A 57671-nucleotide genomic window follows, 5' to 3' on the forward strand; every position below is an offset into this window, starting at 1 on the left:
CTGCTTAGCTGCGCTCGAGTTCGATATCGATACCGAGCGAACGAATTTCTTTGACCAGCACGTTGAACGACTCCGGCATACCTGCCGTGATCGCGTGCTCACCTTTAACAATGCTCTCGTAGACCTTGGTACGGCCCTGCACGTCATCTGACTTGACCGTGAGCATTTCCTGCAGCGTGTAAGCCGCGCCATAAGCTTCGAGTGCCCAGACTTCCATCTCACCGAAACGCTGTCCACCGAACTGCGCTTTACCGCCCAGTGGTTGCTGCGTGACCAGCGAGTAAGGACCGGTAGAGCGCGCATGCATCTTGTCATCAACCAAGTGGTGAAGCTTGAGCACGTGCATATAGCCCACCGTGGTGGTGCGCTCGAACTGATCACCGGTGCGGCCGTCAAACAGCTGCGCTTGGGTACGGGTTGTCGTCAGGGCTTTAGCCTTGGCGATGTCATCAGGGTATGCCAATTGCAGCATGTCCATGATTTCCGCTTCCGAAGCACCGTCAAACACCGGCGTTGAAAATGGCACGCCAGCTTGTAAGTTGCCAGCCATTTCCATGACTTCGCTGTCAGACAGTTGGCTCAAGTCTTCCACACGGCCAGACTTGTTGTAGATGCTTTCCATGAACTGGCGCAGCTCTGCAACCTTGGCTTCGGCTTGCAGCATGTCACCAATTCTGTGGCCCAAACCTTTAGCGGCCCAGCCCAAGTGAACTTCCAGCACCTGACCGACGTTCATGCGCGATGGCACGCCCAGCGGGTTGAGCACGATGTCGCACGGTGTGCCGTCGGCCATGAAAGGCATGTCTTCGACCGGAACGATCTTAGACACCACACCTTTATTGCCGTGACGACCGGCCATCTTGTCACCCGGTTGCAAACGGCGCTTAACGGCCAAGTAAACCTTGACCATCTTCAGCACGCCAGCTGGCAACTCGTCGCCCTGCGTGAGCTTTTTGCGCTTTTCTTCAAAGCCCAAATCGAAGCTGTGACGGGTTTGCTCCATCGAGTTTTTGATGCTCTCGAGCTGGGTCGCTGCTTCGTCATCCGCAGGACGGATGTCAAACCAGGTGTACTTCTCGACGTCGTCCAGATAGGCCTTGTCGATAGTCGTGCCCTTGGCCAGCTTTTTAGGGCCGCCGTTAGCAATCTTGCCGATCAGCATTTTCTCGATACGGTCAAACGCATCTGCTTCAACGATGCGCAGCTGATCGTTCAAGTCCAAGCGGAAACGCTTGAGCTCGTCGTCAATAATTTGCTGTGCACGCTTGTCACGGGTAATGCCTTCACGGGTGAAGACTTGCACGTCGATCACAGTGCCTGACGAGCCTTGGCTGACGCGCAGCGAAGTGTCTTTCACATCGCTGGCTTTTTCGCCAAAAATCGCGCGCAACAACTTTTCTTCTGGCGTCAAGGTGGTCTCGCCTTTTGGCGTGACCTTGCCGACCAGCGTGTCGCCCGGCTGGACTTCAGCACCAACATAAATAATGCCGGATTCGTCAAGACGGTTGAGCTGATGCTCGGACAGGTTAGGAATGTCGCGGGTAATTTCTTCCGAGCCCAGCTTGGTGTCACGCGCCATCACGACGAGTTCTTCGATGTGAATCGAGGTGTAGCGGTCTTCGGCCACCACACGCTCAGAGATCAAGATCGAATCTTCGAAGTTATAGCCGTTCCATGGCATAAAGCCGACCAGCATGTTTTGACCCAGTGCCAACTCGCCGACGTCAGTCGATGCGCCGTCAGCAATCACGTCGCCCTTGGACAACTGGTCGCCCATCTTGACGATAGGACGCTGATGGATGTTGGTGTTTTGGTTCGAACGCTGATACTTGATCAGGTTGTAGATATCTACGCCGATCTCGCCAGCTAACGCTTCCGCGTCATTGACACGAACCACGATGCGGGTTGCGTCGACATAGTCAACCTTGCCGCCGCGAGTTGCCGTGACCACGGTGCCGGAGTCGACCGCGGAGACGCGCTCAATACCAGTGCCGACCAAAGCTTTTTCAGGACGCAGAACCGGCACAGCTTGACGCTGCATGTTGGCGCCCATCAGCGCGCGATTTGCATCGTCGTGCTCAAGGAATGGTACGAGTGAAGCGGCAACAGAAACGATCTGCGCAGGCGAGACGTCCATGTACTGGATACGTTCAGCACCGACCAAAATCGACTCGCCGTTTTCACGTGCGGAGATCAACTCACCGGTCAAAACATTGGCTTCGTTGAGTTCAGCATTCGCCTGAGCGATGACGTACTTGCCTTCTTCAATCGCGGACAAGTAATCGATCTGGCTAGAAACCTTGCCGTCAACCACACGCAGGTAAGGGGTTTCAATGAAACCGTACTCATTTAAACGCGCGTAGAGTGCCAGCGAATTGATCAGACCAATGTTCGGACCTTCTGGTGTCTCAATCGGGCAGACGCGACCGTAATGGGTCACGTGCACGTCACGCACTTCAAAGCCTGCACGCTCACGCGTCAAACCGCCGGGGCCAAGGGCAGAGACACGACGCTTGTGCGTGATCTCGGACAGTGGATTGGTTTGGTCCATGAACTGGGACAGCTGAGAAGCACCGAAGAACTCTTTGAGCGCTGCGGAAATCGGCTTGCTGTTGATCAAGTCATGCGGCATCAAAGGCTCTTGCTCGGCTTGGCCGAGACGCTCTTTGACGGCTTTTTCGATTCGTGCCAAGCCAGTGCGGTACTGGTTTTCAGCCAATTCACCGACGCAACGCACGCGGCGATTACCGAGGTGATCGATGTCATCGACGTCGCCATTGCCGTTACGCAAATCGACCAAGATCTTGACCACGGAGAGGATGTCCTCGTTAGTCATGACCATTGGACCGGTGCTGCTGTCGCGGCCAATGCGGGCGTTGAACTTCATACGGCCAACGCGGGACAGATCGTAAGTGTCCGGGTTGTAGAACAGACGCTGGAACAACGCTTGGACGGCGTCTTCAGTCGGCGGCTCGCCGGGACGCATCATGCGGTAGATAGCAACGCGCGCGGCGAATTCGTCGGCGGTTTCATCAGCGCGCAAGGTTTGTGAAATGTACGCACCTTGGTCTAGCTCGTTGGTATAAAGCACTTGCAAGTCAGTAATGCCAGCGACGCGCAGCTTTTTGAGCAGCAACTCTGACAACTCATCATTGGCCTTGGCGATGATCTCACCGGACTCAGCGTCAATGATGTTCTTAGCAACTACGCGGCCAACCAAGTAATCTTCTGGAACGCTAATCGTGGTGGTGCCGGTTTCGGCGAGTTCACGGGTATGGCGAACAGTGATGCGCTTGTCTTTAGCGATCACGACTTTGCCGAGCTTGTCGGTAATGTCAAAACGCGCGACTTCACCGCGCATACGCTCGGCGACGAATTCCATTTGCGCGCCGGTGTCCATCAAGCGGAAGTTGTCGAACACAAAGAAGTTCGCCAATATCGACTCATGGTTCAGACCAATGGCCTTGAGCAAAATCGTCACTGGCATTTTGCGGCGGCGGTCAACCCGGAAATACAACACGTCTTTCGGGTCGAACTCGAAGTCCAGCCACGAGCCGCGGTAAGGGATGATACGCGCCGAAAACAGCAGCTTGCCTGAGCTATGGGTCTTGCCCTTGTCATGTTCAAAGAACACACCTGGCGAGCGGTGCAGCTGCGAGACGATGACACGCTCGGTGCCATTGATAACAAATGAGCCTTTGTCCGTCATGAGCGGAACTTCGCCCATGTAGACTTCTTGCTCTTTAACTTCTTTGACGACTTTGGACTGCGATGTCGAAGACTCACGGTCATAAATAATCAATTGCACTTTGGCGCGCACAGCCGACGCAAAGGTCAGGCCGCGAGTCTGGCATTCTCGAACATCAAACGCTGGCTTGGCCAGGTTGTATTCGATGAATTTCATCTCAACAAAACCGTTGTGCGAGACGATGGGGAATGCGTTTTCAAAAGCTGCTTGCAAGCCTTCGCTGGTGCGCTTTTGGGGCGCACGATCAGCTTGCAGAAACGCCAAATAGGCGTCTTTTTGCATTTGCAACAAATAAGGAACCGCCAACACGCTTTCGCGGTTGCCGAAGCTTTTGCGAATGCGTTTGCGTTCGGTGAATGAATATGCCATGAGTTCTCCGTTGATAGGCTCTGGGACTCTGTACCCGAATACACAACGTATTCAGGCGGGCTTGGTGGTTGGCCACTACCAACCATGGCGGACGGTGACGCATTGCACGTCACCCGGACCAAGGCATTTTCTGCAGTCGAGGGTCAGAAAACACTGAGAACGCGGCGTATAAGTCGGGTTTTCAGTGCACTCTTTTAACTAATCTTGTTACTGATCTTGTAAGCACAAAAGGCTGGAAGCCCGAAACCGGACTTCCAGCCTTTCTAATCCACAAGGATTACTTGAGTTCGGCCTTAGCGCCGGCTTCTTCAAGCTTCTTCTTAGCGGCTTCAGCGTCAGCCTTAGACACGCCTTCTTTGACGTTCTTAGGTGCGCCGTCAACCACGTCCTTGGCTTCTTTCAAGCCCAGGCCGGTCAGTTCGCGAACTGCTTTAATGACGGAAACTTTGTTGGCGCCGACTTCGGTCAGCACAACATTGAATTCAGTCTGCTCTTCAGCAACAGCTGCACCGCCGCCGCCGCCGGCTGCAGGAGCCGACATTGCAGCAGCGCTTACGCCAAACTTCTCTTCGATGGCCTTCACCAGATCGTTGAGTTCCAGAACCGTCATGCTGTCAAGCGCGGTCAAAAATGCGTCTTTATCAAATGCCATTTTGAAATCCTAAATATATCTATTAACAGTTGGGGAGTTGGGCAGTCACTAAGGACTTGCACTGACTCCACACATTGGGTTTACGCCACTGTGGCTTCGGCTGCGGGTGCTTCTGGAGCTTCAGGCGCTGCGGGAGCGGCTGAAACTTCTTCTGCGACAGGTGCTTGTTCGGCAACCCGTTTCGCCATCAACGCGTTCAGCACAACGGCTGTACGTGACATTGGCGACATCAGCAAACCACATACCTGTGCCAGCAATACTTCCCGTGAAGGAATATTGGCCAGTTGCTTAATGCCATTGATGTCCAGGGCTTTGCCGCCGAACGCACCAGCACGAATAACCAACTTATCGTTGGTCTTCGCGAAGTCAGACACCACTTTCGCGGCGGAGACTGCGTCAACAGAAAAACCATAGATCAGCGGACCGGTCATCTGGTCGGACAGAACTTCAAATGCGGTACCAATCACAGCGCGACGTGCCAGGGTGTTCTTGAGAACACTCAGGGTTACGCCTTTTTCGCGGGCTTGGCTGCGCAATTTAGTCATGTCAGCGACCGTGATACCACGGTATTCCGCCATCACGAGCGTTTGAGCACTGGCGGCGAGGCTTGTCACTTCTTCAATGACGGCTTGTTTCTCACTGCGGTTAAGACTCAAGGTCTACTCCTTAAAATGTGCTTGCAGGTCGGTGTTATCACACCGCCCCTTGGGCACTCATACTCAGCGACCAACTGTTTCAGACTTTTTTCAAACTCTTCGCAGCGGGACCGCCATCTGCGTTGGCTGTCTTTCGATTAAGCAACTGGGTTTAACACCTGCTGCACCAACGGTCTTGGATGACCTGCCGAGGTCTTGCGATCTCAGCAGCCCACCACATCGGATCAGCCCTTACAAGCTAATCCAAATTTTTTGCTGTTTTAGCCGTTAATGCTTTGTGTGTCGACGCGAACGCCCACACCCATCGTCGACGAAACAGCGACTTTTTTCAGGTAAACACCTTTGCTTGACGCTGGCTTGGACTTGATCAGAGCCTCGATCAGCGCGGCCAAGTTGCCCTGCAATTTGTCAGTATCAAACGAGCGGCGACCAATGGTGCCGTGGATGATGCCGGCCTTGTCAACGCGGTACTGGACTTGACCAGCTTTTGCGTTTTTCACGGCGGTTGCCACGTCAGGGGTGACGGTACCAACTTTCGGGTTAGGCATCAGGCCGCGTGGGCCAAGAATCTGGCCGAGCGTACCGACGATACGCATTGCATCAGGCGAAGCAATGACGACATCGAAGTCCATCTTGCCAGCTTTAATGTCAGCTGCGAGGTCGTCCATACCGACGATATCAGCACCAGCGGCGCGGGCTTCATCAGCCTTAGCGCCTTGGGCGAACACAGCCACACGTTTGTTTTTACCGGTACCGTTAGGCATCACGACTGCGCCGCGAACGACTTGGTCAGATTTCTTGGCATCAATACCGAGTTGGACGGCTACGTCGATGGACTCATCGAACTTAGCAACGGCGAACTCTTTGACGAGACCGATGGCGTCGAGCAGGTTGTACAGCTTGTTGCTGTCAATCTTGTCGCCAACCGTTTTTTGGCGTTTAGTCATCTTGCTCATAGGACACCTTCGACCGTGACACCCATAGAACGGGCGGAACCGGCAATAGTACGAACCGCTGCATCCAGATCGGCTGCAGTCAAATCTTTCATCTTGTGCTTAGCGATTTCCTCGAGCTGGGCACGAGTAATTTTGCCAACCTTGACGGTGTGCGGCGTAGCCGAACCCTTGTCAAGCTTGATAGCCTTCTTGATCAAAGCCACGGCAGGCGCGGTCTTGATGATGAAGGTAAAGCTCTTGTCTGCATAAGCAGTAATCACCACTGGCAGCGGTGTTCCTGGCTCGATACCTTGGGTCTGCGCATTGAATGCTTTGCAGAACTCCATGATGTTCAGGCCACGTTGACCCAGAGCAGGTCCGATTGGGGGGGATGGGTTAGCCTTACCAGCTGGCACTTGCAGCTTGACAAAGCCGACGATTTTTTTCGCCATACTTTTTTCTCCTTGCGGGTCATAACGCTAGGCCACTGACATCAGCGACCAAGCTTCCCGGGGGTTACACAACTCATTGAGACTCTTACGAGCCATCGCGCCGAGTTGCAAAGCGCAAATTTTAAAAATACCGACTACTAAGCTGATGCGGCCTAAGCCGCAAAGTTCATTCCTGATTTACTTTTCAGTAAATTAGGTTTTTTCGATCTGGCTGAACTCAAGCTCCACCGGTGTGGCGCGGCCGAAAATAGTGACTGAGACGCGAACCTTGTTTTTGTCGTAGTTGACTTCTTCGACAGTGCCGTTGAAGTCGGTAAACGGGCCGTCTTTGACGCGCACATATTCGCCGGTTTCAAACTCAACTTTATGCCGCGGCTTGTCAGTACCCACCTGCATCTGGCTGACGATTTTTTGCACGTCATCTTCAGAAATAGGTGCTGGGCGATTTTTCGCACCACCCACAAAGCCTGTGACTTTATTGGTGTGTTTGACCAAGTGCCAAGTCTCGTCGTCCATCATCATCTCAACCAGCACATAGCCCGGAAAGAAACGACGTTCAGTGGTCTTTTTCTGACCGTTCTTTATCTCGACTACTTCTTCAGTAGGAACCAAGAAACGACCGAATTTCGACTCCATGCCGGCGCGGTTAATGCGCTCAGTAATATTGCGTTCAACTGCTTTTTCCATGCCCGAATAAGCATGCACCACATACCACTGCATGCCAGGGGTAGGCGTGAGGGACATGCCCGGTGTGAATTCGTTGACAACAATGCCGTTTATATCGCTCATTAGACTTTCCATCCCAGTAACAGATCGTAGAACACCCATTCGAGCGTCTTGTCGGTTAACCATAAAAACAAGGCCATCACGAAAACGAATGCAAAGACATAAGCTGTCATTTGAATTGCTTCTTTACGTGTAGGCCAGACAACTTTTCTGACCTCGCGCACTGAGTCGCGGCCAAAAGCAACGAATTGCTTACCTGTTTCTGCCGTCATAAAAACAACGATGGCAGCCACAAGACCAGCGAGCAACGCACCCCACTGAGCGATCTGTCCTTGACGAGCCAGCAGATAAAAACCGACTAACGAAGCCACCACCAGAGCGACGGCTAAGCCAAGTTTGGCCTTGTCTGCAGTGGTATTAACAGTTTCAACTTGATTAGAGGCCATGGTTGCCGATTTTCCTGTTCAATCTTGACGCTGCTGCAAAAAATTTTTGCAGTCTGCTTTTTAAAACACTTTAGCCCGCCCGGCGTTTACACTCCCGGCGGGCCGAATACTTTGTACTAATGCATCACCACCTTGGCCTGAAGTGTGAGCAATTCACCTCATCAGCCGGGTGGCAGGGGCAGTAAGAATCGAACTTACAACCTTCGGTTTTGGAGACCGACGCTCTGCCAATTGAGCTATGCCCCTACATTTCGAATCAGTCCGGAAATAACCCGGAACTGCATTATCTTATTTATTGCTCGATTACTTACGCAATGATCTTAGCAACCACACCAGCACCAACGGTACGGCCACCTTCACGGATAGCAAAGCGCAAGCCTTCTTCCATGGCGATCGGGTTGATCAGCTTGACGGTGATAGACACGTTATCGCCTGGCATGACCATTTCTTTGCCTTCTGGCAACTCGATCGCACCGGTCACGTCCGTGGTACGGAAGTAAAACTGTGGACGGTAGTTGTTGAAAAATGGTGTGTGACGGCCGCCCTCATCCTTGGACAAGACATAGATCTCGCCAGTGAAGTGGGTGTGTGGCTTGATCGAGTTTGGCTTGCATAGCACTTGGCCGCGCTGCACATCTTCACGCTTGGTGCCGCGCAGCAAGATGCCGACGTTGTCACCGGCTTGACCTTGGTCAAGCAATTTGCGGAACATTTCCACGCCGGTGCAAATGGTTTTTTGTGTGTCTGCGATACCGACGATTTCGATCTCTTCGCCGACTTTCACAATACCGCGCTCGATACGGCCAGTCACAACAGTGCCGCGACCTGAGATCGAGAACACGTCTTCTACTGGCAGCAAGAATGCGCCGTCAACTGCGCGCTGTGGCATTGGGATGTAGTTGTCGAGTGCATCGGCCAACTTCATGATGGCTTCTTCACCCAAAGGACCCTTGTCGCCTTCCATGGCCAGCTTGGCTGAACCGTGGATGATTGGGGTGTCGTCACCTGGGAAATCGTACTTGTCGAGCAACTCGCGCACTTCCATTTCGACGAGCTCTAACAATTCAGCATCGTCAACCATGTCGCACTTGTTCAGGAACACGATGATGTAGGGAACGCCAACTTGGCGGGCCAGCAAAATGTGCTCGCGAGTCTGTGGCATTGGGCCGTCAGCTGCGGAGCAAACCAAAATAGCGCCGTCCATCTGGGCCGCGCCGGTAATCATGTTTTTAACGTAGTCAGCGTGACCTGGACAGTCAACGTGTGCGTAGTGACGGTTTTCCGTTTCGTACTCAACGTGGGCTGTGTTGATGGTAATGCCGCGTGCTTTTTCTTCCGGAGCCGCGTCAATTTGGTCGTAGCCTTTGGCTTCGCCGCCGAACTTGGCTGCGAGCACCGTGGTGATTGCAGCTGTCAGTGTAGTTTTGCCATGGTCAACGTGACCGATGGTGCCTACGTTGACGTGGGGTTTAGTTCGCTCGAATTTGCCTTTTGCCATTTTCCGCTCCAGAAATTTTTGAAGAGTTGCAACACCAATAAACGCCAGATCCGGCAACCGTGTTCTACACATTTGCCGGATCACCTAATAAGCATACACATGAAATGTGACTACTCACCAGGAAAAATATGGTGCCCATTCCGGGAATCGGACCCGGGACCTCTCCCTTACCAAGGGAGTGCTCTGCCACTGAGCCAAATGGGCTAACACTGAAAATCTCTCACCAAAGGTCAGTACGAAAGTAAAACAAATGCAGAACCACGCTCCGTTGGTGGAGCGGGAGACGGGAATCGGACCCGCGTCATTAGCTTGGAAGGCTAGGGTTCTACCATTGAACTACTCCCGCGCAGTCCTGCAAACTATCTCATGCAAAAAGCATGTCGCAATACACTCACATTGCTTTTATCTTTACTTCGATACCAACCAACATCGCTCAAGGAAGCCAATCCACGAAGTTTTTTGCGCATGCGCAATAGCTTCTGGTGGATGGGGCTGGATTCGAACCAGCGTAGGCGTTAGCCAACAGATTTACAGTCTGCCCCCTTTAGCCACTCGGGCACCCATCCTCTGAGCGAATCTCAAATTATGCCACGGCTTAATGGCACTTCTGGCCAATTGCTAATTTAAACCGTAATTAACTGAAGAAATCCATTTTTATTCGATGACTCACACCAGCGCTTGGCAACGGAAAAGTGACCGCAGCCAATAAATGGCAGGGGCCCACGCAATGCCGACAGCGGTGAAGGATGGTTGGCAACCAGCACTTGATGCCGGCTCTCATCGATCATTGAGCGTTTCGATTGCGCATGCGCACCCCAGAGCAAAAACAGCACCGCGTGATTGGCTTGCGACAACTGACAAATTACTTTGTCGGTTAATAACTCCCAGCCTTTACCGGCGTGGCTCGCAGGCCTTGATTCTTCTACTGTCAGACAGGTATTGAGCAGCAGCACACCGCTTTCAGCCCAGCTCACCAAGCTGCCGCCAGGCACCGGAAAAGTTGGCGCTGCTGTTTTTAAATCACGTTCAATTTCCTTGAATATATTGCGTAGTGATGGCGGTGGCCGTACACCTGGCGCGACTGAAAAAGCCAGCCCCTCAGCTTGTCCACGAGCGTGATAAGGGTCTTGGCCGAGTATCACAATGCGCGTCTTCTCAGGCGCTGTGAGCTCAAGCGCGCGCAGCGGTTGGGGCGGAAATATAACCGCCTCAGCTGCAATTCGCTGACGCAAAAATGTCAACAAATCTTGGCCCGTCGTACTGGTAAAAAAGTCATTCACAAGCGCTTGCCAGCCGGGCGCGACAAGCCAGTCAGCCGGCTCTGCGCGCAGCAGTTGATCGTCTACTGGCAAAAAACTGGACTGCATGCGCTGAGGTCTTGAAATACTTTGCAGGCTAAGAGTTGATGCTCACATTTGACCGAACAAGCCGGTCAAAGCGTAACCCGGATCTTCGGCACGCATAAAGGCTTCGCCCACGAGGAAAGACTGCACGCCAGCAGCACGCATGCGCTCCACATCGGCCTTGGTCGTGATGCCAGACTCGGTGACCAAAATGCGCTCGGCTGGCACTTTGGCTTGCAGTGTCAAAGTGGTTTCAAGCGAGACTTCAAAGGTGCTGAGATTACGGTTATTTATGCCGATAAGCGGGGTTTTGAGTTTCAGCGCGCGCTCTAACTCGGCTTCGTCATGCACTTCGACCAACACCGCCATGTCTAGCGAATGGGCGAGCTGCTCCATGTCCTTCATCTGCGCATCGTCTAAGCAAGAGGCGATTAGCAAAATGCAGTCCGCACCCATCACGCGTGACTCATAAATTTGCCATGCATCAATCATGAAATCTTTGCGCAACACTGGCAGGCCCACCGAGGCTCTGGCTTGTTTTAAAAAGTCTATGCTGCCTTGGAAAAACTGCTTATCGGTCAGCACCGACAGACATGCCGCGCCGTGTTCCGCATAAGACTGGGCAATGTCGGCGGGCTCGAACTCTTCGCGCAGCACGCCTTTGGATGGACTGGCTTTTTTAATCTCCGCAATCACTGCCGGAAAACCGGTACTGATTTTGCTGCGCATAGCGCCTACAAAGTCACGCGTATAGACACGCGACTCGGCGTCTAAGCGCATGGCCGAGAGTGGCTTTTGCTGCAGCAAGGCGGCAACTTCTTCGCGTTTAACGGCAATGATTTGATTCAGGATATCGGACATAGGTAATTCTCAAAAAAGTGAGCCCTAGGCGTTAGCTGCCAAGGGTTTGGGATAGGGATATTAGTTGCTGCATACGCGCTTTGGCCGCGCCGGATTCAATCGCCGCACGTGCGCGGTCAATGCCCTCTTGGAAGCTAGCCGCCACATTGGCCGCATACAGCGCCGCGCCGGCATTGAGTATGACGATGTCGCGCGGTGCACCGGCTTGATTGTCGAGCACGCCCAGCAGCATGGCTTTCGATTGCTCAGGCGTGTCCACTCGTAAAGCGCGGCTACTCGCCATGGCAAGTTTAAAGTCCTCGGGATGCACCTCGTATTCGCTGATCTCACCGTTTTTAAGTTCGCCAACGACGGTGGCTGCGCCCAAACTAATCTCGTCCATGCCGTCTTTGCCGTAGACCACCAGCGCATGCTCGGCGCCTAAGCGCTGCAAAGCTCTGATCTGAATGCCGACTAAATCCGCATGAAACACACCCATCAAAATATTCGGCGCACCGGCCGGATTGGTCAGCGGCCCGAGAATATTAAAAATCGTGCGCACGCCCAGCTCTTTGCGAATCGGAGCGACTGCCTTCATCGCCGGATGGTGATTCGGCGCAAACATAAAGCCGACGCCCACCGCCTCAATACACTGGGCAATAGCTTGCGGCGAAAGATTGATATTGATGCCCAAGGCCTCAATCACATCGGCACTGCCAGACTTGCTACTCACGCTGCGGCCGCCATGTTTGCTGACTTTTGCACCGGCTGCGGCGGCGACAAACATTGAGCAAGTCGAGATATTAAAAGTATTTGAGCCGTCGCCGCCAGTGCCGACTATGTCGACCAAATGCGTCTTATCAGCCACATGCACTTTGGTCGAGAACTCGCGCATGACTTGGGCTGCGGCGGTGATCTCGCCTATGGTTTCTTTTTTCACGCGCAGCCCGGTGATGATGGCAGCCATCATGACTGGCGACATCTCACCATTCATGATCAGGCGCATCAAATGCAGCATCTCATCGTGAAAAATTTCGCGGTGCTCAATGGTTCTTTGCAAGGCTTGTTGCGGGGTAATTTTTTGGCTCTCTGGCATGCCGTTCTCCTCAGTCAAATTTTTATACAAGTTAAAGCCGGGTTGGCGGTGAACGCCAGCCGTAGGCCAAAGCCTATAAACATCAAGCCGGCGACGACAAACAAAAGCCGCTGATGACTGTCCATGGCCGATTATTTTTTTGTCCGTCAGGCTTTGAAGAAATCGCGAATCACGCTGGCTGCGTAATCAACGCCGGCGGCATCAACATTCAGATGCGTCACAAAACGCAGGCGGTAAAGACCGGTCGCTTGCACACCTTTGTCATTCAAATGCTGTACTAATGCGGCGGACTTATCTCTTGCCGCACCGGTCAAGTCAACAAACAAAATATTCGTTTGCGGCGCTTCGACGGTCAGACCCTCAATGCCACTCAAAGCCGCAGCCAGTCGGCGAGCAAGCGCATGGTCATCGGCCAATCTGTCGATGTGATGGTCCAGCGCGTAGGACGCAGCAGCCGCCAACATACCAGCTTGACGCATGCCGCCGCCAGCCATTTTGCGGATCCGGTGGGCGCGGGCAATAAAGTCGCGTGAGCCACACAGCGCCGAACCAATCGGCGCGCCCAAGCCCTTGCTAAAACACACCGAGACGCTGTCAAAACAACTGGCAATACGCGCAGCCTCAGTACGCGCATCGGCACCGGTTATCGCCGCTTGCGCGACCGCCGCATTGAATAATCGCGCACCATCCAAGTGGCGCGACAAACCGTGCTGGCTGGCTAAGGCCGTCGCCGCCTGAATGTAATCAAAGGGAATCAGTTTGCCGCCCAAAGTGTTTTCTAGCGCGAGTAATTTGGTGCGGGCGAAATGCGCGTCATCGGGTTTGATGGCGGCCTCAATATCGGCCAACGCCAAGCTGCCGTCGGCTTGATGCTCTAGCGGCTGCGACTGCACGCTGCCAAACACCGCCGCGCCGCCGCCTTCCCAGCGATAGCTGTGCTGCATCTGACCGACGATGAATTCGTCGCCGCGCTGGCAATGACTGAGCAGCGCGCAGAGATTGCTCTGGGTGCCGGTGGGCACGAATAATGCGGCCTCAAAGCCCAGCATAGCGGCGATTTTTTCTTGCAGCGCATTGACGCTCGGGTCGCCGGCAAACACATCATCGCCAAGCGGCGCTTCTTGCATCAAGGCGCGCATGGCTGGCGTCGGCTGGGTGACGGTGTCGCTGCGTAAATCAACATGCATGGGAATTTGCTCCGGGCTGCATGCAGCGCGCGCCGCATGCAAATTTAAAAAAAGCAGTCGCCGTTAAGCAGCCTGCAAAAGAAAGTTTTTCAGCATCGCGTGACCGTGCTCAGTGAGAATTGATTCGGGGTGAAACTGCACACCTTGGATCGCCAATTCTTTGTGGCGCACACCCATAATTTCACCGTCATCAGTCCAAGCCGTCACTTCCAGCACTGCCGGGCAAGTGGCTTTTTCAATCGCTAACGAGTGGTAGCGGTTGACTAAAAAATGCTCGGGTAAGTCGGCAAAAACGCCTTGTTGGGTGGTGTGAATCACGCTGGTTTTACCGTGCATCAATTGCTGAGCGCGAATGATGTTGCCGCCGAACGCAGCGCCTATGGCTTGATGCCCCAAGCACACGCCGAGTATTGGCAACTTACCCGCAAAGTGTTTAATCGCGGCCACCGAAATGCCCGCCTCTGTCGGTGAGCACGGACCGGGCGAGACCACCAGCCTATCGGGCTTGTGAGCGGCGATGGCTTCAATCGTGATCTCATCGTTGCGAAAGGTCAGCACCTCTGCACCCAGCTCACCAAAGTACTGGACTATGTTGTAGGTGAAGCTGTCGTAGTTATCGATCATTAATATTTTCATGACGCTTGCCTTATTCCAGACCTTCTTCGACTAACTCGGAGGCACGCAATAAAGCGCGCGCCTTGGCTTCGGTTTCCCTCCACTCCAGCTCAGGCACAGAGTCGGCAACCACGCCGGCAGCCGCCTGCACATACAGCACTTGGTCTTTAATGATGCCGGTGCGAATGGTGATGGCCACGTCCATGTCGCCCGAATAACTCAGATAGCCGCAAGCGCCGCCATACAAACCGCGCTTGGTTATCTCAAGCTGGTCAATCACTTCCATCGCATGGACTTTGGGTGCGCCGCTCAGCGTACCGGCCGGGAAAGTGGCTTTGAGAACATCCATCGCCGACATGCCATCCAGCAAGTCACCCTCGACGTTGCTGACGATGTGCATCACATGGCTGTAACGCTCGACCGCAAACGCTTCGGTGACTTTTACGGAACCGGTCTTGGCGATGCGGCCTATGTCGTTGCGCGCCAGGTCTATCAACATCACATGTTCGGCGCGTTCCTTGGGATCGTTCACCAATTCAATTTCTGCGGCCTTGTCGGCCTCAGCGTTGGCTGCGCGTGGCCGCGTGCCGGCCAGCGGACGAATCGTGACGCTTTGGCCGTGCTCGGTTTTTTCTTGCCGCACCAAAATCTCAGGCGAAGCACCCACCACATGGAAGTCACCAAAATGGTAGTAGTACATGTAGGGGCTGGGATTGAGCGAGCGCAGCGCGCGGTACAGGCTAAGCGGTGATTCGGTATAGCGTTTTTTAATCCGCTGACCGACTTGCACCTGCATGAAGTCGCCGGCTTCAATCATTTTTTTGGCTTTTTCGACCGCCGCAATATAGTCGGCCTTGGCAAAATCGCGCTCAGCGGGATGGGACTGAGTTGGCTTGACAACCGGCGCACTAACTGAGTATTTGAGTTGCTCTTTGAGTTCACGCAGGCGCTTTTTAGCGCTGGCATAGGCTTCGCTCTGCGTCGGATCAGCGTAGACGATGAGGTAGAGCTTGCCGGACAAATTGTCAATTACAGCCAGCTCTTCGCATTGCAACAACAAGATATCGGGGCAACCCAAGCTGTCTGGCGGGCAGCTCGCTTCTAACTTTTTCTCGATATAGCGGACTGCGTCATAGCCAAAGTAGCCGGCCAGACCACCGCAAAAACGCGGCAATCCAGGTGGCAGCGCGACCTTGAAACGCTTTTGATAGTCGCTGATGAAGTCGAGTGGATTTTGCGGAGAGGTCTCGACGACTTTGCCATCGGTAACCACTTCAGTCAGCACATTTTGACCAAAGCCCGAGGCGCGTAGCAAGGTGCGCGCTGGCAGACCAATAAAGCTGTAACGCCCAAAACGCTCGCCGCCGACTACGGACTCCAGCAAAAAACTGTATTTGCCGCCATCGCGGGAGTAAGCCAGTTTGAGGTAGAGCGACAGCGGGGTTTCTAAGTCGGCAAAGGCTTCGAGTATCAAAGGGATACGGTTAAAGCCTTGTCCGGCCAGGCTTTTGAATTCGAGTTCAGTCATCACGGTAGTGTCCTTCACTGACGGCAGGCACAGATTGGCTGCTGCCGATAGATTCATATCAACCCCTGACTGGCTCAGTCAAGCTTGAGGCGGGGTGGGGATTTTGCCGGGCTGGCAGTCTGAGTTGACTCAGACGTTTAAATCAGAAAGTTAACGCAGACGGTTGAAGGCGGATCAGCTACGCCAAAGCCAGGCTCCCCGGCCGGCTTGGTCTGTATGAATAGTGCTGTGAATGAGCATGCCAAAGTGTAGCAGCGGGACTTTGCTTAGCCGTTTCAAGGGCGAATAAAAATTATTCTCTCGACTGAGCCTTAAGCACGGGTTAGCGTCTGCCGAACGACTAGTGACATCACCACTCACGACACTATGCACGTCATTCCTCACGCCAACACAGCTGCGCCATAGAGTCCATAAAACCATCGGCATCCACTGCAGTGACCGGCACGCCGTGGTTGTAGCCGTAGGTCAGCAGCAGCACCGGGCAACCCGCTGCGCGTGCGGCGATGGCGTCGTTACTTGAGTCGCCGAGCATCAATGTGCGCGCTGGCAAGCTAGACAGCGCCGCGCAGGTCTTGAGCAAAGGCAAGGGATCGGGCTTTTTGCGGGCGAATGAATCGCCACCAAAGACTTGGCTAAAAAAGCCGTCCAGCCCTTTGTCTTTGAGCAACTCTTGGGCAAACGCTAAGGGCTTGTTGGTCAAGCAAGCCATGCGCAAGCCTTGCTCGCGCATGGCTTGCAGACCCGTCAGCACACCGGGATAAACCTCAGCATGACGGCCATTAATAGCAGCATAGTGTTTTTGGTAGCGGGTAAAAGCCCATTCAAAAACATCTGTACTGGAGTCCACTGCCGCCTTGGTTGGCGCAACGCTGGCGGCGTAGGCCAACACAGAACGGATCAGATTCTCTGACCCCTTGCCCACCATTTCCCGAATCAACGCAGGCTCTAAGGGCGCTAGGTCAGCATAGTGGGCCGGTAAGTCAGCAAGCATCAAATTAAGCGCGGCAACAAAGTCGCCCATGGTGTCGACCATAGTGCCGTCAAGGTCGATGATGACGGCGTCAAAAGCGCGGGGATTGAGAAAAATAGGGTTCAAAACGGGGTGCTATTTGGGTTGGATAAGTCTTAAGCAAGCCTCTAAAAAGGCCGGCCCAAAAAACTAAATTACTTCGCTAACTCGAGCCGCATCGCGTCTATCTGGGCCTTGTAATCGGGCTTGCCAAAGATCGCGCTACCAGCCACAAAGGTGTCAGCACCGGCTGAAGCGGCACGGGCGATATTCTCAGCCTTGATGCCGCCGTCAACTTCTAGGCGAATGTCTTTGCCACTGGCGTTGATACGGCGGCGCGCTTCTTCGATTTTGCGCAATGCCGAGTCGATAAAGCTCTGACCACCAAAGCCGGGGTTCACGCTCATGATGAGAATCAGGTCTATATCGTCTATGACCCAATCCAGTACTTCCATAGAAGAGGCTGGGTTAAACACCAAACCGGCTTTGCAGCCCTTGGCCTTAATGACTTGAATGCTGCGGTGTACGTGGGGCGACGCATCGGGGTGAAAGCTGATCAAGTCAGCGCCGGCATCGGCAAACGCTGTGGCCAAACTATCGACTGGCTGCACCATTAAATGCACATCAATGGGTACGAGTTGGCCAGAGGCGGTGACGGCATGGGGTTTGAGCGATTGGCAAATCATGGGCCCAAAACTCAGGTTGGGCACGTAATGGTTGTCCATCACGTCAAAATGAATCCAATCCGCGCCAGCAGCAATAACGCTCTTGAGCTCATCGCCCAAACGGGCGAAATCGGCGGACAAAATGGAAGGGGCAATGCGGTAGACAGGTTTACTCATGCGCGGATTGTCGCAGCAAGGGACGCAAAAGTGCGCGCCAAGGGTTGCAAGCTGGCTCGGGTTAACATGCAAGCCACACTTAGCTAGGCATGCCCTATTCGCCTAAACGCCACACCCGCTCAACCCCGGCAGTTTTTGCCCTGCGCCAGCCCCCTACATGCCTAAATACCAATTTTCTTGCGAAGTTGTTGCTCAGTTCATTGCCGAGCAATCCGATCCAGACCAATCCGTTTACAGCTTTGCTTATACGGTGACTATCACCAACACCGGCGAGGTAGCGGCGCAACTGATTTCGCGCCACTGGACCATAGTCGACAACAAGGGGATGGCCGAAGAGGTCAAGGGCCTGGGCGTCGTGGGCCATCAGCCGCTGCTAAAGCCGGGCGAGTCTTTTCAATACAACAGCGGTTCGCGCTTGCGCACCTCCAGCGGCACCATGCACGGCAGCTATGCCTGTGTGGCGGTGGACGGTGAAAGCTTTGAAGCGGAAATCCCCATGTTTGTGCTTGAAGCCCACATGCCCGGCGATAACCATGGCCTGCCGCAGCGCACGCTGCACTGACCGTATCAGCAAGCTATGAACGATCTGCAAAGTCTACTGACAACTCTAAACCCCGACGCGGGGCTGGCCGAGCGCCATGTCTGGTTAATACGTCTATTTGAATGGCTGCGCGGTGACGAAAAATCGGTCACTGACAGTGCTGAGCGCCTGCAAACATTTATTAATGCGGTAGAAGCCCAGCCGGAACTCCAAGCCAAACTTCAAGCTTGGTGGCAACTACTGCTGCGAAAAGTCGATATCACCACCTTGCTAGCCGATTTTGGTTTTGCGCCGCGCACCGCTTTTACCAGCGAGCTGGCCGAGCGCCTGCGCCGAAAACTGCTACCCGGTACGCCCGAGACTACCGATGCGTCCGAGCTATTCCCGCTAGTCGTGCCATCGCGCTTTGACGCGCAGTGGATGGGTGCATTAGAAGAGCCGCAAATCGCGCAACTCACGCGGCTGCTGACCAGCCAAAACGAGCTGGACACCCTGCATTGGCAACACAGCCTGATGGACGCTTTGACCTACTGCTCGGCGCAAATACGCGCCACCGGCTTTGCGCCCGAAATCCGGCTGCGCATTGACAGCAGCCACGGCAGCCAACGCGCCTTTCATGACCTACCCTCGGACATCGAGAGCTTGCGCGGCGAATTTTTCCGGCCGGATCGCGATGAAGTGGCCTTGCAAGTGGTAATCAGCCAATACCGCAACCGACTCGACGCCTGCCGCCAAGCGATTAACGGGGTTTACTCACATCTCGATGAAAACGGTATTTCTATCGGCATGGTGTTTCGCCTGCGGCAGCTGCGAGGGCGCATGCTGCGGGTACGCGAATTGCTTGATTGCCTGCTTTCAACCACCCCGGCTATCGCCGCGCAAAAGCTGCTGGTACGCCGCGTAATCACGGCGCAAGAGGGTAAAAGTATTGGCGCTTTGATCAGCACCAACTCTACTTTGCTGGCGGCAAAAATGGCCGAGCGCAGCGCCGAGACCGGCGAGCACTACATCACCCGCAATGCGGTTCAGTACCGCGAAATGTTGGGTAAAGCCATGGGTGGCGGCGCTGTCACGGCGATCACTACGCTGCTCAAGTACACCGTGTTGGGCTTGGGACTCACCGCCTTTTGGAGCGGCTTTTGGGCCGGCGTAGCCTACTCCTCAACTTTTATCTTGATACAACTGCTGCACTGGACACTGGCCACCAAACAGCCAGCCATGACAGCGCCGGCCATGGCTGCCAAGCTCAAAGACATGACCGCGCCAGGTGCACTCGAGGATTTTGTCGACGAGGTCACGCATTTAGTGCGCTCACAAGTCGCCGCAGTGCTAGGCAACGTATTCATGGTTGTGCCAGCCGTATTACTGGTCAACGTCATGGTGCAACTAGCCATGCAGCAACCCATGGTTGATCGCGCTGAGGCCATGCACATTCTGCACAGCCTGACGCTGCTAGGACCAACGCTGCTTTGGGCCGGCTTTACCGGCATGATTTTGTTTGCCTCCAGCATGATTGCAGGCTGGGCTGAAAACTGGTTTGTGGTGCACCGACTCGGCTCGGCGATACGCCACAATCCACGCCTGACCAGCCTTTTAGGCTTGGCGCGCGCGCAGCGCTGGTCAGGCTTTATGAGCGAGAATATTTCGGGCTTTGCCTCGAACATCTCGCTCGGCTTCATGCTCGGCTTGATACCGGCTTTCACCGGATTTTTCGGCTTTGAACTCGAAGCGCGCCATGTCACCTTGTCAACCGGCCAGCTCGCCGCAGCCGGCGCGTCTTTGGGCCTAGAAGTGTTTAAGCTGCCAGCGCTTTGGTGGTGTGTCGCCTCCATACCGTTGATAGGCGCGCTCAACTTAGGCGTGAGTTTTTACTGCGCCTTTCGCTTAGCGCTGCAAGCCCACAACGTCAGTTTAAAAGACCGAGCCCGCATTCGCAGCAGCATCTGGGCGCGCATGCGCAGCAAGCCAGCGAGCTTTTTCATGCCTTGATTCAGCGACTTCAGCGACTAAGACTACGCACGCTATGCTTGCTGCATGCCAAACCCTATCGGAGAATTCGACCTCATCGCCCGCTACTTCACCCGACCAGCACGCCAAGCCGTGCTTGGTGTGGGTGATGATTGCGCACTGATTCAACCCGGCGTCGGCATGCAGTTGGCTATCTCCAGTGACATGCTGGTCGAGGGCAGACATTTTTTCCCTGATGTAGACCCAGCCACGCTAGGTCACAAAGCATTGGCAGTCAACCTCAGCGACTTAGCCGCTTGCGGCGCTACGCCCCTAGGGTTCACCTTGGCCCTAGCCCTGCCCCGGGTGGATACCGACTGGCTGGCCGGATTCTCACGCGGCCTGTGGGCGCTGGCCGATTTGCATGGCTGCGAACTCATAGGCGGTGACACGACTTGCGGGCCGCTCAACATTTGCATCACGGTTTTTGGCGAACTGCCACAAGGCCAAGCGCTGCTGCGCTCTGGCGCTAAGGTGGGCGATGACATCTACGTCAGCGGCACGCTAGGCCAAGCGCGGCTGGCACTCGATGCGCTGCGCGGAACGCTAGCCCTGCCAGCGCCGCTGTTAGCGCTAAGCAGACAGCGGCTAGAACAACCCACACCACGCCTAGCACTAGGCCAAGCGCTGCGCGGCATAGCCAGCGCCGCCATAGACATCAGCGACGGTTTGACTGGCGACTTGGGCCATATCCTCAAAGCCAGTGGCTTAGGTGCCAGTTTAGAGACGGCTGTCGCCATCGACTTACTTGCGCATGACGCCGACCGCGCAGCTTTTGCCAGCGTTTTATCCACCGCGCAACAACTCGACTATGTGCTCGCTGGTGGCGACGACTACGAGCTGGCTTTTTGCGCGCCGTTTCAAGCCAGAGCAGCCGTCCAAGCCGCAGCAGAAAAAAGCCATACACCGGTCACACGCATAGGCCGTACCCAAGCCCAAACCGGCCTGCGTCTGCAACAAGCTAATGGCACTTTTCTGACGCAGAAATCCAAGTCTTTCGATCACTTTGCCTGAGCTTCAAACGCACAAACAGCGCCGCAGCGAATCGCCTGAAATAAGCTTAGAAGCTAAAGGCGGGGTATGACTCGTTAAAATCAAACCACTTTAGGCTGAGCACTCACGCTTCAGACCCTGCCCCGACCATATCGTCCAACCCCTTTTTTATTGGCCACCATGAGCGCATTCAACGACGAACAAGTACTCAGCGTCCACCACTGGACCGACAAGCTTTTCACCTTCACCACCACCCGCGATCCATCGCTGCGTTTTAGCAACGGCCACTTCACCATGATTGGTCTGCGCGTAAACGGCAAACCACTGCTGCGCGCCTACAGCATAGTCAGCGCAAATTACGAAGAGCAGTTGGAGTTTTTAAGCATTAAAGTTGCGGACGGTCCATTGACCTCACGCCTGCAACACATCCAAGTGGGCGACAGCATTGTGGTCGGCCGCAAGCCAACCGGCACACTGTTAATTGACTATTTACTGCCCGGCAAGCGCCTGTATTTGCTGTCCACCGGCACCGGTTTAGCGCCCTTCATGAGCATCATCCGCGACCCCGCCACCTATGAAGCTTTTGAGCAAGTGATCTTGGTTCACGGCGTGCGCCAAGCCGATGAGCTGGCCTATAACGAGCTGCTCACCGAGCACTTGCCCCAGCATGAATTCTTAGGCGAGATGATTAGCAAGCAACTGCTTTACTACCCCACGGTGACACGCGAGTCTTACCGCAATATGGGTCGGGTTACCGAGCTCATGGAAAGCGGCAAATTGTTTGACGACCTGAAACTGCCAGGCCTAGATCCACTGAACGACCGAGTCATGTTGTGCGGCAGCCCAGCCATGCTCAAAGACCTCAAACACATGCTGGAGACACGCGGCTTTAAAGAAGGCAACACGTCGCGGCCAGGTGACTTTGTGATTGAGCGGGCGTTTGCCGAGCAATAATGCATTGCTAACTAGCTCTACGCATTAAGTGGACGCTAGCCGCAGCCAAACTAAGAGCTGCATTGGTGAGTTGGCGCAAAGCAGTTGCGGCAGATAATAGAAAAAATCTGCCGTAAAAAATTCATACTTTCCCTTAAACAGGAGACTGCAATGATTCAAGAAAACGTCATAGACGCAGCAGCAAAACGCAATGGCGAGCTCGCTGAACAAGCCGCTATTGTTAATGCCAGCAATAGTTTGGAAGGTATTTCTCCTTCCGCACTGACACTCGAACTTCAAGCATTACTTGTAAATCAGAAAATTACGTTTGAGCAAGCTATCCACAGAGTGCTGTCTTCTCACGCAGAATCTGAATCTGAATCTGAATCTGAATCTGAATCTGAATCATTAGCTACAGCCAAGCACACGCAGTGGATGGCTGGTTGAAGTAAATGCAAAGCAAGGATTTCGATCCCTACGTCTACCTTGGCACGAACGTATTAAAGAACAAACTCGGTATCAAAAACTCTACTGTTTTAGCTCTGCGCGAAGAACAACTCACATCAATCCGTATGTTGCAGTTAACTCAAAAAGAGCTGCCCCGATCAATTACCTTTAAACAACTTTGCCTAGTTCATCGGCATATATTTTCTGACATCTACGATTGGGCTGGAAAAATTAGGACCGGTAGTATTAGTAAAGGCAGAACTCAGTTTTGTAGGCCAGCCTACATTCAAACTGAGGGAGTAAAAATCTGTGCTGCCATTAATCAAGCGAAATGCTTTACTGAGCTCGCACCTGAAGAATTTATAAAAAGATTCGCGCATAGTTTTAACGAGATGAACGTACTGCATCCCTTTCGAGATGGAAACGGCAGAGCAACACGTGCTTTTTTTAACCAGATAGCAGCCAAAGCAAACTACCAAATCAATTACATAAAAATTGGCCGCGATGAGTGGATAGATGCTTGTATCCAAGGGTACTGGTTGACGACAAATGCACTCGAAGAGTTATTTGCAAAAGCACTTGTGAGACTTGTTCCCGCACCGGGTTTAACACTTAATCAAGAATTGAACTTCGGGGACTAATGCTGTTAAAAAAAGCGTGACTAAATGATTGCTGTGCAAAGCAGCTAAGAGCCAACCCAGCCGCCAAATCTAACCCGTTCCACCAAACACATATGCGGCACCGTCAGCGCAGCTAAGGCGACAAACAGCAGTTGCACTACGCGCGCTGAAACGGATACTTCTGGCATCCATTGCCAAGCCAGCGCTGCACCAACTGTCAACGCCAACATCGGCGGCGCCGCCACACGCAGCAAGCTAGAAAAACTGGCATCAGCAGAAAATGCTTTGACCCTGAGCACATGACGCGCGCCATGCATGGCGCAAAAAAACAGTGTAAATGCCGACAGTGGGCTGATTAATGTGGCCAATGCGGCGACGCAAAGCAGCTCTAAACTAGCCAGCCAATCCGCACGCACTTGCAGCGCGCCAGCGACTAACGCGGCCAGCAACCAAGGCCAAGCAAGCAGATGCAGACCATCTGCTAACGTATTCGCAGCGCTGGGATTAATCAAAAAAGAAAACAACTCGGCTACTTGCGCGGCATGCAAAAGCGCTGGCAAGACAAGTACTGCACCGCCATATAAAAAACGAAACCACCACGGTTTTTTGCCCACCGGATCGCCCGAAAAATGCGCTGCTGAAACCACTAAAAAAGCGACTAAAAAAAATACGGGCGCTAGCCACCATAGCAGCACAACAGCGGCCGCCAGCAGTAGATAAACCAACACAAATGAAACCCAAGCAAGCGGAGATTTAAGCGGATAAAGCCTAGCCGCCAACATCGGATCCAGCGCACCGTGGGGCACACCAAAAATCACTATAGCCAGCGCTAAGAGCAGCAGTTGCACGGTCGCAGGTAACGGCGCAAGCGATACGCCCGCCAGCACCAGCGCGGCGGTGAGACTGCAAAAAATCAATCCCTGCAAACGAATCACAGCGACTTTTTTCATGGCTTAGGCCGAGCAATAACTAGCCGACTCAGCGCGCGCAGAAAAGGCAAATAAGGACAGGCTGCGATCACTGCCAAGCAATCAGTAAACCTAGCTTCACCGCTGAGAAAACGTATCAAACGCTCAGGCTTGGCTTTGCCAAACATCGACATGAAAAGCGCAGCGCCGCACTGCGGCTCGGCTTTAAGCACTTGTAAAAAAAGCTTGTCCATGAGTCTGATTATCAAGGGGTCTGGCGTGTGGCCCACCAGCTTAGGGCCAGAGACATCGAGCAGTGCGCGCGCGCATTCAGCAGCCCAGCGCTCTATGCGCCTAAATGCATAACCAGTACTAGGCCTAGCCGCACCAGCCATCACACCGACTTGCACTCGACTGGCGTCAAGGCCCTGCGCAGTTGGCTTCAGTCCCATTGGCAAAATACCGTGCTCGCGGCGAATTACCTGAAATTTTGCAGCGCCGCAGCGCGCAAGAAGGGCGGCATCGAGTTGCTGCGTTAATGCTATGGGTAATAACGGTTCTTGACCAAAAACAGTAAGCTCAATCAGCGCGCGTGTGGCAGACAAAGGCAGCACATAAACAAATTCCACTTGCGTTGAATCAGCTGGCAAAAAATTCATTAAATCGACGCAGCTGGTATCAAACACAGACTGCTCGCATTCGATTTCCAAACCGTAAAACGATTGCCATAAAACCGCACCGCCCAGCGTTGGTTTTAGCATGCTGCGGGTGTCGACCAAGAGCGGCGCACTCACTTGACCAGCCGCAGTTTGCACCTGCCAGTGGCGATTATTTTTTTGTGGCTCAGATGTAATAGCTTCGCCCAATCTGAGCGTGATGTTTTCACTGGCTTTTATTAAAGCCTGCGCTCGGGCATAAAAATTTTCCGCCTTTAACATTTGGTAAGGCCGCTTGCTGCTGTCAATACGCACACTTTTATCGCCCGCCATGAGTCGCAGTTGTGGCCACTGATGCTGCGGCAAAACCGCTGAATCGGCATTGGCCCAAAAACACCAACTGCGGTCATTTTGATAACTGCTACGGGCTTCTAAAATTAAAGTGCGCGGACAGGCTTTTCCAGCTTTTGCAAGCGCCATTGCAAGGCTAAGCCCAGCACAACCAGCGCCTAAAATAATCAGGTCAAACTCATCTTGCATGTACCGCAGACAACGACGAGAGCCCGAGCAAACCAGTCAACGCATGATGCAAGCTGTCATCATGCGGGCTAAATGGTATCCAAAAAGAAGGGCGCAAAGGCACACTTAAAAGTGCGCCGGCAGTGACCATTAATTTAACCCGAGTTGGCACGATCACGCGGCCACGCCAATAGGCGTTATCACGCGCACGCAAGCCACTGCCGATAGCGCGGTAGACCCTGGCTGCCGCCAATATGGAGCTGCGCGCACCGGCGGGCAGATACGCCAAACCTTGCTCACCACTGCGGTAATAACGGTCAGCGATAGTCAGTAGATGGGCGACGCAATTTTGCAGCTTTGGATGTAGATCGGGCGCCGGCATGACCAGTGCATCAGGCTGAATTTCTCCGATTAAGCAAGCTGGAATATAGCGCCGTCCCACCATTGCATCGGCACTGATGTCGCGGCAAATATTCGTCAGCTGCATGGCAATACCCAAGTCAACCGCATGCGCCAGAGCGCGGGGGTTTTGCGTATCTAAAACTTTGCACATCATCAAACCTACCGTGCCAGCGACGCGGTAGCAGTAGCGCAGCAACTCATCCTCGTCCTTGATGCGCACCAGCCCAAGGTCAGAGACCATGCCCGCAATTAATTCATGAAAGACAGCCGGCTCTATGCAGCATTCCTGCATTAATGCAATACCGTCAGCTACCACCAGGTCAGTTGAATAACCGTTGACTATTGCCTGTGAAACTAAGGTGAGATTGGCCTGCGCCGATTCCACCGAACTGGCCTCATCCGCCAGATCGTCGATATAGCGGCAAAAGCTGTACAGCCGCGTCGCACGCCCAGCATGCAGCGGCGAGAGCAGTCGTCGAGCCCAGTGAAAGCTGCGGCCCTTGCTAGCCAACACTTTGTCGGCAGCCGCCAGCGCTGTGACTTGCGGGCCAGACGTCATGCACTGACTCCAGATTTATTCATCACCTCAGGCAGCAACGCATCTAACACTTTGGCCGAACACAAAACACCGGGAAGGCCGGCGCCAGGATGGGTTCCAGCGCCGACTAAAAACAGATTTTTAATTCCCTCGGCGCGGTTGTGAAAGCGAAACCAAGCTGACTGCCGAAATAAGGGCGAGACTGAAAAACCCGCACCATGCGCGCTTAAGTAATCAGTTTTGAAATTTTCCGGCGTCATATAAAAGTCGGCGGTGATGCAGTGCGTTAAGCCGGGCAAAATAGTTTTGTCTAAGGCCGCTACTATGCGTTTTTGTAGCCTTGGCCCTTCCACATCCCAATCGACTTTTCCCAATAAATTCGGCACTGGACAGAGCACATAAAAACTGTCGCAACCACTGGGCGCGAAAGAGGCATCGGTTGCGGTGGGACGGTGCAGGTAAAGTGAGAAATCTTCAGACAAAATTTTGTCGTGAAAAATATCGCTGAGTAACTCACGATAGCGCTCACCCATCCAAATAGTGTGGTGCGCAACCTCTGGGTATTGGCGTGTGGTGCCGAAATAAAGCACGAATAAACCCATTGAAAACTCTGCAACAGCTAATTTTGCGCGACTCGCTAAAGCCTGCTCACTGGGCTTAATCATTGCGCCATAAAGATGTGCTGGGTCGGCATTAGAGACCACGACATCGGCCGCCATCACACTACCATCTTCAAACCGTACACCGTTAGCAACGCCGTTAGTAATATTGATTTTAGCGACTGTGGTGGAGAGTTTTACCTCAATGCCTTGGCGTACCATCAACTCACCCAAAGCGCGCGTGATTGCACCTGTGCCGCCCATGGCGAAATGCACGCCCCACGCGCGCTCAAGGTAGTGAATCAGGCCGTAAATACTAGTCGTGTCAAATGGATTACCGCCGACTAACAAAGGCTGTATTGAAAAAGCCTGACGGAGTTTTGGATTTTTCAAATAGCGTGAGACTAACTGCCAAACCGTTGTGTGGCTGCGCAGTCCGATCAAACGCGGAATCTGCTTGACCATAGTCATAAAACGATGAAATGGGGTGGCCGACAACTCGGTAAAGCCAACGTCAAAAATGCGTTTGGACTGCGCCAATAAAGCTTTATAACCTTGGCAGTCATCAGGCTCAATACGCGCAATTTCGGCCAAGGTTTCTTCTAAGGTACCACCGTAGTTAAAAGTGGTTTTATCCGCAAAATAAAAACGATACCAAGGCTTTAGTGGAACCAGTTTGATGTGCTCTGACATTTTCTCGCCGAACAATGCAAACAGCTCCTCGAAAAGAAATGGTGCGGTGATAACGGTTGGGCCAGCATCATGGCGAAAGCCGTTTTTCTCAAACACTTGCGCGCGGCCGCCTAGCGCTGCGCAGCGGTCTAGCAAGCAGACTTCATAACCTTTTGCACGCAACCTCAGAGCTGCGGCAATACCGCCAAAACCTGCACCGATAACGATAGCTTTCATTCCTGAATTCTCAATTTTTCGTGCAGCGCCATGGCCATGGTGTGAATCGCTTCGCCAACTCGCGCCGGAAGCTTGGTACTGCTGGATGCGGCCTGCAAAAGATGTTGCAAACCGATTTTTTTGGCCTCATCTCTAGGCCGAGAGTAGGCCGAGTCAGCTTGCAAAATCAAAACGATATTGCAAGCACTGGTGTTGCTGTTGGATTTCTCGTTCTTTTGCAAATTGCGTGCAGCGTCTTTTTCAACGTCCTGCAAATCATCATAAATTTGGTAGCCAATCGCAAACGATTCAGCCGCTTGCCTGGCCAAGCCCAACGCATGACTGTGGCCAGCAGCGAGCAAGGCCAACTCGGTAGGAAGACTCAGCAGTGCGCCCGATTTAGCCACGGCTATTTTTTTATATTCATCAATACTCAAGACGCTGCGCCTAGGACGTTTAAGGTCTACGCACTGACCACGAACCGCGCTAGCGACACGGGCATGCATGAGCGCAAAAAGTTCTGGCAGCTTAGCCACACGGCCAAACTGTGAAAGACACAGGTAGGAAGCAGAGAGCATTAAGTCGCCTGCACAGATGGCAATTTCATCACCAAACTTATACCAAACACTGGGTTGACCGCGCCTATGCGTGTCGCGGTCATGGATATCGTCATGAACTAATGAAGCGTTGTGCAGCAGCTCACAAGCTGCCGCCAAAGTCATTGCGTCTTTAGCCGTTAGGCTCAAACAACTGCCAGCGTGCAAGGCCAATCTAGCCCTGACACGCTGGCCGCCAGAACCAAGGTGGTAACTGGCAGCCGCGACAGCTTGGCAGGGAGCAAGAGAGTCAAACGCATCGCCAGTAGAAACAATGGCTAACATTTCACGCTCTAACTCAGCCAATGATTGACTGGTGACCCGACTCGCTAAGACCGGTCGTAGATAAGACAGTGTTTGCATGGAAATGCTCCTTAGAAAGCAAATTACTGACTTAAGACATCGGACTAGTTAGTCCAGGTCAAACAAAGCGATTTACTTCTTAGCCGAGCTTTCGGATTCGCTCACTGCAACTGTCCAGATGATCAAACCAAACGCAATTTTGTTCAGCACATCGGCAAAGTTGTAGATGATGTTGAGTGCATTTGCGCTGTTAGCTGGGCTGCTGCCGGTGAGGTAGCCGAAGAAATAACCGAGTGGATAAATTGCCCAGCCAATCGTGACGATCAAACGCATGGTTTTGAAAGCCGATTGAACAGACGGTGGTGCAGACTTTGCATTGATCTGGCTGGCTTGACCCATGAAGATCTCATACAGAATGTAAGCCCAACCGAGCATACCAATGATGAATGCAGGCCACACGGACATATAACCGGCTTCGCCTAAATAGCCACCAATCAGCATAACCAAAGTACCAATCATGAGACGCCAGAAGACGCCTACAGGTACTTTGGTGATGGCCGACAAGATGAGGTAAAACTCAATCATGAGCAGCGGCACTGTGATGAGCCAGTCAATGTAGCGAAACACGGTAGGTGTCGCGCCGGTAGAAACCCAGACGTCGCGCATATAAAAATAATGCACTGCAGCGACTAGGGTCACCAGACCAGAAACGGTCAAAGAAGTTTTCCACTTCGGCGAAACGCGGTCGCGCTCTAGAAAGAAAAATACTGTTGCGGCGACTAGCGCCATTGAGATGATCCAGAAAGAAATTCCGACGAAGTCGTCTTGCTTGAGTGGCGTACTGGTAGCTGCAAAAGCGTGGTTAGAAGCGAGTGCCAGAACAGCGCCAGAGGCACTGATTTTACTGACTGCGGATTTAAATATTGACGTGATCATGCGGGTCTCCCTGAAGTAGCATGACTGGTTAAAAAGGAAAAACTTTCGAAATTTCCACCTGCCATGGTTTCAGTGATCAATGTCCAGACTAACCATGTGACGCAAGTGTAAACCTAGCGATTTAAATCTTCACATTTCTTGCTTGACAATCACGACCGGATATGAAGGTTATGTAAAGCATCAACACTTTGCTGCGCTGCAATACAGTCAAAATAGTTTTTTTAATTATTTGTTATTAAAAATTTAATTAATATGTTTACTTATTAAGTGCTTTTATTTGCCTATTAGTAAGCAAGATTTATCGACCCATTGCTAGGGTAATGCCATTGTTGGCACAAGAAAATTAGCAACTGGTCAAAATAAGTAAACCAGTATTTTCTGGCTAAAAATAAATTTCACATCACAGCCGATTGAAATTAATTGTCACATTGGCAAGTTATGACTGCGCAAATTTCTAGTTTTCTTGTTGCTGCAAATATCGGCATCATGCTGTTTTTCTCGGTAGCTGTAGCGCCTGGCATCTTCAAGATATTGCCACCCGAATGGGCCGCAAAATATGTCCGGGCTTTTTTCCCTAAGTACTATGCATTTCTTGGTGCGACTACAGTCTTAGCCGCAATACTGGCAAGCGGCATTGCCGCGCAAGCTAGCTTGGCAGTTTGTGCATTAGTATTTTTCTTTTCTATGGGCTGGATCACACCGCAGGTAAACCGCGCCAGGGATGAAAAAAGAATGCGCGCTTTTAACTTGTTGCACTGGCTCAGCGTAGCCTTAAATATGTTGCAGCTGATTTTTTTCATCACTATTATTGTCGTGAGCATACGTCAATGAAACCAGAAAACACTACTCCCACAGAGCCACAACTGACCGTCATGTTCGATGGGGCCTGTCCACTATGCCGGCGCGAAGTCGGCGTCTACCGCGACCTAAAGCCTCTAAAACCGATTACTTGGATGGATGTCAGCGACGAGCAAACCGCACTAGACCCGTGCGGCGGTAGAAATCGCTCTGACTATTTAGCGCGTTTTCATGTACGCCGCGCTGATGGCAGCATGCTCAGCGGCGCCGCCGCTTTTGTCGCACTATGGCTGACGCTGCCCGGCTGGCGCTGGCTGGGACGCTTCGGATCCCTGCCCGGCATGACCCCAGTGCTAGAAGTTTTCTACACCGGATTTTTGCGCATAAGGCCGGCTATGCAACGCGGTGTGAGGCTATTTGACACCACCCATCTGCCCGCTGACATGCTGGCTGATCTGCGCTCTGACCATGCTGGCGAAACCGGTGCGGTTTGGATTTACTACGGTATTCTTTGCACCTCGCCAAATAGAAAAGTCAGAGCTTTTGCCAAGCGCCACTTAGCGATAGAAAAAACCCATTTGCAAGAAATGCGCTCACTGCTGCCGCCACTCAAGCGCAGCCTTTTGCTACCGGCATGGCGGCTAGCGGGTTTTTTGACGGGCGCCCTGCCTTCACTATTTGGTGCAACAGCGGTATTTGCAACGATTGAAGCGGTTGAATCTTTCGTCGAACAACACTACCAATTGCAAATTAATAAATTAGCCGGACGCGATGAATTCGTCACCTTGCGTATGACGCTGATTGATTTCAAAGCCGATGAGTCCGATCACCGCCACGAGGCACAAGCAGAACTCGCCAACCCACCGGGGAGATTCACAAAGTACTGGTGCGCCGTGGTGGAAAAAGGCTCACACATCGCAGTCAAACTGGCGCACAAGCTTTAGAGCTTGCAGATTGGCGTTTTAGCCGCTGCGCATTGCTTGCGCCGGCGCTTTGACATAAGCCCGCCACGCTACCCCAGCAGAGGCCACTGTTCCAGCCGCCAACATCCAAACCAGTGGCAACAAATCTTCTCGCGTTAACTCAGCCGTTAACAACAAACCTAGTCGATTTGACAATACACCAGCACCCGCAAAAGCCAACAACCAACCGCCTAGCAAACCGAGTAGCGCGCCGACCAGCAAAATTCCCAACACTTGCAGCCACAAAGTAAGCCAGACAAATAAGGGCCCAGCGCCAATCGCCCGCAGCGAAATCAAACTTTGCGCCCGCGCGCTAAGACTGGCATATAAACCCAGTAAAACCGCAGCCAACACCAAGGACTGACCAGCGCCTGCAATCCACAAAGCTAGCGCACGTACGTCGCCCAGTGTCTGATAAAGCCGCGTCAAAGTCTCAGCCGGAAACACCGCAGTGGTCTCTGAATTACGATAGACATTTCGCAAACGGTAAGCATCCATGATGCTGCGCGGTTTCACCACAATAGCCGGCAATCCAAGCGCTGGCAGCGCGTGTTTTGGCGCTACGCCGACCTTTACCTCATGCAGTGCTAACACCGCCTCATAAGGCACGATGATGGCCTTATCCCAAGGCGTGCCAGTAGCGGCTGCACGGCCAACAATGACGACGCGTTGGCCGTCATGCGCATGCGCTTCAATCAAATTATCGCTAGCACTGCCGTGCAGCGGTGTGTAGCTTTCACCAATCTTGAGCGTAGTTGCTGAGCCTGCCACTGCCTCTTGCATGCCCGCAAACCAACGCCCACTAGACAATAGCAATCGGCCATGATCACTGGCTAATGCGGCGCTAGTGCCAACTATTGAAAAGCCGGCATACGAGTCACCCGTCACAACCGGTTCGGCAAACACCACACCGGGGTCGGCGCGCAGCTGCGCCAACACAGTAGCGGGCATTAGCTTTAAGGCTGCGGGTTGTAGATAAACCGTGGTCAGCACCAATTGGGTTTGGCTGCCTGCCGCACCAATAATTAAATCAAAGCGCCCGGCCGCATTTGCCGAAGCCGTGCGCAACGCTCGCTCTAGTGACGTCACACCCAAACTAATCGCCGAAGCAATCGCAATTAACAAGGCCATGGCAATAAGTACGCCGCGGGCATGACGCCATTCGGCGACGACAAAAGGAAACGGATTCATGCGTTCACCAGTTGCGCATTTTGTAACTTCAGCACACGGCTAAAACGCTGCAATAAAGCGCTGTCGTGCGTAGCGACGATAAGCGTGACCGCATTTGCTGCGCAGGTCGCTAGCAATACATCCATCACGCGCTTTGCGGTAGCGGGGTCTAGGCTCGCTGTCGGCTCATCGGCAAACACGACCTGCGGCAAGCGTACCAGCGCGCGTGCAATCGCAACTCTTTGCTGCTCACCGCGGGACAAGGTGCCAGCCATAGCAGTAGCGGGAATTGCAAACTGCACCAACAAATCCAGCGCTCTTGCGCGTGCCGCTTGAGGGCAGCGCCAATGGTCAAAGCGATAAGGTGAGATGACGTTTTCCAGCGCCGACATGCTGGTAAAAATCTCAAACTGCTGGAACACCAAACCGGCGTGATGCAAACGCCAGCGGTCTGCGGCCGCACCACTTAGCTGCATCAAATCATGCGTGTGATGCGCATCGCTCCAAACCACTTTTGCAGCCGCATGCCGTTGCAGTCCGGCCAATACATTCAGTAAAGTGGTTTTGCCAGAACCTGATGGGCCGCACAGCGCAAGACTTTCGCCAGAAGCAATTGAGAGTCGCTCCAGACTAAAAAGCAAACGCGAATTTTCTGGCGATTTATTTTTTTCAAAACTACTTGTAGCTAACTGCGCTGGCAAATCAATACGTAAATTACGCACCAATAAATCAATACCCATAAAAACGCTAAAGCCTAAAAAGAAAATTAAAGTCGTTTCACGACTGCATCAATAATTCGCAACTGGCTCACAAAACCCGTATCAGTATCGGTTTTAGAGCCGGTCTGCAAAACACCAGAAACGCTGACTGCAGAGCCGTCTTGCAAAAAGCTGCCGGCCTTTTTCACATACACCACGACGATATCTGCTGGCCAGTCCGCATCAGAATCACAAAACGGACAAACCGATACGGGCGTGCGGGTAAGTACAAAAAAGTTAGCTTCTGGCTTGAGCGGCGGCGCCATATAGCCCGCTAAATCTACCGGCTTACCCGCGAGCTGCAAGGTGCGATCTGCAAACGCCATGCCCATCACGGTTCTTGATTTGTAGAGTTCTGCAAATTTAAGACTCTCTGCTGCCTTCGCAAAAGGTGCAAAAGTCAGTAATGGAATAGCGGCAGAAAGAAGAAATTCACGGCGTTCAATTGTCATAACAAAACCAATAAAAAGTTTTTTACTTTGCAGCAGTTACAGGCTTTACAACTTTTGACGCTTTTACCATTTTTGTACTGTTGGCATTAGCCGCCAATCCAAGACTATCTGCCATAGCGCGGAAAATTTCCGTGTTATCCATAAAGCCATGAATTCGCTCTGAGCCTGGACCCATTGCCGACAACACGCCGTCATCTGCGGTATGCGTTCCGGTGTCTGCCGACTGCGGCAATATGCCGGTGCGCAGCACTGCGCCAGGAACATCTTTGTACGCCGGGTTGGCGACATAAGGACCGTCTTTAGTCAGCTTGATAGCCGGCACAAACGGATCATTCATTTTGGGCTGAAAGGTCTCGTAGTAGTCGGGCGTATTGCCGTAGAAAAAAGCCAAGCGTTTAGACACATCGACTTTTTCTGGGTAACCGTCTTTGTTTGCTTTGGGATAGTTTGGGTAGCCTGCATCAGCATAAACACCGACTTTATTGCGCATCTCAGTACCGGGCTTGTTGTCATCTATGGTGCCAACGATTGACGCACCATGCGTATGGTCGGGCGTGACCATGATGAAAGTGTCGTTATTTTTAGCGGCGAAATCTTTCGCTACCTGCACCGCATTGCTTAGCATGATGGTGTCGTAAACACTGCGTTCCCAGTCCAGTGGGTGATTAAATTTATCAATCAAACCGGCTTCGACCATGAGCACAAATCCGTTCGGATTGCGCGATAAAACTTCAATCGCGGTACGCGTCATGTCAGCCAAATCGGGCTGCTCTGGAAACTGCGGCACCGTGCCTTTTTTAAGAAAGTGCCGGTCTAATGCGCCGTCCATATTTTCTGGATGAAACAAGCCCAACAACTTTCGCGTTTTGGGATTGGCTGCGGCTTGCTTCATCTCTTTATCCGTACTGGCAAAAGCGTAATCGTCGAGCTTAAAAAGATCGATCAGATTATTTGTGTCTTTGCGTTTAGAGCCCGGAGTGGTCTGCGGTAAAAAGTAGGCGGACCCGCCGCCCATGATGACATCAGCGCGACTAAAAAATAACTGCTCGGCAATGATGTCTTTGTCAGCGCGACGACGCGTGTGGGCGACCATGCCGGCGGGTGTGGCGTCTTCAACTTCTGCATCGCTAACAATGCCCACAGCCATATTCGTTTTGCGCTTAATCAGCTCGGTAATCGTCTCGACTTTTGGGTGAGCCAAATTATCCTTGGCGCGGCTGACATAAACACCCAGCGCATTGACGCTGGTTTTATGACCGGTGGTGTAGGCACTCATGGAGTTGGCCGAATCAGTGATGATGGAGTCAACACCCGAGGTGCCAACCAAAGCCATATTGCTCATATCATCAAAAGACAAACGCCCTAGGTATTTACCTTCTTTTATACCTTTGGACAAAATACGCGCCGCAGTGCGGTTGGCCACTGTCATGCCGTCACCGATAAAAAGAATAACGTTTTTAGCTTTACGCGGACCGGTGGCGTAAACCTCCCACGTCACTTGCATGCGTGCGTTGCCGCTAACTGCCACTACGTCGTAGCTGCCAGGCTTGTCCAGCATGACGCCGGGCAATACGAAAGAGGAAACTTTTTTACCGTCTTCATTGAAGATGAACTGCGGCTCAGCGCCTAAAACTTTGGCCGCATCTATGCCGTTAATGCTGATGCGAGTTTTGGCCGCATCGACGACTCTGTCGAATTCAACTTTGAAATCGAACTTGCTGCCAGCCAAAATAGCAGCGCGGTCAATTGGAAAAATAGCTTGGGCAAAAACTGATGAGTGACCCGCGAGGGTCAAGCCCAAGGCAAGTGAAGTTGCCGCAAAACGCGCAAAGCTGTGGATTTTTTTCATGGTGTCTGGGTGTGGCTCGGCTTTGATTTTTTACAAACGACTGACCGAAAAGTCGCTTGTAATTGGGTCAAGTTGTGACCTGCCGGAATATTGCCAGACGAAAATGTCAATCGCGTGACATTTTCATCGCCCAGAGTTTTATTGGATTTTTAGTTTGTTTCTTCTTTGTTCTAAAGAAAAAATTTAAATCGACATTAGCTATCCCAGTCGCCGCCACCGCCGCCCATGTCGCCGCCGCCGTCATCCCAAGAGCTGGAGTCATTAATACCGAAGTTATCGCCGCCCATATTCTGGTTGCTATTGCCGGCTTGATAGTTGTTATCAACCGCTGGTGCTGGCGCAGCCGCCGCAGCATGTTCACCCGTCAAGCTTTTACCGATAGCTTGTGCTGCCATAACGCCAGCACCCACGGCCAAACCAGTAGCGACACCGCCCATGATGCGCCCGCCCATGCCACTACCCGGTTGCTGCGGATAGCCGCCTTGGGGATAGTTGCCTTGTGGGTAATTGCCCTGAGGATTGCCTTGAAAATTCCCTTGCTGTGGATAGCCGTTTTGCGGGCCGTTGCCAAAGGTTTGCACACCACTCAAACCATTCGGTTGATTGTTATTTTGGGGAAACCCATTTTGCAATCCAGTATTTGGTGGGAAACCGTTTTGTGGAAAATTGCCTTGTGAATTTCCACCACCGACATAACCGGGCGCTTGATTTTGCGCAGCTTGATCACGCCGTCTAAAAAAGAAAAATGCCGCCACTATCACGCCGCCGGCAAGTAGCAAGGGCAATACCCAAGATTGTGTGGCAGCTGGCGCGGCCGCTTGCGCAAACGGCCTTGCCGCATTCACGTTTTGAGGCGCAACCGTTCTGGGTACGGCATTACCAGCGATTTGTGCGCGCAAGCTAGAGAGCGACTCAGGCGTTGCAAACTTCAAGCCAGGCGAGAGCCGCTCGGCACTGGCTAAGGACTCACGGGTCAACTCCATCTTGCCCTGACGCGAGTACAACTCAGCGCGCACGAAATACGCCTTGCCGCTATTGGGATGAGCCACCAACACCTGCTGAATCATGACCTGAGCGGAGTCTAACTTGCCCTCTTTAGCCGCCGCATAAATCTGATTCATGCTGGGCTCAGACTGCGCCATCGCCAAGCCAGCGCTGAGCGCCAAAGCAAGCGCAAGCGCAAGCAACTGAAAAAATTTTCGAATAAATGTGCTGGAGTTCATGGTGTTTACCTTTGGACAAAGAGCTTGAAGCTGTGAGGTTGTGGCGTCCCAACCAAATACAAGAGGGCAAGCAGAACGCTTTACCAGGCAGATGCAATTTTAGAGTCACCTAGGCCCGAATCTTGACGACACAGCTAATTGCAAATGCTGAAAACGCATTTTCCATGATCTACAGTCGATAGCTTTTTTATCAACCTGCTCAGCGACCAAGCTAGTAGCGGACCTGCGGAAAACCCTGTTGCATCAGCTGTAAATATCCGCATACTGTATACAGACTATGACTACCTCACTGACCAAAATTCAAGCCACGCCAGATCTGGTTGACCAGGTTTACCGCACCTTACTAGACGCTATTAGCGAGGGCAAAATGGCGCCGGGCTCGCGCATCACCCAAGAAGATATTGCCGCGCAATTGGCGGTCTCGCGCCAACCCGTGTTGCAAGCATTGCGCTTACTTAAAAAAGATGGTTTTGTGCTCGACGCACCCGGCCGCGGCGTACTCGTCGCACCCTTGGACGTGGATTGGATGATGCACATCTACCAAGTACGCAGCGCGCTCGACTCACTCGCCGCACGGCTGGCGGCTAAGGCGCGCTTTAAGCTTGCACCCACGCTCATTAGCAAAGGCCGTTCGGCTGCACGCGGCAAAAACATCAGCGCCATGATGAGTGCGGATGCACAGTTTCATGCGGCGATTTACGCCGCCTCTGGCAATCCCTTGATCGCGCAAAGCGCACAACTGCACTGGCAACACATACGCCGCGCTATGGGCGCGGTACTTCAACTCTCAAGCATGCGGGAATCCATTTGGGACGAGCGATGAAGCCATCGCAGCAGCGATTGCGGCGGGTCAAGAAGATCTGGCCGAAAAACTCATTCGCGAGCACAGCGAAGACGCAGGCCGCAATTTAGCGCGCCAAATGACGCAGGCCATGACCGGGCCCAACGGGCTTTCGGCAAACGGTTAAACCCTTAAAAAAGACGGAGACAAAGACATGAAACTCACAACCGAACAACTGGCCCAATTTGACCGCGATGGCTATCTATTTTTCCCTGGCCTATTCACACCCGAAGAAACCCAAAGTCTGAACGACGCAGTGCCCGAACTCTATAGCCGCGACGAGGACTACAACATTCGCGAAAAAGGCAAGACGGCGGTGCGCACTAATTTTGCAACGCATATGTATAGCGAGCCGTTTGCAAAACTAGCGCGCCACCCGCGCATGATTGAGCCGGTAGAAGAGTTGCTCGGAGAAGCGCTGTATATGCACCAGTTCAAAATCAACGGGAAAATGGCTTTTGAAGGCGATGTCTGGCAGTGGCACCAAGACTACGGCACTTGGTTGAACGACGACATGATGCCGACCGAGCGGGCCATGAATGTGGCCATCTTTATGGACGAAGTCACCGAGCACAACGGGCCCTTGATGTTCATTCCCGGCAGTCACAAAAAAGGCGTGGTCAATGCCAAGCATGACCTGACCACCACCAGCTACCCGCTCTGGACAGTAGACAACGATTTGATACGCCAATTGGTGCAGCGCGCCGGCGGTAAAGAAGGCGGCATAGTCAGCCCCAAGGGTCCGGCCGGCTCGATGATTTTGTTTCACTCCTGCTTGGTGCACGCATCGGGCAGCAACCTCTCGCCGTTTAACCGCGTCAGCGTCTACCTTAGTTTGTGCGCCATCAGCAATCACATTCGTCGCCACAAGCGGCCCGAATACATCGCGCACCGCGACTTCACACCGATTACTTGCCTGCCCGATGACTGTCTGACGAAAGACTATCCCGTCGACCTGCCATGGAAAGATGGCGTGCCGGCCAGCGCGCTCAAAACATCTTTAGAAGAAATCAATCCAGAGCGAAAAGCGGCTTAAGCATCATGAGTCTTTATACAAAACTACAGCAGCGCGCAGCCGACAAAAAACCGATTCGTATTGGGCTGATTGGCGCGGGCAAATTCGGCTCTATGTACTTGGCGCAAATTCCCAGAACACCGGGCGTGCATTTGGTGGCGATTGCTGACCTCTCACCCGACACCGCACGCAGCAACTTAGCCAGAGTCGGTTGGGACCCGATACAAACCCAAGCCAAATCTGCCGAAGACGCCATCAAAACGGGTGCCACTTGGATTACCGAAGATTGGCGAGCAGTAGTTACACACGGTTTGATAGACATTATTGTGGAGTGCACTGGCAATCCGATTGCAGCGGTCGAGCATTGCCTGACGGCTTTTACGCACGGCAAGCATGTGGTCAATGTCACGGTTGAAGCGGATGCCTTTTGCGGCCCACTGCTAGCACGCAAAGCCAAGGATTCAGGTGTCGTTTATTCAATGGCTTTTGGCGACCAACCGGCGTTAATTTGCGATTTAGTTGACTGGGCCAGAACCTGCGGCTTTCCTGTGGTTGCCGCTGGTCGTGGGCATAAATGGCTGCCGCATTTTTGTGAATCTACACCCGAAACGGTCTGGGCCAACTACGGTCTGACGCCGGAACAAGCCGAGCGCGGTGGACTCAATCCAAAAATGTTCAACAGCTTTTTAGACGGCTCCAAGCCGTCGATTGAATCCACCGCAGTGGCTAACGCCACCGGTCTTTCAGTACCCAGCAACGGTCTACTTTATCCACCGGCGAGTGTTGAAGATATTCCGTTTGTGACTCGGCCCATCTCCGAAGGCGGTGTACTAGAGCGCAAAGGCATGGTCGAAGTGATCTCATCACTTGAGGCGAATGGGCGCAAAATTCCGTACGACATTCGCATGGGCGTGTGGGTCACAGTAGAAGCTGAAACCGATTACATCAAAAACTGTTTTGAAGAATACAACGCCCACACCGACCCCAGCGGGCGCTACTTCACGCTTTATAAACGTTGGCACTTAATCGGCTTAGAAGTCGGTATGTCGGTTGCCAGCGTCGCGCTGCGCGGCGAGCCAACCGGCGTAGCGACATGCTGGAATGCCGATGTAGTGGCCACTGCCAAACGCGACCTCAAACCCGGCGACATGCTAGATGGTGAAGGCGGCTACACCGTCTGGGGCAAGCTGCTACCGGCGCAAACCTCACAGCGCATGGGCGGCTTGCCGTTGGGCTTGGCGCATCAAGTCAAGCTGGTGCGCGCGGTCAAAAAAGGCCAGAGTTTGTGCTGGGACGATGTGGCCATGGACAGCAGCACGCACGCTTATAAAACCCGCATGGAAATGGAAGCCATGTTTGCTTTGCCGCCGGGTAAGGTCGGCTAAACAAGGGCTGACTAAACCGACTGACTGAGCCTGCAGAAAAAGCCGGTTTGGTTGGCTGCATTTTCAGACGCTGTATGCATACTTGGTCAAAACCCAGCCGGATATATTTGATTAAAATCACAAGCCTTTTAACCAAAATCTCAGATAGTATGATTCACAAGAATTCTTAGCCAATCAATTGCGAGATAGAAATTCAAACCAACGGCGAGGTAAAACGTGAAACCTTCCTTAGCTTTAGAAAAACATAGAAGCGCTATTCGCAGCATTGTGGCGGCCCACAGCGCATGCAATGCACGTGTTTTTGGATCGGTTCTTCGCGGTGAAGACACTGACACCAGCGACCTTGATATTTTGATAGACCCAACACCGGACACCACGCTGTTTGACATTGGCGCGATTCGCCATGAACTACTGCTTCTGCTCGGCGTCCCGGTAGATGTGCTCACCCCAAAAGCTTTACCAGAAAAATTTCGGGCTTTAATTATTGCCCAGGCCCTGCCTATATAAGTCGGGACAAGCAACGTTTCGCTGACTACCTAGGTCACATACTGAAAGCCATTGAATGCATAGATCGCTACACCAGCGATATCAAGCCAGAAATATTCCTTAAAAATGAAATGGTGCAAGACGCCGTCATACGCAACTTCGAGATTATTGGCGAGGCCAGTCACAATATTGCAGTCGGTTACCCGGAATTTACGAGCTCGCATCCCTCATTGCCCTTGGCCTTTGCCTACCAAATGCGCAACGCTGTATCGCATGGATATTTCAGCATTGATCTTGAAATAGTATGGAAGACGATTACGCGCAAACTGCCAGAGTTACACGTCCAAGTGACAAATTTACTGCGATTGGAAGCTCAGAGCGAGATGACGACAAAAGACATTATCTGAACCATCACGCGTCTAAATTTTGGGACAGCGGCGCCAGCACCGCACCGCTAACACCATGCCGCTCCAGCGCTTCCTGCACAAAACCGTTTTTCTTCATCGCTTCAACATAGTCAAATAACGCCCGCGCTGCGTCATCGCTGTGGTTTTTGGCTAGACCCATGGCCTGCTCTATCACCATGAAGCGTCCCGGCAGCAAACGCAATCCGGGCAGACGTTTCGCATCAGCGAGCAGTTGTTGGCGCACGCCGGCGGCCACTTCCATTTGCTCGGCGACAAACAAATCGACCACGGCCTGCGAGGTAGCGGCCCGCACTAAACTGGCTTGTTTAATTTCCCGCGTGAGAAACAAATCGTAGGCACTACCCTTACCAACGACGATGCGGGTGTCAGCCTGATCAACGTCTTCGTTTTTTTGCAAACCTGAGCTTGCAGCCACCATGTAACTGCCTTCGATCAGCACATAGGGCGCGGTAAACGTAATGCCTGCGCCGCGCAACGGGTCAATCGCAAAAAAGCCAATATCTGCTGCACCGCTGCGAACAGCGTCAACTGCCTTAGCTGCGCCGTCAAACACTTGCAACGCCAACTCCACACCCAGCAGACGCGCAAAGCCGCATGCTAAGTCTACCGACACACCGACGGGAACACCGGTCGCCGCATCGGTATTAGCGAGTATCGGGTTACCTAGATTTATCGCTGCGCGCAGCACGCCGCTAGGCGCAATCTGCGCAGCTATCGCCGCTGATAAAGACAATGGGTTCGTCATACGGACAACATACGCCAGCTAGTTTGAGCAGTCGGTTCAAGCGCAACTGAACAGTTAGCTGCAGCCAACAAGCACAGCATTGCCCCGACATTAACTGGCGTATTCATACAAAGCGACTACTTAACCAATGCTGGCACTGGCGTTGGCGTTGTTGGTGCAGGCACTTTAGGCCGGCTAGCCGCAAAACTGCCATCGATGCGAATCACCCGGGCGCGTACCGTATCCATCTCGTCTAGAGCGGTAGAGGCTCTGCGGGTTTGCGATTCCCAGTCTTCGGCAGTGCGGATAATCGTCGGTTTGATCAGCACCACCACTTCTTTTTTGCGCCCACTGTTGACCCGGTTGCCAAACAAGTTGGCGAGCAAGGTGTTGTCCCCCGAGCCGGGTAGACCTGAAGACTGACGACTGCTTTGTATCTGCATCAAGCCGCCGATGGCGACGATATTGCCGTCTATGATTTTCACCATGGTGTCGGTCTCGTTCACGCTGCTTGAAGCCAGCGGCAGGTTGTAGCTGCCGCCGTTACCCAGGTCAATCTGCCGATTCTTCTCGGTCACCGTAGTCACCGAAGGGTGAACGTGCAGCATGATGCTGTTGCCGGAATCGATTTGCGGCGTGACATCAAGCGAGATGCCAGAGAAAAAAGGCGTCAGCGTCACCGCTGGCTGGCTGTTACCCACCGTGCCTGCAGCGCCAACAATAGGCGTAGAAGTACTGGAGACGTTGGTGACAAAAAAGTCCTCATTGCCCACCTTGAGCACGGCTTTTTGGTTGTTCAGCGTGGCGATGCGGGGGCTAGAGAGAATTTGCACATCACCCTGCGTTTCCAGAAAACCCAGCACGGCTTGGAAGCCGCCGCCTGCAAACGCCAAGCCAAATAAGCCGGCGCCGGCAGCCGGCAGCGAGAGCGGGCCGGCCAACGCACTGGGGCCGCCAGAAAAGCCCGGCAGACCGGGTTGCACACCGCTTACCAAGGCGTTGCGACTACTTGCACTGCTGGTGTTGCCGCTAATCGTGCCGGCGGCAAAGCTGTTGCTGCGGTTTCTCAGGATTGACCAGTCGATGCCGCCTTGAAAGCCATCGCGCAATTCGACCTCCACAATCTTGGCCTCCAGCATGACTTGGCGCTGCACTGAGATCTGCGCGGCTTTGAGAAACTTCTCCACCTCGCGTAATTCGCTTGGCATGGCCCGCACCGCCATGATGCCGGCCTGCGGACTGGTCACCACATTGCGGCCTTCACCAGGGCCTATCAGGCTGCGCGCGGCGTTGGCCAGCTCGCTCCACAAATCGGTTTTAGAAGCGGTGACTACGCGGCTACCTTCGCCCTGATTGCTGTTGGCACCAGAAGATGCAATCGATTGACCGCTCGCGCCTGAGCTGCCGACACCGTTATTCGGCGCTAGCGTGGTGCCGGAGGAGACGCGCAGCTCGCTGCTGCCGGTGCGCTGGGAGATCGGGTAGTTGACGGTGAAAATTCGCGTCTGCAGCGTGGGTGCATAAATCGTGATGCGTTGGCCATCTATCCTAAAGTCGTAGCCATAAACATCACGAATAGACTCCAAAGCCTCGACCAAGGTCACGTTGCGCAGCGCCACTGACAGCGTGCCGGCTACATCCGGATGCAGCAGCATGCTGTAACGGGTATCAGACACCAGCGCGAGAAACACATCCCGCACTGGGGCGTTGTTCACCAATAAATCAATTTTGAGCTCGGGCGGCGGCACGCTGCGCCCTGAGGCGAGTGCTGCGGCCTCGGCGGAGGCTAATTCCGTTACTGGCGCTGGCGCCTCTGGCTTGATCTCGGCGCGAATCACTGCGCCTACATCTGGCGTTCTGAGTGGTCTGTTGACGCTGCAGGCTGACAGCAAACCCAGCAACGTGAGCGCACACACGCTGCTCAGCACAAAACGCTGGGGCAGTCTTGGCAAGACTGGGGACGGGGGGAGTATGGGTATTTGAGAAATCACGGTTGGGCCTTGTGACAAAAGTCGTCTGGTGTGTATGGCGTGCCTGCGACACCTGCTGCGTCCGAGACGATGCGGGATGACTGGCCGAGTCGGCAAGCGCTGCGCGCTGGCACCGGTTCTGCGGTGCGCCTCTCAATACCGGGAAATATTTGTTGCTTGTGGAGCACGCCGGCCTCACGCCACCAGACCTCAGTCTCGGTGATGTGCTCGATACGCGCCGCGCCAATTTGCTGGCCTTCTGCGTACAGACGGTTGCCGAACACCAAATAGGTTTTACCTTGACGCACGACCAGACTAATTCCATTCGGCACGAGCTGTGGGTTAGCGCTGGCGCTACTCATCCCGCCAGACTGGGTAATAGGCGTAAGCAACTGCGGAGGCTGGGTCGGGTCGCGCAAACTTTGCGCCTGCGCTTGGCCAACGAGCAAAGTCAGCAACATCAGCAAATGAAAAAACCTGCGCAGCGCCATCATGGTGCAACACCAAGAACAAACAGCTGCAAACTTAGCTCGGATATCTGAGCACTACTTTTAAGCGTTAGTTTGCCCCAGCGCAGATCGGGTAAAGCCGTCTCCAGCGCTTGCACATAAAGTGTGAGCTCTGAATAACTACCGGCAACTGACATTTCCACACCTTGCCGCGTCAGTGCACCTGAGTGGGCGGCAGAAGCGGCGCTTTTCGGCGCGATGTCGGCTGCCGGTATCACCGCTGACAGCCGCAGCAGCGTGAGCCCTTCGCGCCGGCGCAGCAATTCGGTCAGTGTCTGCGCCAAGGGTGTCGCTGCGGGTGGCCGCGTCTGATCAAGCTGCTGGCTCAAGCGTTTCAGGCTAAGGTTGTTAGCGGCCATCTCGGCCATATCCTTATTTGCAGCACTCGCTTTTAAAGCGACATCGAGCTCACTACGGGCCTTTTTGAGCTGCGCCGTTTGGAGCGCAAAGCGCTTGACCAGCAAGCCATTGGCCTGCTGTAGCGGCTCTATCCATGTCGCATAGCCCATTAGCGCACCACCCAAGAGCAGCGCAGCAAACAGCAGCACACGTAGCTTTAGCGGCCAAGCATTGATGCGTAGCTGTGCTACGCGAACGCTTGCAATCAGTCCCTCTAGTTTCATAGCTGGCTCCCAGCGCTGAGCAATACCGGCGCACTTTTGAGCGTAAAAGTCCAAAGCGGTGGCGCACTGCTGGACGCTTTAAGGCTATCACTTTCTTTCGCCTTCTCGACCCGAATGGCCGCGAGGCTCTGGCCCTTTAACAAAGGACTGGCTGCCAGCGTCGTCTGCCACTTATCAATCGCTGACGGCGCTAGCGTGAAGCCGCCCAGCTCCAGCCGCCCAGCGTCAGCGCTGATATCCGTAATCCAAACGTTGGCCGGAATACTGTTGGCGATTAAAGTGAGCCGCGCCGCATAGCCTTGACCTGGCACGATTTGGCCGCGCTGCAACTCCGCTAGCTGCTGGCCCTGCGCTTGCACTTGCGCGCGCTGCACCAACAGCTGCGCCGCCACACTAGTAGCCAGCGAGCCACTGCCAGGCGTGTTTTGCAGCAGGCTGGCCTTAGCACTCTCCAGTTCGCGAGCTTGCAAATCCAACTGAGCTTGAAGCTGCACACCAGATTGCTCTAACGTTCGCATCCACGAATACGTGGGCCAGGCCCCCAGCAATCCACAGCCAAGCAGAGTCAAGAGCAAGACGCGCAGCGAAAAGTAAAGTTTTTGCCGACGCAGCGAATTGGAATAAAGATTGATTTGGTAAATCATGACGCGTCAAACAAGCGGACTTGGCTGGCGCAGCAAAGCGCCCAGCAGTGGCAAGCAAAGAGCCAACTCATTGGCCTGAGGACCTAGACCAGGCGTAAAACCACTCAAAAGGCTAGTCGCATCTAACGGCAGTACGCTGCGCTCAAGTCGGCCGGTCAACCAAGTTGCACAAGACTGACTGTATTGACCCGCAAATACCTGCAAACTGCTCAAACGTCGACCCGAACGTGAACGCTCCCAAAGGTCTAGCGAGCGCTGTAACTGCAGCACCAGCTCCCGACCATCCGGCGCCTGAGGGTTAAACAAACCCGCACTGACCAGAGTCAACGCATGCTGCTGGCCACGGTAGTCTTGCGCACCGACCGACTCTGCGGTCTGCACTATTTGCCCCTCAACAAAAGACATCTTAGATTGACCGTCCACATGCCATTGGTCGGCGAGAAAACCTTTGGGCAACTCCAAGCGTCGACTGTAAAGCAGTACTTGACTCGCACTAATCGTCAGCACCGCCGCTTGGCCGGCGATGAGTAGCAAGCTAGCGCGGGCTTGATCACCTTGTTCGCTTGGCTCATCGCGTTCAGCCAGCGCTGACTGTAGGTCGCGCTGAGCCGTTTCTTGAATATCGATCACAGAGACGGTCCACTGCATAGCGTCAGCCAGCACCAAGAGATCGCGCAGCACCGGATTGGAAGCAGCGATCACAAAAAGACGGGCTTGATCTGATTCGGATCCGTCACCAATAGGTCCGACCGGCATCACGTCTAACGTGATGTCTTGCTGCTGCGTCAAGTCTTGAGTCACACCGGGCGCCAGCGGTTGCAGCATGCCCTGCAGTTGGTAGCGCACAGCCTGACGCAGCTCGCTAGGAGCTACCGCAGGCCGGTCTATCTCCAACATCTGGTATTGACCGGGGCGCAACATAATCTGCACCGCCAGACCTCTGAGATTTAAGTCCTGCAAACGTTTCACAAAGTCTTGCAGCGAGTCCATCCCTTGATTCTCTACGCCGCAGTCAAGCAACACCTTGGCACCAGAGGCATCGAACTCCAGTCGCAAATAGGCTAGTGTGCCTTCAAACCAAGACAGCACCAAATGCTGGCCACCAGCCTTGCGCTGCCAAGGCCAGCGAAATGAACGGCCAGCGCTGCTTGAAAAGATGCTCAAAAGTTCTCCCGTTTGTAAATCACCGGACTGCAACTGCCAAAATTCGCATTAGCTGCCGGATTGCTTAGGTTACTCGATTGCCAAGCAAACTGTAGCCAAATCGGTACAGAAGCTGTCACAGAAACCACACCAGAGTTACCCGCGCCCGGAGATTTGAGCCAGAGATTGAAATTACCCGCAAAGCCGGCAACACCTTGGCTGTCCGTGCCGTTTAAGCCGCCTTGCAAAAAGCTGCGTCCCGCCACTGCAACCGGTTGCGCACAGCCTCTGCCGCTGAGGTTGGCGCTTTCCAATACGCAGGTCTTGGCGCTGATATCAGGCGTGCTAACTGGTGCAATTGAGAGCGTCACACGTGTGCCGATATCGTCCGCGTTTAAGCGCCAGAACTGACCATCCCAGTACTCGGCGCGCAGTGACAGGGGTAAATCCTGCAGCTCAGAGATGCAACTAGACTTCAAGCGCACCCGACCATGGCGAATAATGCTGCTGCCAATTAACACCCGGTCGTTGACTGCACTGGTGCCGACTTGACTGGCTAGGCTTTTATCCCCCGTCAACGCCCCAACCTGATCTAAATCCAAAGGGTTTATGCCAATCCGAAAAGCTTCATAAGGCACAGCTGGCGCAGCTGTGCGGTTTAGCCTAAACGCTGCATTCATACGCCCGACGCCTGCCGTCCATTGAGCCTCAGAGGACAGCAACTGCAGCTGACCCGCCGCAATGCCATTAGCAAACGCAGTGGCACTCGTTGGCGTGGCTCCATCCGTTAGGTTCACCGCAGCAAAGCCAAAGCTGCCCGCTGCAGTGGGGTCAAAACGGGCAAATGCACCGTCGTAGTTACGGGTAATCGATGACGGCGCAAAGCCGTTGCTGGCACTGAGGGTAAAGCTGCGGATGGAAAAGTCCTCACCCGCGTAAGTAAAGCGCGACTCGCTCGGGCCGGCCACATCGGTACAAGCCGCGCCGCTGCAGCGGTTGGCAAAACGGCCGGCGCTGACGGCGAAATGGTCGGGTATGAAGCGGCCAAAAAATGGACTCTCTAAGCTGCCAATAATGCAGCCAATCCGGCCACTCGTATCTATCACGTTTTCGATAGAGCCCGCCACGCAGCGACCTGCCGCTTGGTCTGTCGCGGCGAACGAGCTGTCCACCACTGCCCCCTTATTCAATCTGAAATAGCCGACCTCGCCGTAGCGAAAATTCGTACCGATGGCCGCACCAGTACTCGCCGAGGCGGTGCCAAAACTGCCCGCGAACGCGCCGACCTGCAGCGCGCCAGCATGGGCTTGCAACTTGCTAGTGTCTAACATTGGTGTGCCGTTGTAACCTAAGGCACTGCTGTTGGCGGTCAAACCAAACAATGCACCGGCCTTAATCACAGGCGCAGCACTGGCGCTGCTGCCGCTGGCGTCAGCATTGGCATCCGGCGAGGTGACGGTAAAACCGCTTGGCCGCACCGCAAAACTCTCGGACGAGCAGGACACCAGTGCGGGGCTCACAGTGGTGTCCCGGATTCGGCAACGCAAGCTGGCATAGGCTGATGTCACCCCCAAAGCAGGCGAGACTTTGCGCCCCTGATCGGTATCGTTAAAGACCAAAGACTGGGGTGACCCGACGGCGGCACGCGACTCACAAGCCGTGCTGCCAGTGCCGTCCACTAGTTCTAAGCTTAGCGTTTTGGCCGAACTACCGTTGGTTACATAGTTACTTAAAAGACTACCGTCAGTTTGCAAAGCGACCACATCAAAGGCGAATGTCTGACCCGCCAGCCGGGTGTAAAGTGGACGGCGTGCTGCACTGTCCCAGGTCTGGTTAGCGTTACGTTCAAGACAATCAAAGGAAGCCGCACCAGCGACATAGGGTTTGCCACAAAAAGTGACGCCAGCGCCCACCGTGAGCACACCACTCTGGCTGGAAAGACCAGTTCCAATACTAGAACTCGCGCCCACAGTGACCGCACCACTCCCGCTGGTGACTGCGCCGCTGATATTGTTGCTCGCACCCAGAGTGACGACGCCGCCATTGCTACTGACATTGCCATTGCCATTGCCATTGACAATACTGTCAGCACCCGTGGTCACTGCGCTGCTGTCAGTTGATATGTTGCCATTAATCACCACAGACGTACCCGCGGTAATGACGCCGGAGACACTGGTGAGATTGCCTGCGACCTGGCCACTCGCGCCTAGGGTGATCGCACCACTGCCGGTTGAAACGTTACCGGACACAACGCTGGAAGCGCCTATGGTGAGCCCGCCCGAATTGGTAGAGAGAGAGCCAGACTTGCTGGAAGCGCCCAAAGTGAGCCCGCCCGAATCCGTAGTAATGGCTCCGCTCACATTACTAGACTCACCCAATGTAATGGCACCGTCGCCAGAACTGATACTGCCGCTTACCTTGCTTTGAGCACCTACCGTGATGGCAGCTGAGCCCACTATAGTGGCATTGGCAACCGCACTCGCGCCCAGCGAAACTGCGGCACCGACCGAAATAGTCAGGTTGGCAACCGGGTTCACACTGTTGATAAGACTGCTGGCACCGGCGTCAAAAGCACCGTTTATCGTTAACGTGACCGGGCTATTAGTAGGAGCGAAGGTGACGGTGTCACTGGCGGCCAGCGTCAGGCTAGAGCAAACATAGTTGTTAGGGCTGCTGATGCTGCAACCGGCCGGTAAACGGGTCGCATCAGCCGAGAAATAGTTGTCCAAAGCCTGCACCGGCATGCCCACCAGCAGCAAAGACAGGCACAGCAGCAAAGCCACCAAGCGGGTTGGCTTACGCACGACGACAGAAGGGTAGCGACTCATTTTTCCACCGTCGCCGTTAGGCTACGCTCAATAAAACCCAATGTACTGGGCGCGAGTTGATTCTGGGCCGTCACATCGATATGAAAAATCCGTGTCGTCACGCCCGCCTCGTCATAGGCCTGCGGAACGCAAGCAATAGCGATAGAAAAACTCTCCAGCGTCGTGGGCGGCGAGGCACAAGCGCCAGTTTTAAACACGCTGGCAATCGCCCAGTCCATTGCGCCCTGAGCCGCCCACTCGCCGCGCGTGCCTTGCAAGTCTTGTGCGCCGTTGATCTGCTGCGCGCTGGAGAACTGCAGCATATAGCCGCCCATCGCGCCGACCACGACGAGAAAAAAAACCGCAGCAAAGATAGCGAAACCACGCTGCTTTTTAGCCGGCATTAGCCTCATGGCAAATTCTCCACACCAGTCTGGGCACTCAGGCGCACGGTCTCATTGCTACGTGTCACACTCAGCGCCAAACGCACCAGGCCTAAATGGCCACTGGCGCTGTCGTAGTCAAAACGGCATTCACTGACATTGCTGGCCAACACGGCGGGCTTGTCAGTTACCGCATTAAGGTTGGTAAGTATGGCCGCACAGCTGGTGGGCGGGGGGTAGGCGGTTAGGCCCTGCGCATTACTCAGTGCGCTTCTTGCGTAGCGGTAAAGCGTGCCCTGCCCGTTGCCCGCCGCGTCTAGGCCGGCACCAGAGCAGACGTAGCTCACCACCTGCTCATCGCCGGGAATGATTTGAAAGCGTTTGCTCGCGGATGGCAGGGGAAAAGGCGTGCTGCGCCCGCTAATTTGAAGCTGTGTTTCAGGCCCGTAACTCACGCCGCTCAGCAGCCCGCCGGGTATGGCCAGCGTACTAGCGCTAATTTGAGCGACATTGTCGAGCCGGTAGGCATCAGAGCCCACACTGCCTAGGTTGTAGACCGCCACCAAGTCGCCCGTGCGAATGTGCTGATCTGAGGGCAACGCCGGGTTCTCGCCCAGCATATTAAAACTGCTCGCGACTAGGTTGAAGTCGAGCACATTTAAATTGGTCTGCGCCAGCGCTGCGCGGCTGTCTATCGCTTCTCGGTAGCGCCCACCGGTGCGGGTGGGGATGAACTCTAGGCACTGCGCATCGTTAGCGACTAAGCGCACGCTGTTGGGCAGCGCCTTGCGCAGGTCGCGGCTGACTCGGCGCAGCGCCGTGTCGGCCGAGTCACTTAAGTCGGCGCGGCGACTGCCGGCCAGATAGGTATCGATTGGCGTTTTCATGGCCACCACCACGACCACGCCCAGCGCGCCCATGAGGGTGATGACCAACACCATTTCAATCAGCGTAAAGCCTCTTTGCCGCCGGCGTAGTGAGCGTGGTGGGTATGCTGAGTCTGGTAGATAGCGCCGGTCTGTCATTTCCCTGCACCCGTCATATCGTAGTTAGAGCGGTAGCCAGTCAAGCTCAGACTTTGGTCGGCAAACTGCACCGTGACGGCAATTTTTTTAGTCTCTACAAGAGGGGTTGAGGCACTGCCGAGCGCGCCAGCGTCGCTGACCAGCACCGATGCCTGCAAGCCGTTCACGCTACTCTGGGCTGGCGGCGTCACAATTTCTGAGTAGTCTTTTTGCACCATCTCTTGCAGCAGTCCTTGGGCCATCTCAACCGCTTGTTTTCTCTGCAAAGGCAGGGCGCTAAATTTCACCGCCACCGCCATCACCTGCAGCAAGCCGGCCATGGCAACCGAGACCACGACCAAAAAAATAATCATCTCAATTAACGTAAAACCACGCTCAGAAGGCTTAGTCATGGACGTAGCCGGTAGAGTCTTCAATCACGATGCGGAGTGAGATAGGCACGCCGTCAACCGCCACTTGTATGGATTGAACACCCAAGGTGGGCTGACCCAAACCATCAAATGTCAGCACAGCAGGTGTAGCGCTGAAAGACACACCATTGCGCGCTTGAACACAGGCCTTAACGCCTACTGGTAAGCCTTGGCTACAGTTCTGCGCCGGGCCAGACAGGGCTGTATCACAGGCACCGCCCGCAGTAGAGGCAATAGAAAGCTGCGCCGACGTACCAGTGAAAGTCGCGCAAACATTGCGCCGCTGAGCGATCGCGGACTTTTGCGCGTATCGCAGCAAAGCGATGGTTTCATCATGGAAACCGCGGGCAAAAAAACTGCTGTTGTCCATCATGCGCGGAACAGCATAGGCAGACAAAGCGCCCAGCACCGTCACGACGGTGATGAGCTCCAACAATGAAATACCCGATTGCAGCAAACGTGCAGGTCGGACTATCTCAAATACGGACTGACGACTCAAAAGCGCGAGGCCATAGCACAAGCTAAATTCCTAGCTTCAGAGAATACCGATTACCCCGAACTGAGCGGTTTTGGGCGTATTGTTGGTTTCTGTGAGAGTTAAGGTGCAGAGGTTGTTGCCGACAACCAGTACGGCACCAGCAGCAGCACCGACAGCAGGGCTAGCCGTGTAACCTGTAGGCAAACCACTCGCTAGAAGCAGCGGTGCGACAGTTGCGCATGTAATAACTGTGTCAACTGTCGCAAAGCTATCAGTTGTGGTGCCAGTAACGCTGCGCTTAGCGTAATTAGCGTTCGCAGCCGTGGTAAGAGTATCCGCAACACCCTTGACAGCAGCCTGCGACGCGTCACCCTTTAAGTCCGTAAATTTAGGGATGGCCACAGCAGCCAGCACACCTAGGATCACGGTTGTTGCAACCAATTCAATTAAAGTAAAACCGCGTTGTGTTTTTTGCATTTTCATATTGAGCACCATTAAATAAATAAATATGTTGCTGTCTTTTTAAGACAGATAAATTCACAAAATCTATACAAATCACATTATAAATGTGATGTCAGAAAATTGACGCATTTGTATACTAAAAATAATTAAATTAATTTAATTGTCACATATTGAGACTAATAAATTTATTACAATTATTTAGTACTACCAATCCTTTTGCTGAGTAGACGCCTGACACAAGTCCTACATCGAGGAGATCACTTGCAAAGCCAACGCTCTAGCAAGCGCGGGACAAGACGACAAATAGAAGTATCCGTCGATAGACATACAAGAAAATTAAGGACCTAAGATGACCAATATCGAATGATTAAGTTCAATAACCGCAGCTAGTCTGGCGCGAGAAAGGAACGAAATTAGCTTCTCAGCACAGATGCCGAAGGCGAGAACTTTTCAATCAAGACGATGACACGAAGCCAATTCTTAAAAGACTATGACGTTAACTTGGCGAGCGCAACAAGCGGTCTGGCCGCAAAACTACCATCGAGGCGAATCACCTGAGCACGTACCGTATCCATCTCGTCTAGCGGGGTGGAGGCATTGCGGATTTGTGCTTCACAGTCTTAGGCAGTGCGAATAATCGTCGGCTTGATCAGCACCAGCACTTCTTTTTTACGCCCGTTGTTGATCCGGTTGCCAAACAAATTTGCGCGCAAGGTGTTGTCCCCGAGACGGGTAGGCCAAAAGACTGGCGGCTGCAACGTATCTATATAAAGCGCCAGTGTTGACGACGTCACCGTATATGGTTTCACTATGCTATTTGTCTGTTTCACGCTGGCTTGAAGCCAGCGGCAGGTTGTAGCTGCCACGATAGTTCAAGTCAATTTGCCGATTCTTCTCGGTCACCATGGTCACCGAAGGGCGTACATGCAACATGATGCTGTTGCCAGAGTCGATCTTCGGCGTGACATCGAGTGAGATGCCGGAGGAAAAAAGGCGTCAGAGTCATCGTCGGCGTAGTAACTCAGCAAGATCACCCAAACCTAGGCAAAAACATGCAGCGTCAAAAGCAATAGGCATAGCAAAAAATTACCGGCTACGCAACAAACGCAAATATTGGTTAATTTGAGCAACTATGACTTCCTAGAGAAGCGGGGAAGACTGACGTAAAAGCACTCCTAACAACGGCAGACAAAGTGCTAACTCATTGGCCTGAGGGCCAACGCCCGGCTCGAAACCGCTAAGCAAGCCAGTCGCATTTAACGGTCGTACGCTGCGCCCTAGTCGCCCAATCAACCAGGTCGCACAGAGCTGACTGTAGCTGCCCGCAAAAACTTGCAGACTACTCAAACGTCGACCCGCGCGTGAACGCTCCCAAAGGTCTAGCGAGCGCTGCAACTGCAGCACCAGCTCCCGACCTTCTGGCGCCTGAGGGTCAAACAAACCCGCACTAGCCTGAGTCATCGCATGCTGCTGGCCGCGGTAGTCCTGCGCACTGGTCGACTCCGTAGCGTATGCGGATTTCGGCTCAACAAACGACGCGTTGGATTGCCCATCCACGTGCCAGTGGTCGGCGAGAAACCCTTTTGGCAGCTCTATGCTCCGGGTGTAGAGCAACGCTTGACCCGCACTAATTGTCAGCACCGCCGCTTGGCCGGCGATGAATAGCAAGCTGGCTTGGGCATGTTCACCTTGCTCGCGGTGCTCATTTCGATCAGCGAGCACTAACTGCAAGTTGCGTTGAGCCGTTTCTTGAATATCTATCAAAGAGACCGTCCATTGCATAGCATCAGCCAGCACCAAAAGGTCACGTAGCAGCGGATTAGAAGCGGCGACCACGAAGATGCGGGAAGGCCCCAATGTTGCGTCACCACCAACAAGTCCGACCGGCATCACATCCAGCGTGATGTCTTGAGATGTGTCTTGACCCACACGCGGCACCAGTGACTGCAGTATGTCCTGCAGCTGATAGCGCACAGCCTGACGCAGCTCGCTAGAAGCTACCGCAGGCCGGTCTATCTCCAACATCTGGTATTGACCGGGGCGCAACATAATCTGCACCGCCAGACCTCTGAGATTTAAGTCCTGCAAACGTTTCACAAAGTCTTGCAGCTGGTCCATGCCTTGACTCTCTACGCCGCAGTCAAGCAACACCTTGGCGCCAGAGGCATCGGACTCCAGTCGCAAATAGGCTAGTGTGCCTTCAAACCAAGACAGCACCAAATGCTGGCCACCAGCCTTGCGCTGCCAAGGCCAGCGAAATGAACGGCCAGCGCTGCTTGAAAAGATGCTCAAAAGTTCTCCCGTTTGTAAATCACCGGACTGCAACTGCCAAAATTCGCGTTGACCACTGGATTACTAAGAGTGCTAGCTTGCCAAGCGAACTGCAACCAAGTGGGCACAGCGGCTGACACTGAAACCCCACCGGAGTTACCCGCGCCCGGAGATTTGAGCCAGAGATTGAAATTACCCGCAAAGCCGGCAACACCTTGGCTGTCCGTGCCATTTAAGCCGCCTTGCAAAAAGCTGCGTCCCGCCACTGCAACCGGTTGCGCACAGCCTCTGCCGCTGAGGTTGGCGCTTTCCAATACGCAGGTCTTGGCACTGATATCAGGCGTGCTAACTGGTGCAATTGAGAGCGTCACACGTGTGCCGATATCGTCCGCGTTTAAGCGCCAGAACTGACCATCCCAGTACTCGGCGCGCAGTGAAAGGGGTAAATCCTGCAGCTCAGAAATGCAACTAGACTTCAAGCGCACCCGACCATGGCGAATAATGCTGCTGCCAATTAACACCCGGTCGTTGACTGCACTGGTGCCGACTTGACTGGCTAGGCTTTTATCCCCCGTCAACGCCCCAACCTGATCTAAATCCAAAGGGTCTATGCCAATGCGAAGTGCTTCAAAGGGACCCGCCGGTGCAGCCGTTCGGTTCAGCCTAAACGCCGCACTCATACGCCCGACGCCTTCCGTCCATTGACCCTCAGAGGACAGCAGCTGCAACTGACCCGCCGCACCGCCATTGGCAAACGCGGTGGCACTCGTTGGCGTGGTTCCATCCGTTAGGTTCACCGCGGCAAAGCCAAAGTTGCCCGCTGCAGTGGCATCAAAACGGGCAAATGCACCGTCGTAGTTACGGGTAATCGATGACGGCGCAAAGCCGTTGCTGGCACTGAGGGTAAAGCTGCGGATGGAAAAGTCCTCACCCGCGTAAGTAAAGCGCGACTCGCTCGGGCCGGCCACATCGGTACAAGCCGCGCCGCTGCAGCGGTTGGCAAAACGGCCGGCGCTGACGGCGAAATGGTCGGGTATGAAGCGGCCAAAAAATGGACTCTCTAAGCTGCCAATATTGCAGCCAATCCGACCGCTGGCGTCTACTTGGTTAGAAAAAGAGCCCGCCACGCAGCGACCCGCTGCTTGATCTTGAGCAGTGAACGAGCTGTCCACCAACGCACCCGCATTTAATCTGAAATAGCCGACCTCGCCGTAGCGAAAATTTATGCCACTGGCAGCACCAATATCCGCCGAGGCGAGACCAAAACTACCCGAAAGCGCGCCGACCTGCAGCGCACCAGCATGAGCTTGCAACTGGCTGGGGTCTAACACTGGTGTGCCTTTGTAACCCAAAGCACTGCTGGTGGCGGTCAAACCAAACTGTGCACCGGCCTTAATCACAGATGCAGCGCTGGCGCCGCTACCGCTAGGGTCAGCATTGGCATCCGGCGAGGTAACGGTAAAACCGCTTGGCCGCACCGCAAAACTCTCGGACGAGCATGACACCAGTGCGGGGCTCACAGTGGTGTCCCGGATTCGGCAACGCAAGCTGGCATAGGCTGATGTCACCCCCAAAGCAGGCGAGACTTTGCGTCCTTGGTCAGTCGAACTTAACACCAGAGACTGCGCTGACCCGACAGCGGCACGCGACTCACAAGCCGTGCTGTCAGCGCCGTCCACTAGTTCTAGGCTTAAAGTTTTGGAGGGGCCACCGTTCACTACGTAGCTTGTCTGAAGATTGCCGTTAACTTGGAGCGCCACCACGTCAAAAGCAAACGTCTGGCCAGCTAGCCGGGTATAAAGCGGACGACGCGATGTGCTATCCAAAGTCTGATTGGCGCTGTGCTCAAGACAATCAAAAGCAGCCGCATTCAGCGAGCAAACCGACCCAGCAGCATACGAGGATCCACAAACAACAACACCTGCACCCGCGGTAACAGCACCGGTCTGACTGGCAACGCCACCGCTAACAACAGAGTCTGCGCCCACAGTAACCGCACCGCTGACGCTGGCGATTGCACCGCTGACCTGGCTATTCGCCCCTACACCAATAACGCCGCTTGTGCTGGTGATGCTACCTTTAACGACGCTTCCAGCGCCCACGCTGATTACACCTGACTCAGTCGAGATACTGCCATCCGCGTTGAAAAGTGCGCCCAAGGTAATGGCGCCGGTGACGGTGCTGATGTTGCCAACGATTTGGCTGCTGGCTCCCAGCGTAAGCGCACCGCTGACGGTTGAGACGTTACCTGTCACGTTGCTACCTGCGCCAACGGTGAGTGCACCTGAATCAGTACTGACAGCCCCAACCACTGTACTGCCCGCGCCCAGGACAATAGCGCCGCCGACAGTGCTGATGCTTCCTCCCAATTTACTGTCTGCACCAACCGACACCGCCGCTGAGCCGATGATATTGGCATTGGCAATCACATTAGCGCCCAACGCTGCTGCTGCGCCAACCGAAATAGTCAGATCGGCAACTTGGCCTGTTGCATTCACAAAACTGCTAGCGCCAGCGGTAAAAGCGCCGTCTATTTTTAGCGTGACCGGCGCGGTAGATACGACGGTTAATGTGTCACCAGCGGCTAGCGTCAGGCTAGAACAAACATAGTTGTCGGCACTGATGATGCTGCAACCGGCAGGCAGACTGTTGGCGTCACTGGAGAAATGAAAATCTATGGCCTGCACCGGCATGCCCACCAGTAGCAAAGACAGGCACAGCAGCAAAGCCACCAAACGGGTTGGCTTACGCACGACGACAGAAGGGTAGCGACTCATTTTTCCACCGTCGCCGTTAGGCTACGCTCAATAAAACCCAATGTACTGGGCGCGAGTTGATTCTGGGCCGTCACATCGATATGAAAAATCCGTGTCGTCACGCCCGCCTCGTCATAGGCCTGCGGAACGCAAGCAATAGCGATAGAAAAACTCTCCAGCGTCGTGGGCGGCGAGGCACAAGCGCCAGTTTTAAACACGCTGGCAATCGCCCAGTCCATTGCGCCCTGAGCCGCCCACTCGCCGCGCGTGC

Annotated in this window: 55 protein-coding genes, 4 tRNA genes and 1 pseudogene (1 of these 60 cut by a window edge); 13 read left to right on the forward strand and 47 right to left on the reverse strand. The window is 53.8% G+C overall.

The features are described 5' to 3' along the window. Window positions 1-4 precede the first annotated feature (4 nt). The 20 genes from rpoB to rpe all read right to left on the reverse strand — a co-directional run bounded on the left by rpoB (window position 5) and on the right by rpe (window position 17942). Entirely contained in the window at window positions 5-4117 is a 4113-nt protein-coding gene (gene rpoB, locus HC248_RS16435) for a DNA-directed RNA polymerase subunit beta (RefSeq protein WP_168923422.1), read from the reverse strand. A 277-nt stretch (window positions 4118-4394) separates the two neighbouring features. Beyond that, window positions 4395-4769 carry a 50S ribosomal protein L7/L12 gene (rplL, locus tag HC248_RS16440; RefSeq protein WP_168923423.1) on the reverse strand — a complete coding sequence of 125 codons (375 nt, stop codon included), beginning with the start codon at window positions 4767-4769 and terminating at the stop codon, window positions 4395-4397. An 80-nt stretch (window positions 4770-4849) separates the two neighbouring features. Continuing rightward, complete coding sequence (gene rplJ / locus HC248_RS16445; RefSeq protein ID WP_168923424.1) at window positions 4850-5425, reverse strand: 50S ribosomal protein L10; 576 nt, start codon at window positions 5423-5425, stop codon at window positions 4850-4852. A 260-nt stretch (window positions 5426-5685) separates the two neighbouring features. Beyond that, window positions 5686-6381, reverse strand: a complete 696-nt coding sequence (gene rplA, locus HC248_RS16450; protein WP_168923425.1) for a 50S ribosomal protein L1 — start codon at window positions 6379-6381, stop codon at window positions 5686-5688. After that, a complete protein-coding gene (gene rplK / locus HC248_RS16455; RefSeq protein ID WP_168923426.1) occupies window positions 6378-6812 on the reverse strand; it encodes a 50S ribosomal protein L11 in 435 nt (144 codons plus the stop codon). The genes rplA and rplK overlap by 4 nt, the downstream gene beginning before the upstream one ends. 192 nt (window positions 6813-7004) lie before the next feature. Then, window positions 7005-7556, reverse strand: a complete 552-nt coding sequence (gene nusG, locus HC248_RS16460) for a transcription termination/antitermination protein NusG (RefSeq protein WP_202882481.1) — start codon at window positions 7554-7556, stop codon at window positions 7005-7007. 44 nt (window positions 7557-7600) lie between these two features. Then, entirely contained in the window at window positions 7601-7984 is a 384-nt protein-coding gene (gene secE / locus HC248_RS16465; protein WP_168923428.1) for a preprotein translocase subunit SecE, read from the reverse strand. A 170-nt stretch (window positions 7985-8154) separates the two neighbouring features. Beyond that, window positions 8155-8230, reverse strand: a tRNA-Trp gene (locus HC248_RS16470). Between the two features lie 61 nt (window positions 8231-8291). Beyond that, window positions 8292-9482: an elongation factor Tu gene (gene tuf, locus HC248_RS16475; RefSeq protein ID WP_168920827.1), complete on the reverse strand. Its 1191-nt coding sequence runs from the start codon at window positions 9480-9482 to the stop codon at window positions 8292-8294. A gap of 129 nt (window positions 9483-9611) precedes the next feature. Continuing rightward, window positions 9612-9686, reverse strand: a tRNA-Thr gene (locus HC248_RS16480). 68 nt (window positions 9687-9754) lie between these two features. Further along, a tRNA-Gly gene (locus HC248_RS16485) sits at window positions 9755-9828 on the reverse strand. Window positions 9829-9962: 134 nt separating this feature from the next. After that, a tRNA-Tyr gene (locus HC248_RS16490) sits at window positions 9963-10048 on the reverse strand. A gap of 57 nt (window positions 10049-10105) precedes the next feature. Then, window positions 10106-10849, reverse strand: coding sequence for a uracil-DNA glycosylase (locus HC248_RS16495; protein ID WP_168923429.1), 744 nt, complete (start codon window positions 10847-10849; stop codon window positions 10106-10108). 42 nt (window positions 10850-10891) lie between these two features. Further along, window positions 10892-11686 (reverse strand): indole-3-glycerol phosphate synthase TrpC, encoded by a 795-nt coding sequence (gene trpC, locus HC248_RS16500; protein WP_168923430.1) that lies wholly within the window; start codon window positions 11684-11686, stop codon window positions 10892-10894. 31 nt (window positions 11687-11717) lie between these two features. Continuing rightward, the gene (gene trpD, locus HC248_RS16505) at window positions 11718-12761 is read right to left on the reverse strand and encodes an anthranilate phosphoribosyltransferase (RefSeq protein ID WP_168923431.1); all 1044 of its coding nucleotides are present in this window, start codon (window positions 12759-12761) and stop codon (window positions 11718-11720) included. A gap of 146 nt (window positions 12762-12907) precedes the next feature. Beyond that, window positions 12908-13948: a low-specificity L-threonine aldolase gene (gene ltaE / locus HC248_RS16510; RefSeq protein WP_168923432.1), complete on the reverse strand. Its 1041-nt coding sequence runs from the start codon at window positions 13946-13948 to the stop codon at window positions 12908-12910. Window positions 13949-14011: 63 nt separating this feature from the next. Beyond that, complete coding sequence (locus HC248_RS16515) at window positions 14012-14584, reverse strand: aminodeoxychorismate/anthranilate synthase component II (RefSeq protein ID WP_168923433.1); 573 nt, start codon at window positions 14582-14584, stop codon at window positions 14012-14014. 10 nt (window positions 14585-14594) lie between these two features. Further along, the gene (trpE, locus tag HC248_RS16520) at window positions 14595-16094 is read right to left on the reverse strand and encodes an anthranilate synthase component I (RefSeq protein WP_168923908.1); all 1500 of its coding nucleotides are present in this window, start codon (window positions 16092-16094) and stop codon (window positions 14595-14597) included. A gap of 370 nt (window positions 16095-16464) precedes the next feature. Beyond that, the gene (locus tag HC248_RS16525) at window positions 16465-17124 is read right to left on the reverse strand and encodes an HAD-IA family hydrolase (protein ID WP_168923909.1); all 660 of its coding nucleotides are present in this window, start codon (window positions 17122-17124) and stop codon (window positions 16465-16467) included. 131 nt (window positions 17125-17255) lie between these two features. Then, window positions 17256-17942, reverse strand: coding sequence for a ribulose-phosphate 3-epimerase (rpe, locus tag HC248_RS16530; protein ID WP_168923434.1), 687 nt, complete (start codon window positions 17940-17942; stop codon window positions 17256-17258). A gap of 157 nt (window positions 17943-18099) precedes the next feature. Here rpe and apaG point away from each other — a divergent pair, with 157 nt between their 5' ends. The 6 genes from apaG (at window position 18100) to HC248_RS16560 (ending at window position 23504) form a co-directional block, all read left to right on the forward strand. Continuing rightward, the gene (gene apaG / locus HC248_RS16535; protein ID WP_168923435.1) at window positions 18100-18504 is read left to right on the forward strand and encodes a Co2+/Mg2+ efflux protein ApaG; all 405 of its coding nucleotides are present in this window, start codon (window positions 18100-18102) and stop codon (window positions 18502-18504) included. Window positions 18505-18519: 15 nt separating this feature from the next. Further along, on the forward strand, window positions 18520-20472 hold the full coding sequence (locus HC248_RS16540) for a site-specific recombinase (protein ID WP_168923436.1): 1953 nt from the start codon (window positions 18520-18522) through the stop codon (window positions 20470-20472). Between the two features lie 45 nt (window positions 20473-20517). Continuing rightward, the gene (gene thiL, locus HC248_RS16545) at window positions 20518-21504 is read left to right on the forward strand and encodes a thiamine-phosphate kinase (protein ID WP_202882394.1); all 987 of its coding nucleotides are present in this window, start codon (window positions 20518-20520) and stop codon (window positions 21502-21504) included. 159 nt (window positions 21505-21663) lie between these two features. Beyond that, complete coding sequence (locus HC248_RS16550; protein ID WP_168923437.1) at window positions 21664-22437, forward strand: ferredoxin--NADP reductase; 774 nt, start codon at window positions 21664-21666, stop codon at window positions 22435-22437. Between the two features lie 150 nt (window positions 22438-22587). Next, the gene (locus HC248_RS16555) at window positions 22588-22863 is read left to right on the forward strand and encodes an antitoxin VbhA family protein (protein ID WP_168923438.1); all 276 of its coding nucleotides are present in this window, start codon (window positions 22588-22590) and stop codon (window positions 22861-22863) included. A 5-nt stretch (window positions 22864-22868) separates the two neighbouring features. Next, window positions 22869-23504 (forward strand): Fic/DOC family protein, encoded by a 636-nt coding sequence (locus HC248_RS16560; protein ID WP_168923439.1) that lies wholly within the window; start codon window positions 22869-22871, stop codon window positions 23502-23504. A gap of 44 nt (window positions 23505-23548) precedes the next feature. Here HC248_RS16560 and HC248_RS16565 read toward each other — a convergent pair whose 3' ends face one another. The 6 genes from HC248_RS16565 to HC248_RS16590 form a co-directional block, all read right to left on the reverse strand. Next, window positions 23549-24433: a Brp/Blh family beta-carotene 15,15'-dioxygenase gene (locus HC248_RS16565; protein WP_168923440.1), complete on the reverse strand. Its 885-nt coding sequence runs from the start codon at window positions 24431-24433 to the stop codon at window positions 23549-23551. Then, entirely contained in the window at window positions 24430-25587 is a 1158-nt protein-coding gene (locus tag HC248_RS16570) for a lycopene cyclase family protein (RefSeq protein ID WP_168923441.1), read from the reverse strand. The genes HC248_RS16565 and HC248_RS16570 overlap by 4 nt, the downstream gene beginning before the upstream one ends. Beyond that, window positions 25577-26527: a phytoene/squalene synthase family protein gene (locus tag HC248_RS16575; protein ID WP_168923442.1), complete on the reverse strand. Its 951-nt coding sequence runs from the start codon at window positions 26525-26527 to the stop codon at window positions 25577-25579. The genes HC248_RS16570 and HC248_RS16575 overlap by 11 nt, the downstream gene beginning before the upstream one ends. Beyond that, on the reverse strand, window positions 26524-28014 hold the full coding sequence (gene crtI, locus HC248_RS16580; RefSeq protein ID WP_168923443.1) for a phytoene desaturase family protein: 1491 nt from the start codon (window positions 28012-28014) through the stop codon (window positions 26524-26526). The genes HC248_RS16575 and crtI overlap by 4 nt, the downstream gene beginning before the upstream one ends. Next, window positions 28011-28952, reverse strand: a complete 942-nt coding sequence (locus HC248_RS16585) for a polyprenyl synthetase family protein (RefSeq protein WP_168923444.1) — start codon at window positions 28950-28952, stop codon at window positions 28011-28013. The genes crtI and HC248_RS16585 overlap by 4 nt, the downstream gene beginning before the upstream one ends. 72 nt (window positions 28953-29024) lie before the next feature. Then, on the reverse strand, window positions 29025-29828 hold the full coding sequence (locus HC248_RS16590; protein ID WP_168923445.1) for a bacteriorhodopsin-like: 804 nt from the start codon (window positions 29826-29828) through the stop codon (window positions 29025-29027). A gap of 438 nt (window positions 29829-30266) precedes the next feature. On the opposite strand from HC248_RS16590, the gene HC248_RS16595 reads away from it, so the two are divergent. Together HC248_RS16595 and HC248_RS17755 are read left to right on the forward strand one after the other, a co-directional pair. Beyond that, window positions 30267-30659, forward strand: a complete 393-nt coding sequence (locus tag HC248_RS16595) for a DUF4149 domain-containing protein (protein WP_168923446.1) — start codon at window positions 30267-30269, stop codon at window positions 30657-30659. Then, the gene (locus HC248_RS17755) at window positions 30656-31570 is read left to right on the forward strand and encodes a demethoxyubiquinone hydroxylase family protein (protein WP_168923447.1); all 915 of its coding nucleotides are present in this window, start codon (window positions 30656-30658) and stop codon (window positions 31568-31570) included. Before HC248_RS16595 ends, HC248_RS17755 begins: the two co-directional genes overlap by 4 nt. 18 nt (window positions 31571-31588) lie before the next feature. Here the strand turns inward: HC248_RS17755 and HC248_RS16605 are convergent, their stop codons facing one another. The 5 genes from HC248_RS16605 to HC248_RS16625 all read right to left on the reverse strand — a co-directional run bounded on the left by HC248_RS16605 (window position 31589) and on the right by HC248_RS16625 (window position 37040). Next, window positions 31589-32779, reverse strand: coding sequence for an ABC transporter permease (locus HC248_RS16605; protein WP_168923448.1), 1191 nt, complete (start codon window positions 32777-32779; stop codon window positions 31589-31591). Continuing rightward, on the reverse strand, window positions 32776-33498 hold the full coding sequence (locus HC248_RS16610; protein WP_168923449.1) for an ABC transporter ATP-binding protein: 723 nt from the start codon (window positions 33496-33498) through the stop codon (window positions 32776-32778). Before HC248_RS16610 ends, HC248_RS16605 begins: the two co-directional genes overlap by 4 nt. Before the next feature lie 26 nt (window positions 33499-33524). After that, the gene (locus HC248_RS16615; RefSeq protein WP_168923450.1) at window positions 33525-33968 is read right to left on the reverse strand and encodes a hypothetical protein; all 444 of its coding nucleotides are present in this window, start codon (window positions 33966-33968) and stop codon (window positions 33525-33527) included. Between the two features lie 22 nt (window positions 33969-33990). Next, window positions 33991-35817 (reverse strand): alkaline phosphatase, encoded by a 1827-nt coding sequence (locus tag HC248_RS16620; RefSeq protein ID WP_168923451.1) that lies wholly within the window; start codon window positions 35815-35817, stop codon window positions 33991-33993. Window positions 35818-36011: 194 nt separating this feature from the next. Next, window positions 36012-37040 (reverse strand): tetratricopeptide repeat protein, encoded by a 1029-nt coding sequence (locus tag HC248_RS16625; protein WP_168923452.1) that lies wholly within the window; start codon window positions 37038-37040, stop codon window positions 36012-36014. A 277-nt stretch (window positions 37041-37317) separates the two neighbouring features. On the opposite strand from HC248_RS16625, the pseudogene HC248_RS16630 reads away from it, so the two are divergent. The 5 genes and pseudogenes from HC248_RS16630 (at window position 37318) to HC248_RS16650 (ending at window position 41174) form a co-directional block, all read left to right on the forward strand. After that, window positions 37318-38008, forward strand: a pseudogene (locus HC248_RS16630) (GntR family transcriptional regulator). A gap of 27 nt (window positions 38009-38035) precedes the next feature. Next, window positions 38036-38917, forward strand: a complete 882-nt coding sequence (locus tag HC248_RS16635) for a phytanoyl-CoA dioxygenase family protein (RefSeq protein WP_168923453.1) — start codon at window positions 38036-38038, stop codon at window positions 38915-38917. Between the two features lie 5 nt (window positions 38918-38922). After that, window positions 38923-40281, forward strand: coding sequence for an NAD(P)H-dependent oxidoreductase (locus HC248_RS16640; protein ID WP_168923454.1), 1359 nt, complete (start codon window positions 38923-38925; stop codon window positions 40279-40281). A 216-nt stretch (window positions 40282-40497) separates the two neighbouring features. Next, on the forward strand, window positions 40498-40788 hold the full coding sequence (locus tag HC248_RS16645) for a nucleotidyltransferase family protein (RefSeq protein ID WP_168923455.1): 291 nt from the start codon (window positions 40498-40500) through the stop codon (window positions 40786-40788). 50 nt (window positions 40789-40838) lie between these two features. Further along, the gene (locus tag HC248_RS16650; RefSeq protein WP_272953656.1) at window positions 40839-41174 is read left to right on the forward strand and encodes a HepT-like ribonuclease domain-containing protein; all 336 of its coding nucleotides are present in this window, start codon (window positions 40839-40841) and stop codon (window positions 41172-41174) included. 4 nt (window positions 41175-41178) lie between these two features. On the opposite strand, the gene HC248_RS16655 is transcribed toward HC248_RS16650, so the two are convergent. From HC248_RS16655 to HC248_RS16730, 16 genes are all read right to left on the reverse strand, one after another. After that, window positions 41179-41940: a transporter substrate-binding domain-containing protein gene (locus tag HC248_RS16655; protein ID WP_202882395.1), complete on the reverse strand. Its 762-nt coding sequence runs from the start codon at window positions 41938-41940 to the stop codon at window positions 41179-41181. A 116-nt stretch (window positions 41941-42056) separates the two neighbouring features. Next, window positions 42057-43910 (reverse strand): pilus (MSHA type) biogenesis protein MshL, encoded by a 1854-nt coding sequence (locus HC248_RS16660; protein ID WP_168923456.1) that lies wholly within the window; start codon window positions 43908-43910, stop codon window positions 42057-42059. Then, complete coding sequence (locus HC248_RS16665) at window positions 43907-44383, reverse strand: hypothetical protein (RefSeq protein ID WP_168923457.1); 477 nt, start codon at window positions 44381-44383, stop codon at window positions 43907-43909. The genes HC248_RS16660 and HC248_RS16665 overlap by 4 nt, the downstream gene beginning before the upstream one ends. After that, the gene (locus HC248_RS16670; RefSeq protein WP_168923458.1) at window positions 44380-45021 is read right to left on the reverse strand and encodes a hypothetical protein; all 642 of its coding nucleotides are present in this window, start codon (window positions 45019-45021) and stop codon (window positions 44380-44382) included. The genes HC248_RS16665 and HC248_RS16670 overlap by 4 nt, the downstream gene beginning before the upstream one ends. Further along, window positions 45018-45665, reverse strand: coding sequence for a PilN domain-containing protein (locus HC248_RS16675; RefSeq protein WP_168923459.1), 648 nt, complete (start codon window positions 45663-45665; stop codon window positions 45018-45020). The genes HC248_RS16670 and HC248_RS16675 overlap by 4 nt, the downstream gene beginning before the upstream one ends. A 6-nt stretch (window positions 45666-45671) precedes the next feature. Next, window positions 45672-46829: a type IV pilus biogenesis protein PilM gene (locus tag HC248_RS16680; RefSeq protein WP_168923460.1), complete on the reverse strand. Its 1158-nt coding sequence runs from the start codon at window positions 46827-46829 to the stop codon at window positions 45672-45674. After that, entirely contained in the window at window positions 46826-49636 is a 2811-nt protein-coding gene (locus HC248_RS16685) for a DUF6701 domain-containing protein (protein WP_168923461.1), read from the reverse strand. Before HC248_RS16685 ends, HC248_RS16680 begins: the two co-directional genes overlap by 4 nt. Then, a complete protein-coding gene (locus HC248_RS16690) occupies window positions 49633-50028 on the reverse strand; it encodes a hypothetical protein (RefSeq protein ID WP_168923462.1) in 396 nt (131 codons plus the stop codon). Before HC248_RS16690 ends, HC248_RS16685 begins: the two co-directional genes overlap by 4 nt. After that, window positions 50025-51023, reverse strand: coding sequence for a PulJ/GspJ family protein (locus HC248_RS16695; protein WP_168923463.1), 999 nt, complete (start codon window positions 51021-51023; stop codon window positions 50025-50027). The genes HC248_RS16690 and HC248_RS16695 overlap by 4 nt, the downstream gene beginning before the upstream one ends. Continuing rightward, the gene (locus HC248_RS16700) at window positions 51020-51415 is read right to left on the reverse strand and encodes a type II secretion system protein (RefSeq protein WP_168923464.1); all 396 of its coding nucleotides are present in this window, start codon (window positions 51413-51415) and stop codon (window positions 51020-51022) included. Before HC248_RS16700 ends, HC248_RS16695 begins: the two co-directional genes overlap by 4 nt. Continuing rightward, entirely contained in the window at window positions 51408-51932 is a 525-nt protein-coding gene (locus HC248_RS16705; RefSeq protein ID WP_168923465.1) for a pilus assembly FimT family protein, read from the reverse strand. Before HC248_RS16705 ends, HC248_RS16700 begins: the two co-directional genes overlap by 8 nt. Before the next feature lie 36 nt (window positions 51933-51968). Beyond that, window positions 51969-52388 carry a type II secretion system protein gene (locus HC248_RS16710; RefSeq protein ID WP_168923466.1) on the reverse strand — a complete coding sequence of 140 codons (420 nt, stop codon included), beginning with the start codon at window positions 52386-52388 and terminating at the stop codon, window positions 51969-51971. Window positions 52389-52993: 605 nt separating this feature from the next. Continuing rightward, a complete protein-coding gene (locus HC248_RS16715; RefSeq protein ID WP_168923467.1) occupies window positions 52994-53182 on the reverse strand; it encodes a hypothetical protein in 189 nt (62 codons plus the stop codon). Window positions 53183-53513: 331 nt separating this feature from the next. Next, complete coding sequence (locus tag HC248_RS16720; protein ID WP_168923468.1) at window positions 53514-54665, reverse strand: hypothetical protein; 1152 nt, start codon at window positions 54663-54665, stop codon at window positions 53514-53516. Beyond that, entirely contained in the window at window positions 54662-57421 is a 2760-nt protein-coding gene (locus HC248_RS16725; protein ID WP_168923469.1) for a DUF6701 domain-containing protein, read from the reverse strand. The genes HC248_RS16720 and HC248_RS16725 overlap by 4 nt, the downstream gene beginning before the upstream one ends. Further along, window positions 57418-57671: the 3' portion of a hypothetical protein gene (locus HC248_RS16730; protein ID WP_168923462.1), read on the reverse strand. Its footprint extends 142 nt past the window's final position; only the last 254 of its 396 coding nucleotides appear in the window; the start codon falls outside the window, past its right edge — the gene reads right to left on this strand; its stop codon occupies window positions 57418-57420. Before HC248_RS16730 ends, HC248_RS16725 begins: the two co-directional genes overlap by 4 nt.

It is taken from the genome of Polaromonas vacuolata (assembly GCF_012584515.1).
Lineage (GTDB): Bacteria > Pseudomonadota > Gammaproteobacteria > Burkholderiales > Burkholderiaceae_C > Polaromonas > Polaromonas vacuolata.

Coding starts and splice junctions, on each gene's coding strand:
- HC248_RS16640 (WP_168923454.1), top strand. CDS start 38,923: ATGAGTCTTTATACAAAACTACAGCAGCGCGCAGCCGACAAAAAACCG.
- HC248_RS16615 (WP_168923450.1), bottom strand. CDS start 33,968: ATGACAATTGAACGCCGTGAATTTCTTCTTTCTGCCGCTATTCCATTA.
- secE (WP_168923428.1), bottom strand. CDS start 7,984: ATGGCCTCTAATCAAGTTGAAACTGTTAATACCACTGCAGACAAGGCC.
- HC248_RS16495 (WP_168923429.1), bottom strand. CDS start 10,849: ATGCAGTCCAGTTTTTTGCCAGTAGACGATCAACTGCTGCGCGCAGAG.
- rpe (WP_168923434.1), bottom strand. CDS start 17,942: ATGAGTAAACCTGTCTACCGCATTGCCCCTTCCATTTTGTCCGCCGAT.
- crtI (WP_168923443.1), bottom strand. CDS start 28,014: ATGAAAGCTATCGTTATCGGTGCAGGTTTTGGCGGTATTGCCGCAGCT.
- HC248_RS16565 (WP_168923440.1), bottom strand. CDS start 24,433: ATGAAAAAAGTCGCTGTGATTCGTTTGCAGGGATTGATTTTTTGCAGT.
- HC248_RS16690 (WP_168923462.1), bottom strand. CDS start 50,028: ATGAGGCTAATGCCGGCTAAAAAGCAGCGTGGTTTCGCTATCTTTGCT.
- nusG (WP_202882481.1), bottom strand. CDS start 7,556: ATGTCCCTCACGCCTACCCCTGGCATGCAGTGGTATGTGGTGCATGCT.
- HC248_RS16570 (WP_168923441.1), bottom strand. CDS start 25,587: ATGCAAGATGAGTTTGACCTGATTATTTTAGGCGCTGGTTGTGCTGGG.
- HC248_RS16605 (WP_168923448.1), bottom strand. CDS start 32,779: ATGAATCCGTTTCCTTTTGTCGTCGCCGAATGGCGTCATGCCCGCGGC.
- HC248_RS16610 (WP_168923449.1), bottom strand. CDS start 33,498: ATGGGTATTGATTTATTGGTGCGTAATTTACGTATTGATTTGCCAGCG.
- HC248_RS16515 (WP_168923433.1), bottom strand. CDS start 14,584: ATGAAAATATTAATGATCGATAACTACGACAGCTTCACCTACAACATA.
- HC248_RS16560 (WP_168923439.1), top strand. CDS start 22,869: ATGCAAAGCAAGGATTTCGATCCCTACGTCTACCTTGGCACGAACGTA.
- HC248_RS16585 (WP_168923444.1), bottom strand. CDS start 28,952: ATGCAAACACTGTCTTATCTACGACCGGTCTTAGCGAGTCGGGTCACC.
- HC248_RS16525 (WP_168923909.1), bottom strand. CDS start 17,124: ATGGTCGACACCATGGGCGACTTTGTTGCCGCGCTTAATTTGATGCTT.
- thiL (WP_202882394.1), top strand. CDS start 20,518: ATGCCAAACCCTATCGGAGAATTCGACCTCATCGCCCGCTACTTCACC.
- HC248_RS16590 (WP_168923445.1), bottom strand. CDS start 29,828: ATGATCACGTCAATATTTAAATCCGCAGTCAGTAAAATCAGTGCCTCT.
- HC248_RS16695 (WP_168923463.1), bottom strand. CDS start 51,023: ATGACAGACCGGCGCTATCTACCAGACTCAGCATACCCACCACGCTCA.
- HC248_RS16655 (WP_202882395.1), bottom strand. CDS start 41,940: ATGACGAACCCATTGTCTTTATCAGCGGCGATAGCTGCGCAGATTGCG.
- HC248_RS16675 (WP_168923459.1), bottom strand. CDS start 45,665: ATGATTTACCAAATCAATCTTTATTCCAATTCGCTGCGTCGGCAAAAA.
- rplA (WP_168923425.1), bottom strand. CDS start 6,381: ATGAGCAAGATGACTAAACGCCAAAAAACGGTTGGCGACAAGATTGAC.
- HC248_RS16555 (WP_168923438.1), top strand. CDS start 22,588: ATGATTCAAGAAAACGTCATAGACGCAGCAGCAAAACGCAATGGCGAG.
- HC248_RS16710 (WP_168923466.1), bottom strand. CDS start 52,388: ATGCAAAAAACACAACGCGGTTTTACTTTAATTGAATTGGTTGCAACA.
- HC248_RS16550 (WP_168923437.1), top strand. CDS start 21,664: ATGAGCGCATTCAACGACGAACAAGTACTCAGCGTCCACCACTGGACC.
- ltaE (WP_168923432.1), bottom strand. CDS start 13,948: ATGCATGTTGATTTACGCAGCGACACCGTCACCCAGCCGACGCCAGCC.
- HC248_RS16595 (WP_168923446.1), top strand. CDS start 30,267: ATGACTGCGCAAATTTCTAGTTTTCTTGTTGCTGCAAATATCGGCATC.
- tuf (WP_168920827.1), bottom strand. CDS start 9,482: ATGGCAAAAGGCAAATTCGAGCGAACTAAACCCCACGTCAACGTAGGC.
- HC248_RS16670 (WP_168923458.1), bottom strand. CDS start 45,021: ATGAAACTAGAGGGACTGATTGCAAGCGTTCGCGTAGCACAGCTACGC.
- HC248_RS16575 (WP_168923442.1), bottom strand. CDS start 26,527: ATGACGTCTGGCCCGCAAGTCACAGCGCTGGCGGCTGCCGACAAAGTG.
- apaG (WP_168923435.1), top strand. CDS start 18,100: ATGCCTAAATACCAATTTTCTTGCGAAGTTGTTGCTCAGTTCATTGCC.
- rplK (WP_168923426.1), bottom strand. CDS start 6,812: ATGGCGAAAAAAATCGTCGGCTTTGTCAAGCTGCAAGTGCCAGCTGGT.
- HC248_RS16625 (WP_168923452.1), bottom strand. CDS start 37,040: ATGAACTCCAGCACATTTATTCGAAAATTTTTTCAGTTGCTTGCGCTT.
- HC248_RS16700 (WP_168923464.1), bottom strand. CDS start 51,415: ATGACTAAGCCTTCTGAGCGTGGTTTTACGTTAATTGAGATGATTATT.
- HC248_RS16665 (WP_168923457.1), bottom strand. CDS start 44,383: ATGATGGCGCTGCGCAGGTTTTTTCATTTGCTGATGTTGCTGACTTTG.
- rpoB (WP_168923422.1), bottom strand. CDS start 4,117: ATGGCATATTCATTCACCGAACGCAAACGCATTCGCAAAAGCTTCGGC.
- HC248_RS16725 (WP_168923469.1), bottom strand. CDS start 57,421: ATGAGTCGCTACCCTTCTGTCGTCGTGCGTAAGCCAACCCGTTTGGTG.
- HC248_RS17755 (WP_168923447.1), top strand. CDS start 30,656: ATGAAACCAGAAAACACTACTCCCACAGAGCCACAACTGACCGTCATG.
- trpD (WP_168923431.1), bottom strand. CDS start 12,761: ATGCCAGAGAGCCAAAAAATTACCCCGCAACAAGCCTTGCAAAGAACC.
- HC248_RS16540 (WP_168923436.1), top strand. CDS start 18,520: ATGAACGATCTGCAAAGTCTACTGACAACTCTAAACCCCGACGCGGGG.
- rplL (WP_168923423.1), bottom strand. CDS start 4,769: ATGGCATTTGATAAAGACGCATTTTTGACCGCGCTTGACAGCATGACG.
- HC248_RS16620 (WP_168923451.1), bottom strand. CDS start 35,817: ATGAAAAAAATCCACAGCTTTGCGCGTTTTGCGGCAACTTCACTTGCC.
- trpC (WP_168923430.1), bottom strand. CDS start 11,686: ATGTCCGATATCCTGAATCAAATCATTGCCGTTAAACGCGAAGAAGTT.
- HC248_RS16685 (WP_168923461.1), bottom strand. CDS start 49,636: ATGAGTCGCTACCCTTCTGTCGTCGTGCGTAAGCCAACCCGCTTGGTG.
- HC248_RS16635 (WP_168923453.1), top strand. CDS start 38,036: ATGAAACTCACAACCGAACAACTGGCCCAATTTGACCGCGATGGCTAT.